The organism is Burkholderia sp. Bp9012, from assembly GCF_003853825.1.
GTDB classification, from domain to species: domain Bacteria; phylum Pseudomonadota; class Gammaproteobacteria; order Burkholderiales; family Burkholderiaceae; genus Burkholderia; species Burkholderia diffusa.
In genome coordinates this window covers 1-48,186 of record NZ_QTQA01000041.1, presented here as the reverse complement: position 1 = coordinate 48,186, position 48,186 = coordinate 1, and the positions used below count along the sequence as shown (strand labels likewise).

Here is a 48,186-nt window from a genome sequence, read left to right as displayed (position 1 = left end):
GCTCGAGCCGGGTGACACCGTCGTGCTCGACGATCCGTGCTACTTCAACTTCCAGGCGCTGCTGCGCGCGCATCGCGCGCGCATCGTCAGCGTGCCGTACACGCCGAACGGCCCCGATCTCGCACGCTTCGAGCAGGTGCTTGCCGAGCATCGGCCGCGCCTGTACATCACCAACGCGGCGCTGCACAACCCGACCGGCGCGACGCTCGCGCCGCCGGTCGCGCACCGGCTGCTGACGCTGGCGGCCGAGCACGGCCTGCTGATCGTCGAGGACGACATCTTCGCGGATTTCGAGAGCACGCCCGCGCCGCGCCTCGCGGCATTCGACGGGCTGTCGCGCGTCGTGTCGATCGGCAGCTTCTCGAAGACGCTGTCGGCCGCAATCCGCTGCGGCTATGTCGCGGCGCGCCCCGAATGGATCGACGCGCTCGTCGACTTGAAGCTCGCGACGTCGTTCGGCAATGCGCAGATCGGCGCGAACATCGTGCACCGGCTGCTGATCGACGGCACCTACCGGCGCCATCTCGACGGCCTGCGTGCGCAGCTGGCCGATGCGATGGGCGAAACGATCCGGCGGCTCGCGCGCGCCGGGCTCGGGATCTGGACCGAACCGCGCGGCGGCCTGTTCGTATGGGCGGAACTGCCCGACGGGCTCGATGCCGCGCGCGTGGCGCGTCATGCACTCGACCACGATGTGGTGCTCGCGCCCGGCAACGTGTTCAGTGCGTCGCACGGCGCGACGTCGTTCATGCGCTTCAACGTGTCGCGCTGCAAGGGGCCGGCGGTGTTCGATGCGCTGGCGCGGGCGATGGAGGCAACGCGTGCGGCGGAGCGCAGCGGTCGCACACTGGCCGGCGACCGATGAACATCCACGGCGGCGGAGCGCACGAACGCCCCGCCGTCGCCCTCACATTTGCGCCGCGTGCGCCCTCGCCCGCACCTCGGCGAACGTCGTATCGACCAGCATTCTCCCCGTATCGAACACCGTTTCGAGCGCCTCGTCCCATTCGCCTTCCAGCGCGCGATCGTCCCATGCGACCGGCAGCGTCACCGTCCGGTATTCGCCCGTGCGCCGATTGCGCAGCAACGTGAGCCGCCCCTTCTTCGAGCGCTTGCCCTGATCGGTGACCGGATCCTTGCGGACGTCGTGCCATACGTCGCCACGACGGATCGCCGAACACTTCATCGCGAAGCGCTGCGTATCGCGGTTCACCTGCTGCAGCAGCGCGCCGCCCATGCCAAACACGACGTTGCCGGCCGCATAGCCTGCGTCGTCGAGCGCGGAGAGAATCGCGTCGATCGACAGCTCGTCGACGCCGTCACCCTGGATCACGCGGACATGGTTCAACACGCGCCGTCCCTTGCCGTTCACGGACGAACCGAACGATGCGTCGAGCGCGCGCACGGTCTGCAACACGATCGCGACGGGGTCGCCCGAATCGGGACGCACGACCAGCGTCGCGCCCGAATCGATCACGGCTTGCCGAAGCTCGCCACCCCACATCTCGAGTGCGGCGAACAGATCGTAGGAGTCCGATACGACCGACACGATCGCGCCGGGCAGACCGAAGCGGGCGATCATGTTGCGATACGCATCGGCTTCGTGCTCGCGCCCCCAGGACGTGATCGTGCTGTGCTCGGCCGCCGGCACCGAATACGCGGCCATCGGCTCGCGATAGAAGCGGTTCGCGGCCAGCACGCCGAGCACCGTGTCCGAACCCATGAAGCTCACGAGATGCGCGGCGCCGCCGATCGCGGCCGATTCCGCGCTCGATACGCCGCGCGCGCCGAAGTCGTGCAGCTTGAACGGCAGTTGCGCGAGATCGTCGTCGGTCTTCTCGAGAAAGCGTCGGATCGTCTGCCGCAGGTGCCAGCTGCGCGTCGCGACCGTCACCGGGTACCACACGCGCAGCAGCATCGTCTCCAGATACGACGCGAGCCAGAACACCTTCGGGTCGTCGCATTCGACGGTCATCAGCACGTTGTGCACCGGCACGATCGAACCCTCGGGCACCGCGCGAATCTTCACGGGCAGGTAGCCGTCGTAGTGCTCGACGATATGGCGCCAGCCGTCCTCGTTGAACGGCTCGCCATGCACCGCGAAGAAATCGCGGGCGTCGTCGATCATCGCGTGCGTGACGGGCCGGCACAGATATTCCTTCAGCAGCATCTGCAGGCCGAAGAACAGCGTGCGGTCGTAGCGGCCGCCGCGCGACTCGACGTACGAGAACATCGCCTGCGCGTCGGGCGGATATTGCAGGAAGTGGGAAGCCTTGTACGAATCCGTGTTGAGGATCGGATTGGCGAGAACCGCGGCAAAGCCGCCGGGATCGTTTTGCATGGCTAGAGCTCCTCTAGGCCGTTGAAGTGCCGCCGCGTCTGTCGCGACGGACCGGAATCCGGGGAATCAGCGCGTCACAGCTTCCCCAGGAAGTGATACGCGATCTCGAAGTGATCCTCGAACATCACGTTGCGCATCTGCGCGAATTCGTTGAGCGGCACCCAGCGCGCCTTGTCGGCGTCGTCGCTGCCCTTCACGCGCGGCAGCTCGCCGGTCGGGAAGTTGAACAGGCACGCGTGCGTGATCGTGCGGCCGCGCAGCGAGCGGGCCGGATGATCGAACACCTGGCGATCCTTGATCGAGCCGCGCAGCACGGGCTCCGGCAGCTTCAGGCCGGTTTCCTCGCGCAATTCGCGGATGCACGCCGCGTCGAGCCGTTCGTCCTGGTTCACGAACCCGCCCGGCAGCGCCCACAGGCCGCGGCCCGGTTCGCTGCGCCGGCGCACGAGCAGGATATGGCCCGAGTGCACGACCACCGCGTCGACCGTCACGAACGTGACCGGATACGGTGCGGCCGACCATGCCTTGCGATACGCGGCGATGAATTCGGCCTCGGCCTTCAGCTGCGCGAATTGCGGCTGCGTGCGGAAATGCTCGAGCCAGCCGAACACGGGTTCCGGCACGGCCCATTGCACGAAGCTGTTGGTGCGTTCGGCGAAATACTGGTCGCGGATTTCGGTGGCGGAGATGTCTTCGGTCGCATCGACGTCAACGAGCTCCCATTGCGGGAACATCCGCAGGTAATACGACGTGGCGTCCTTTTCGTGGCCGATCAGCCCGACCTTGCGCTGCGCGACGTCGCCGAGCGCGGCGGCCACGGCATCCTGCACCCAGCGCACCCAGTCGCCGTCGTTGTACGTCGAATCCTGCACGGGCGCGACCGTCACGCGCTCGCGCTCGGACGGCTCGAGCAGCGAAGCCAGCATCTGGCAGCGCTCGTCGAACGAGAACGGATCCTTGATGGTGCGGGGCTTGTCGGTCGACCCGATCAGCACGCACACGCGCTCGGCCCGGCTCAGTGCCGACTTCAGCACGTTCAGGTGACCACGATGCGGGGGCTGGAAACGACCAATGAAAACGAGCGCATCGAAGCGCCGGTTCTGTTGCGTACTCATGAGGCTCCCTCAAGAGATTGAAACGCTTCGGGTCTGTCCCGAAGGCATGGAATCGATCGTAGGGGAATTCCCGCAGAAGGTCAATCGAGCACGCGCTCGACTTGACGAAGTCTGACGAAACGCGCGGCATTGGCGGGTTACACTCGATTTCATCCCAATCCGCGCCACGGCGCCCGCCATCATGAGGATCTCAGTCAGCCGGACCGTCGGTGTCGATCGCAGACGCCTCTTCACGTGGTCGCAGGACTACGCGCGGCGGCTCGTATGGGACAGCTTCCTCACCGACGCCTATCTGCTCGACGAAACGACGGCCGACGTCGGCGTCGACGCGTTCTGCCGCAGTCAGTCGGGCGCGACGATGGTGTCGCGCTACATCTCGTACCGCCCGCCGCAGGTCGCCGCCGTCGAAATGGTCGAAGGGCCGAAGGTGCTCGAACGCTTCAGCGGCAGCTGGAACTTCACCGAACACACGCCGGGTTCGACCGAAGTGAAATTCACGTACCACTTCCGCGCGCAGCCGTCCTGGCTGCGCTGGCTGCTCGAACCGCTGATCGGCGCGTTCTATCTCGTGCACACGCGCCGGCGCCTCAATTCGTTCAAGCGCTGGGCCGAAGCGGAGGCGTTGCCGCGCTGAGTGTCGCTCACGCGATGCCGCGCGCCACCTGCTGCCGGACCTGCGCCTGCGTACCGAGCGCAGCGGCGATCGCATCGACCGCATCGGCCGCGCGTGCTGCACCGCACATGAACGCATCGACGGCCGCGAAGCAATGCTCGGGCCACGTATGGATCGTGATGTGAGATTCGGCGAGCAGCACGACACCCGTCACGCCATGCTCGCCGCCGAAATGATGAAAGTGCGCACCGATCACGCGCGCGCCTGCCCGTTGCGCCGCTTCCGTCAGGATCGTTTCAAGCCGTGCGGCATCGCGCAGCAGCGCCGCGTCGATGCCGGCCAGGTCGGCCAGCACGTGCGAGCCGAGCATCGCACGCGGCGCGGCGAGACCGTCGCGCGCCGTCATTTGTGCGACCCGTACGACGAGTAGCCGCTGCGCGCCGACGAACTGCCCCACCCGCTGCCACCCGACCCGCTGCCGCCGAGCGACGCGCAGCTGAACAACGTGACGACGACCAGTCCGTAAAGTCCGTAGAGGATGTAGCGCATTACGCGTTGCCCCCGTCCGACGCGAAACCCTTCCACAGCCATTCAGGCAGCCACAGCACCAGCAGGCCGACCAGCACGTAGACGGTGCGGCCGCTGAACGAGAACAGCGAGTCCATGTTGAAAATCACGAGCAGCGCGCTGAACACCCACGGCAGCGGCGCGAAACTGTGCGGGTGTTTCCCGCCGAACAGGCCCGTCGACGCGGTGGCGCCCGTCGCAGCCGCCGTCGCGAGCGCCGGCGTGCCGAAGCGCTCGGCCAGCGCGCTGCCCGACAGCGGCTGCGCGCGCGACCACACGATCTCCGCGGCGCTGCGCTCGCGCGTCAGCTTGTCCTTCTGCCAGCCGTAATCGATGATCGACGTGCGATCGCCCACCTGCACGCGCCAGTTGAACGCGCCCACCACGTAGACGACCTCCGATTCATACGCCTCGCGCAGGCGGTAGGTCTTGCCGCCGTCGGTCACGTCGGACTCGCCGCCGATCGTCGGCCAATGGTCGAGCACTTGCACGCGTTCCCAGCGCCCTTCGCTCTGCACGAGCCACAGGAAGCCGCGCTTCGGGTTCAGCAGCAGGTATTCGTCCCACGTCTCTTCGTCGCCCGGCACGCGGCATCGCATCATGCCGATCACCGTGTACTTCACGCCGTCGAACGTGCCGATTGCACCGAGCTCCAACGCACCCTTCACCGATTCGAGCTTGCGCTGCGCCGCGAACACGGTCTGCTGCTCGGCCGTGCACTGCACGCCCGCATGACAACTGCCGCACACGACGTAATCGGCCACGTTCGGCGCATAAGACAGCGGCGCGCCGCAGCTCGGGCACGCGAACGGCACCATCTCCGCGCCGCGCTTCTCGCGCGTATCGGTTTCGGTATCGCGCAACCCGGTGAACGCGAGCGCGTCGAACTCCACTGCCTCGCCCGTATAGACGGCGGGGCTCCCGCCGTTCGCATCGGCGTCGGAATAGTCGAAGGTCGCGAACGCGTTGCCGGTGCGCAGGTCGACGACGCGCGCTTCCCAGCCCGCGTCGACGCGGAACGGCAACTCGCCGTCGCCGCCCGTGCAGCGCGCGGTGCGCACGTCGGACACGAGAAACGCGCGGCCGCCGTGGTCGATCCGCATGCCCGGTTCCAGCGTGCCGAACGCCGGCCACGCGCCGCCGGACGCGTCGTCGGGCTCGCGCACCGTGACCGCATACTGGCCCGACGCATCCGACAGCCAGCCGAACGCGCCGTCGTCGAACACGACGTACCACTCGCTCCACGCGCCGGCGTCGTAGGTCATCTGGAGGCGGCCGAGCACCGTGAACGCGCGCTTGCCGTAGCGTCCGGCCGTGCCGATCTGGATCGGCGACGCGTCGTCGAGCACCGTGGCCAGCTCGCCGATGCGCTCGACGTCGGTACCGCGCTTGAGCAGCGTGCTGCGACAGAACGCGCAGACGGCCATCACCGCCGCCGCCGAGCGAAACTCGACCGGCGCGCCGCACTGGGGGCACGAAGTGCTGAACATGCGCGACGCTTACCGGGTGAGCTTCGCGAGGATTTCCGCCTTCGCGCGCGAATAGTCCTCTTCGGTCACGAGGCCCTTGTCGAGCAACGCCTTCAGTTGTTCGAGACGCTGCACGTAATCGGTTCCTTCGGCCGGCGCGGCCGGCTGCGCGGCGGCGACCGGTGCCGCAACTGGCGTGGGCGGTGCGGCCGGCGCCGATTGCGCGGCGCCCGCGATCTGGCCGGCCATCACCTGCCCGATCGCCGCGCCGGCCGCGAGCCCCGCGCCGACGCCCGCGATGCCGCCCGGGTTCTGCGCGGCCAGCGGGATCGCCTGTGCCGTCTGGTATTGCGTCGCGCGGGCGAGATCGCCGGCCATCCCCGCGCCGATCCGCAGGTCGAGCGCCTTCTGCAGCTCGGCCGGCAGCGATACGCTTTCGACCGCGAACGCATCGAGCGCGAGGCCGTAGCGCGTGAACACCGGGACCAGCGCCTCGGCGACGCGTTGCGACAGCAGCGTCTGGTTCGCGGCCATGTCGACGAATGGCACGTCGGCCGAGCCGAACGTCGTGCTCATCGCTGTGACGACCAGATTGCGCAGCTGCTGTTCGAGATCGTCGACCGTGTACTGCGCGCGCGTGCCGCTCACCTCGCGGTGGAACGCGGCCGCGTCGACGATCCGGTATGAGTAGATGCCGAACGCGCGCAGCTGCACGAAGCCGAATTCGCGATCGCGGATCGTCACCGGCTGCGCGGTGCCCCAGCGCCGCCCGAGCTGCAGCCGCGTGCTGAAGAAGTAGACATCCGACTTGAAAGGCGACTGAAAGAACTTGTCCCAGTTCTTCAGATACGTAAGCACCGGCAGCGTGCGCGTTTCCAGCTTGTACAGGCCGGGCTGGAACACGTCGGCGACCTTGCCCTCGTTGACGAAGATCGCGACCTGCGTTTCGCGCACGGTCAGCTGGCCGCCGTACTGGATCTCCTGGTCTTCCATCGGATAGCGCCAGGCCAGCACGCCGTCGGTGTCTTCCGTCCATTGCAGGACGTCGATGAACTGCTTGCGGATAAACGAACCCAGACTCATGTCGGTCTCCTCGAGCGCGCGTGGCGCGTCAGGTCAGGCAGGCGGCATTGATGATGCCGACGACGAGCGACGCGGTGCCCATCAGGCCGCCCATCGCGACGTTGCGATCCTCGATCGCATGGTTCATGCCGGGAATCAGGCGGGTCAGCACCGCATAGGTGACGAGCTGCACGGCCATCGCGCCGACGGCCCACAGCATGACTTCGCCGAGCGTCGAGTTGTGCGCGATGCTGGAGGCGAGCGTCAGGCAGAAGCCGATCAGCGCACCGCCGAACGACAGCGTCGCGGCCGCGTTGCCGTCGCGGATCAGTGCCAGTTCGTCGAACGGAGTGACCTTCAGGTACACTGCCGCGAACACGAAAAACAGCACGAACGCCGACAGCAAATGAACCGCATAAAGATAGGCACTATTCATTCTTTTCCTCGGATTTTGTGCTCTGTTCGCCGCCCCCTCGCCGGCCGGCCCATGGCGGGCCGCCCTACGGAAATCCGCGCCAGTATAGCCACATTGACGAGCCCTGCACAACGGACGCGCCATGCTGCATAAGCGCGCGCTCGTCCTGTCGATCCTCGTGCTCGCGTCGTGCGGACTCGGCTACGAACTGATCAGCAGCGCGCTGTCGAGCTACCTGCTAGGCGATTCGATCCTGCAGTTCTCGTCGGTGATCGGCTGCTACCTGTTCGCGATGGGGATCGGCTCGTGGCTCGCGAAGTTCGTCGAGGACGACGACGTGCTCGACCGCTTCGTCGACATCGAGCTGCTCGTCGGCCTGCTCGGCGGCGTGTCGGCAGCGCTCCTTTTCGCGGTGTTCGCGTGGCTGGCCGCGCCGTTCCGCGCGGCGCTCTATGCGCTCGTGCTCGCGCTCGGCCTGCTGATCGGGATGGAGATCCCGCTCGTGATGCGCGCATTCCAGCAGCGCCGCCAGGCGTTTCGCCATACCGTCAGCGAGGTGCTGACCTTCGACTATCTCGGCTCGCTCGCCGTGTCGCTGATCTTCCCGCTCGTGCTCGCGCCGCGTCTCGGCCTGTTGCGCACGAGCTTTCTGTTCGGGCTGCTGAACGCATTCGTCGCGCTGTGGACCACGCACCTGTTCCGCGACGAGATCCGCAACGTGCGCGGCAAGCTGATGCGCGCGTCGCTCGTGATCGGACTGCTCGTCGCCGGCTTCGCGCTGTCGGACCGCATCACACACTGGGCCGAGCACGGCGTATACGGGGACGAGACGATCTATTCCGAAACGACGCCATACCAGCGCATCGTGCTCACGCAATGGCACGACGACATGCGGCTGTACCTGAACGGCAACCTGCAGTTCTCGTCGCGTGACGAGCATCGCTATCACGAGGCGCTGATCCATCCGACGATCGAGGCGCTGCCGTGGGCGAAACGCGTGCTCGTGCTCGGCGGCGGCGACGGCCTCGCGGTGCGCGAACTGCTCAAGCACCGCAACCTCGAACGGATCACGCTCGTCGATCTCGACCCCGCGATGACGAAGCTGTTCTCGACCTCCGCGCCGCTCGTGAAACTGAACCAGGGCGCACTGAAGGACCCGCGCGTGCAGGTGATCAACGACGACGCGGTGCGCTGGCTCGAATCGAATGCCGACGTCTACGACGCGATCGTCGTCGACTTCCCCGATCCGACCAACTTCGGGCTCGGCCGGCTGTATTCGGTGCCGGTGTTCCGGCTGCTCGCCCGCCACCTGTCGGAAAACGGCTATGCGGTGATCCAGTCGACGTCGCCGTACTTCGCGCCGCACGCGTACTGGACCATCATCGCGACGCTGCACGAAGCCGGGCTCAACACGTGGCCGTACCATTGCTACGTGCCGTCGTTCGGCGACTGGGGCTTCGTGATCGCGGGCAAGCGCCGCGACTTCGCCGTGCCGACGCGCTATTCGGTGCCGACGCGCTGGCTCGACGCGCAGACGGCCGCCGAGATGTTTCATTTCCCGGCCGACATGCCAGCGCTGCCGATGTCGCCGAACGAACTCAACGACCAGCCGCTCGTGCGCCGCTTCGACGACGACTGGAAGCACGTGCTGCGCTGATGGATCGCCGCACGTTCCTCCTCGCGTCCGCGGCCGCGTCGCTCGCCGCGTGCGGCCGCACCGGCTGGATCGAGACGACGCCGCGCGTCGGCTACCCCGGCATGCGCGAAGGTCACGCGCTGCGAGATCACGCAGCGCTGCCACCGCCGTCCGGCACGATCGAGACCGACGTCGCGATCCTCGGCGCGGGCGCGGCCGGCCTGTCGTGTGCGTGGCAGCTTGCGCGCGCCGGTCACACGCGCTTCGTCGTGCTCGCCGGCCCCGAATTCGGCGGCAATATGGCCGGCGGCCGCTTCGGCGAGCTCGGCTATCCGAAGGGTGCACACTACCTGCCGCTGCCATCGCTCGAATCCGCGCATCTGCGCGACATGCTCGCCGATCTCGGCGTGATCGAATCGGCGCCGTTCTCCGCGCACCCCGCATACGACGAACGCGCGCTCGTGCACGCGCCCGACGAACGGCTGTTCATCGCCGGCCAGTGGCAGGACGGCATCGTGCCGACGACCGGCCTCGACGACGCCGCGCTCGCGCAGCAAACACGCTTCTTCGCATACACCGACAGTTTGCGCACCGCGCGCGGCGCGGACGGCCGCAAGGTGTTCTGCATCCCGATCGCTGAATCGTCACGCGACCCGCGCTGGCGCGCGCTCGACCGGCGTTCGTTCAAACAGTGGCTGCTCGACGAGGGCTACACCGCGAGCGCGCTGCACTGGTACCTGAACTACTGCTGCCGCGACGATTACGGCGCGGGCTACGAGCACGTGTCCGCGTGGGCCGGCCTGCACTACTTCTCGTCGCGCGGCGCTCACGCGAGCGATGCGGGCGACGGCGCGGTGCTGACCTGGCCCGACGGACTGCACACGATGGCGACGAAGCTGAGCGACTCGATCACCGCGCGCACCGGCTCGAACGCGTGGTCGCGGGACGGCTTCGCCGTTCGCGCGACCGAGCGCAACGGCGGCGTCGACATGCTGTGCGCGCGCGTCGCCGACGACGGAACGCTGACGACGTTCACGCTGAAGGCGCGGCGGGTCGTCAGCGCGATGCCGCTGTTCGTCGCGGCGCGCGTGTTTCCGCAGCTTCACGCATACGGCTTCGATCCCGTGCGCGACCTGCCGCCGCGCGCGCCGTGGCTCGTGTCCAATTTCCTGCTCGACGGGATGCCGGCCGAGGAAGCCGGCGTGCCGCTCGCATGGGACAACGTCGTCTACGACGGCGCGGGGCTCGGCTATGTCGTGTCGACGCACCAGCTGATCCGGATGTCGCCGCCGACGCGTTCGGTGTTCTCCGCCTATCAGGCGCTGAGCGCGCGCTCGCCGGACGACACGCGTCGCTGGCTCGCGCAGGCGAAACCCGACGCGCTGCGCGAGCAGGCGGCGATCGACCTGCAGGCCGTATACGGACGCGAGCTGTGGAAACATGCGACCGCGCTCGAGATCACCGTGCGTGGCCACGCGATGGCGACGCCCGACGTCGGTTTCCTGAGCCGGCCGGGGCTGCTCGCGCTGCGCGAGGCAGACGGCCCCGTCGTGTTCGCGCATGCGGACCTGTCCGGGCTGTCGCTGTTCGAGGAAGCGTCGTACTGGGGCATGCTCGCCGCCCGGCGCATGCTCGCCTGATTGCCGGCTCGCAACTCCCTGCGGCAGTGGTCATTTCGTCATTGCGGCGCCGCCGGCAACCGCTATAATCGCGCGACATTCCGACTGCATTGAGCAGGCCGACGGTGCGCGCCATGCGCACCGCATGTCCTCCTCGACAACAATAATGACAAACCGAACCGTTCGACGCCTTCGCCCGTTCGTGCGCGCCGCCGCGCGCCTGCTCGCGTGCGCCCCGCTGCTGGGCGTGCCGCCGGCGCTGCATGCGGCCGATGCCGCAAGCCCGGATGCGCAGCCGGCCTCCGGCCGCTACGTCGTCGTCGACACCGGCCATACGCCGGCCCACCCGGGTGCCACCGGCGCCAGCGGCCGCGTCGAATACCGGTACAACCTCGACCTGTCCACCGCCGTCGCGGAGAAGCTCGCCGCGCACGGCGATCGCGTGCTGCGCACGTCGGCCGACGGCCGCGAGATCGCGCTCGACCAGCGCTCGACGCAGGCGCCCGACGCGAACCTGTTCGTGTCGATCCATTACGATTCGATGCAGCAGCAGTTCATCGACGCGGGGCGGCAACGCGAATTCCGCGGTTTCGCCGTGTTCGTGTCGGAGCGCAATCCGCACTACGCGGAAAGCCTGCGTTGCGCAAAGGCGATCGCCGAGCGGCTGGTCGCGGCCGGTGAACCTCCGTCGCTGTATCACGCGCAGCCGATCAAGGGCGAGAACCGTCCGCTGATCGATCCGCAACTCGGCATCCACCGCTTCGATGATCTCGTCGTGCTGCGCACCGCGCCGATTCCGGCCGTGCTGGTCGAAGCCGGCGTGATCGTCAATCCCGACGAGGAAAAGCGGCTCGCGCAGCGCGAAACGATCCAGCGCCTCGCCACCGCGATCGCGAGCGGGATCGACGTCTGTACGGCGACCAGGTAAAGGTAACGCCCGTTGGTTTCAACGGTTTTCACCCAGTGAGGAGGAGTCCCATGAAGAAGAAGAATCTGCTCGTATCCTGCGCGCTGCTTGCGCTCGCCGTGCCGTTCGCCGCGCATGCGGCCGGCTGCGGCAAACCGCGCAGCGCGTTCGACCAGGTGTACTGCAGCAGCAACGAGTTCTCGCAGCTCGACCGCGAACTGAACGACGAGTACGGCCGCGTGCGCAAGCAGTTGAGCGGCGACCAGCAGGCCAAGCTGAAGACGGGCCAGCTCGCGTGGATGAAGCAGCGCGACGACCGCTGCAGCGAAACGCGCGACGACGGCTATCTCGTGAACCTGCAATGCGCGATCGACTTCACGCAATCGCGCCTGTCGTTCCTGCGCGAACGCGAGCGCGAGTGCTCGAGCACGGGGTGTGTGACGGCGAAGCTCGGGGAGTAAGGGCTGCTTGGGTGCCGTGCCGTGAGCCGATTCGCGGTGCGGTACCTTCTTGCTTGCACCATCCGTGATTCGGAAATCCGATCGCATATCGACGACATCGAACATGACGACGATCGACATCCGCGCCGCAACGTCCGTCGATGCACGGGCCATCGCCGAAATCCACGTCGCATCGTGGCGCGCAACCTATCCGGGCATCATGCCTGCCTCGTACCTCGCCGGTCTGTCGGTCGACCTGCGCACCACCGCCTGGCGCGACGTGCTCGACGCCGGACGGCCACGTGTCGCACTCGCTTACACGGAAGGCTGACCGAGAGGCTGGATTGCCTATGGTCAGACGCGCGACTCCGACAAGGATTCCGCCTGGGGCGAAGTCACGCGTCGCGTCGTCACAGGAACCACCGATACTCCCGCGCCCCGATCTCGTTGCGAAAATCCAGTTCCTCCTGCCGCTTGTTCTCGCAATACACCATCACGAATTCATCGCCGAGCCCTTCACGCACGGCCGCGTGATCCTGCATCGCCGCGACGGCCGACAGCATCTCCTTCGGAAAATCGATCCCGCTGCCGCGATCGTCGTTCAGCGGCGCGATCGGCTCGATCCGTGCGTCGAGCCCGTGCTCCATCCCGCTGAGGATCGCCGCGAGCACGAGGTACGGATTCGCGTCCGCGCTCGCGAGCCGATGCTCGATCCGCAGATTGCGCGCATCCGATTCCGGAATCCGGATGCACGCGTCGCGATCCTCGAAGCCCCAGCTTGCACGGCTCGCCGCGTTCACCATCGATCCATAGCGCCGGAACGCATTGTGATTCGGCGCGAACACCGGCATGCAGTGCGGCAGCAGCTCGAGGCAGCCGGCCACCGCATGCCGTAGCGGCCGCTGCCCATCCGCGGCGAGCAGGTTGCGGCCCGCGTCGTCGTACAGGCTCACGTGCACATGCATCCCGCTGCCCGGCGCATGCAGATACGGCTTGCCCATGAAGCTCGCGCGATAGCCGTGCTGCAACGCGACGCCGCGCGTGCTGCGGCAGAACAGCGCCGACCAGTCAGCCGCGCGCAACGCGTCGTCGGTATGGCCGAAGTTGATCTCGAACTGGCCGGGCCCGAGCTCGGCCGTGATGACCGTCGCGTCGACGCCCTGCTCGCACGCGGCCTCGACCATCTCGTGCAGCACGTCGGAAAACCGCGACAGGCGTTCGATGTGCATGTTCGGCTGGTCGTCGCGGTCGTCGCTCAAGCGATCGCGCGGATACTGCGGCATCCCGTCCGCGAGCTGCGCGGCGAACAGATAGAACTCGAGCTCGAACGCGACGACCGGCCGGATGCCGCGTGCCGCGAACCGCCGCAGCACGCGCGCAAGCACTTCGCGCGGCTCGAACTCGATCGGCGCATCCGTGCCATCGGAGCTGATCAGCATCTGCGCGAGCGGCTTCCGCTCCCAGCGCACCGGCTTCAGCGTGCCGGGAATCAGGCGACGCGGCGCGTCCGGGTCGCCGTCGTTGAAGCAGTAATCGCCGATCTTGTAGAGGCCGCCCTGCGTGCCGAGCAGCACGCAGTTCTGCGGCAGCTTCAGCAGCGAACCCGACGCGACCTTCTCGAGCGCATCGATCGGATAGCGCTTGCCGTAGAAATGGCCCGGCAGGTCGAGACAGATCAGGTCGACATAACCGATCTCGGGATGCGCCTGCCGGAATGCGCGGATTTCATCGACCAGCACGGGAACGACGTCAGCCATGTCTCATCCTTTCCATGTCTTGTATGGCGGTGCCGCAACGCGGCGAACCGGACTCACCGGCATGCGGCACGTCACATGCCCGATATCGGTCAGTACTGCAAACCGGCAACACGGCGAGACGGCCCCTCGGGCCGCCGGCCGACAAACTCAGGTGAACACCCAGATCACGCGCGCCGGGGCATCGCCCAGGTTCGCGTAACGGAACCGCTTGTGCGCGGGAAGCTGGAATGCGTCGTTCGGGCCGAGCGTGATGGGTGTGTCGTCGCCGTCGATCCAGATCGTCAGCTCGCCTTCGAGCACGAAGCCGCCCTGCTCGTCGCTGTCGTCGACGGAGCGCTCGCCGCTGCTCGCCCCGGGCGCGAGATGACTCTCCAGGATCGAGAAGCGCGAACGCATGTTCGGCGACACGAGGATGTCCGTGATGCCGGCCGCGTAATACACGGTGCGCCGCTCGTCGGGCCGTGTGACCCACGGCACGCTGCGCGGTTTGCTGAGGCTGTAGAAATACGTGGTCGGCACGCCGAGCGCCTCGCCGATCGCGGTGAGATCCGCGACCGTCGGGCGCGACAGCCCGCGCTCGACCTGCGATAGAAAGCCGACGGAGCGGCCGATCCGTTCCGCGAGATCGTTGAGCGTGACCTTGCGATGCTTGCGCAGATCGCGGATCAGGATCGCCAGACTTTCTATCTCTTCCTGCTCGTTCATGATGGATTCCGGTGCGTCAGACGGTATCGCGCAAACGGTACCAGGCCTTGCCGATCGCTTCCAGCGGCGCGGCGAGGCGGTCGCCGCCCGGGAAGCGCGGGTTGCGGATGCGCTGGTACAGCGCGAGCAGGCGATCGTCGCCGAGCACGGCGTCGGCGACCGCGCGCGCGCCGGCGAGCGTCGGCAACACACCGTGCCCCGAGAAGCCCTGCAGCCAGAAACGCTGGCCGCGACGGCCGATGTCCGGCGTGCGTCGCATACTGATGTCGATGTGGCCACCCCACGCGTAGTCGAGCGACACGCCGGCCAGTTGCGGGAACACGCGTTCAAGGTGCGGGCGCGTCGCGGCCGCGATGTCGGCCGGAATCCCGCCGAGATACGTGCAGCCGCCGCCGAACAGCAGGCGGTTGTCCGGGCTGAGGCGAAAGTAGTCGGGCACGAACTGGTTGTCGATCACGCAACTGTTGCGCGGCAGCAGCGAGCGTGCGACGTCCGGCGCGAGCGGCGCGGTCGCGACCTGGTAGGTGCCGACCGGCAGCAACCGGCGCGACAGTTCGGGATCGAGCCGGTCGACATACGCGTTGCACGCGAGCACCAGCACGTCCGCGCGCACCTCGCCGTGCGCGGTGCGGGCAACGTGACCGCCCTCGGTCTCGCGATACTCGAGCACGCGGCTCTGCTCGAAGATGCGGCCGCCGGCCCGTTCGATCGTCTGCGCGAGACCGAGCGCGAGCTTCAGTGGATTCAGATGGCCGGCCTCGGGATCGTGGAGTGCGGCGAGATAGCGCGCGCTGCCGATCCACTCGGGCATCTCGTCCTGCCCGATCACGCGCAGGCGGTCGTAGCCCCAGCGCTGCGCTGCCTCGTCGCGGGCCTGCGCGAGCATCGCGACGCGACGCGGCCGCACCGCGGCCCACAGACTGCCGGGCCGGTAGTCGATGTCGAAGCCGTGCCGCGCGGGCAGTTCGCGCACTTCGGCCGCGGCCCAGCGCATGCTGTCCCACAGCACGCGCGCGCCGTCGCGGCCGAGCGAATCCTCGAGCGGCTGCATGTCGCACGACCAGCCGAGCAGCGCCTGTCCGCCGTTGCGGCCCGATGCCGCCCACGCGACGCGACTCGCTTCGAGCACGACCACGCGCTTGCCCGCGAGCGCGAGGCGCAATGCCGTATGCAGCCCGCTGAAGCCCGCGCCGACGACCAGTACGTCGGCGTCGACGCGTTCGTCCAGTTCGGGCCGCCGCGAAATCGGCGCCGGATAAGTGCCGGCGTAGTAGCTTGCGACGTGACGGTCGGACTGCACGAACATGCGAATTCCCGTGAAATTTTCATCGCCAAATTTCATGAAAAATTAGCACGACAATTTCACGAGAGCAAGCGGGAGAATGAAGTCTGAGGAAATCCGACGTGACAGTCCGAGGAACTAAATGCCACCCATTTTGGGCCTCCGGCGACCGAATCGGACATTCGGCAACTATGGGTGACTTTACGTTGGCAACGCACGGGGCGTATCCAGGCGACCTGTGACAGGCGTCGGAACCCCGTCCAGTGGACCTCCCAGCGCGCAACCACCGCCTAGCGGCTGGTACACAAGTGCATCGCGGCAAGACGCTTTCGCGGGCTGGAACTAAAGTCCACCCATTCTTGCAAAGTGCGACTTCGAAGTTCACCCAATAATGCCGTTGTGCTCCGAAAGCACGGCCAATGTTGCCGCCGGCCCGAACGTACACCACGCAACTGCGGCAAGCGAATCAGGCTCGATCAGATCGATGAGAATCTGGTACGTCAGTTCGTCTGCGTGCACTTGCCGAACTGCGACTGTCCCGGGAGAAGGAAGTGCGCATTAAATTTCACGCGGGCAGCGCTCAAACATTTGCTTAAGGTGCTCCGCGTGGACGGTTGTATTCGACCACCGCCGCTTCGGTTGCCTTGCACTATCGCCGACGAGTTAAACCACCTTGACGTTTATCTTGACGAGATCCGTGGTCTTGCCGCGAGCACCCGCCGCAACCACCGCGACTGCGTGTGCGACTTTCTGGTCGATCAATTTGATGGTCACCGCATTGACATGCGTCGAATCAAACCGGCCGACGTGCTGCATTTCGTCGTCGAGAGGAGTAAGGGCCACACCCCGGCGAGCGCCGGTAGCATCGCAAGCAGCGTGCGCGTGTATCTGCGTTTCCGTCAGTTCAGTGGTGACCATACTGAGGCATTAATCGCCGCTGTACCAAAGGTACACGTCACAACGCGATCCGCAGCCGGAACGCGCGGCTGGCTGCGATCCGGTCTTTTGCTCACTATGCAGCGTTACAGGAGCCTTCAGCGCTGCCCGGGCTTCAGCGTGTGCTGGCCATTCCCATGAAACGCTTCGACAGACCCATGGTCGGTTTCCTCAGTCGAGACGAAATGCAGTGCATCCTTGCAGCTCCTGCTGCAAACAGTTGGTGCGTTGTCGGCCCTTCGTTCAACGCAACGTGAAACTACGGTCAGCACTCCCGTGCCGGCACACGCGTCGGTGTGCAGTTCTTCCTGAACACTGTAGTCGTCGCGCCTATGTCTGGCGCGTCCCAAATGCCCGATCAAATTGCCGGGCCCGCTGCACCTCGTCGCTATGCAAATAGGTCGACGTCGTCGAAATCGACGCGTGCCGCAGGTTGTCACGTACCATGATCAGTTCGGCGCCCCGCGCCAGCGCATGTGAGGCATGCGTGTGCCGCATCCAGTGCGGGCTCGCTCGGCGTAGTTTTTCCGCCGTCGCAGGCCGGTCGCTTTCGAGCACATCGGCGACCAACATAAAGAACCGCCTCAGCACGCGCCATAGCCGCGTACTTTCGATGCGCGCACTTGCGTCCTCCAGGCGTGCGACGACCGGGGTCGCCGGGTCCCAGCGAACGGCGGTCACCGGCAAACCACGCTGCACGAGATATTGATCGAGCGCCGTCCGTGCCAGCGGTGGCAGCGCCACCTTGCCACGCTTGCCGCCCTTGCCGAGCACATGCAGCCAATGATCGCCCTGCTCGTCCGTACGGATGTCCGCGAGTGTCGCGCCAACCAGTTCGCCGGCGCGCAAGCCGGTCGCATAACCGAAGTCGAGCAGGAAACGCACGCGCTGAGCGGCCGGCGCGCTCCAGCCGTACGACCATTCAAGCCCGTCGGCAAGCGCTCGAATCAATAGCCACTCTCCTTCAGAGAACCCACGCGACACATCCAGTCCCGCGCGTGGCACGTGGTTCTTGACCTTCACGCCAGCAAACGGATTCGCCAGCACATAGCGCTGCTCGACCAGCCAGCGGAACAGCGCCGACAGGACATTTAGGGCGTACGCCGCTGAACGCGCAGACAGCGCATCAGTAAACGGCCGCCATTCGGCACTATGCCGCGGGCGCGACGGTCCGATCCAACGCTCACGCGGCGTGGGCCGGCGCAAAAACGTCCGATACGCGATCGCATCATCGGTATTGAGCGACGACAGTGCTCGGCCGCGCTCGATGATCGCCCAGAGAATCAGACGCTCCGCCTCCTTCCGGTAGGCGCGCTGGGTAGCCGCCGATTCATGCAGCGATAGCCAGGACTGGATCGCTTCGTAGTCGTTGGGCGCGCTCAGCAGGCAGGCGGCTCGTGGTGCACGGAATTGTCCGTGCGAGCCATCGACTTCGTGCGGTACACGCAATTGCTCCCAGGGCACGATGTTGCCGGTCGGTGTCGCGACGATCAACGCTCGCGCTCGTTCGGTCATTGCTGGGTACTCAGCAAAAAACGCCTCCACGCGGCGCGCACCGGCAACGCCAAGCCCGTCGATCGCGCTCCACCAACGGCGCCGGCGCGGAATCCGCACGGTCAGATCAGCCAGCGTGTGGATGCCATGCGCATGCAAGGCAGCCACCACGCGCGCCGGCAACCACTGATCGATCTCGTCGGCAATGTGCGGTACCGGAGCTGGCAGGCTGCGCAACGCTGCAATGGCACGCGCGACCGCGGCATCCGACCCAGCCGACCGCTCACCGAAGGTTTCGGCCAGATCGGCACGGTGCCGGCTCATCGCGAACGCGATCAACGCACGCCGGATGCGGCCGAGCACCCCGCGCGCGGAGACCCTGGGCGACTTGCGCTCGCCCAGATAGCGCGCCACGGCCGCGCGGGCATCGAGCCCGGCGTACCAGGCGCGCAGCGCAGCCAGTTCGGCGTCGTCGGGAAAGCTCGGGGATTGGGTCTCGCGCGTTTTCATGATCACCAGTTTAGAGCAAAAATGATGATGGACCGATAATGTGATTTATCTGGCCATACATACACCGATACTGACGAACAACTTTCAATCGCACACGCACACACAACTAAAGTTGTGCATGCGGCAGAGTCGAAACTGGACACGATCACGCGACAGGACATGGCGGCGTACCCCCATTTCAGTCAAACGAACCAACGATCAAACCGCCATGCACAGGTACTTGATGACCAGATAATCGTCAATGCCGTAGTGTGAACCTTCCCGGCCAAGTCCCGATTGCTTCACGCCGCCGAAAGGCGCGACCTCGTTCGAAATGAGGCCCGTATTGATGCCGACCATGCCGTACTCGAGCTGCTCGGCCACTCGCCATACACGCCCGATATCGCGGCTGTAGAAGTAAGCGGCAAGCCCGAACTCGGTGTCGTTGGCGAGCTTCACCACCTCGTCGTCGCTCGAGAAGCGGAACAGCGGGGCGAGCGGCCCGAACGTTTCTTCTCTTGCGACGTCCATATCCGCGGTGGTATTCAACAGAACTGTGGGTTCGAAGAAGCCATGCCCGAGCGCATGTCGCTTGCCACCGGTGGCAAGCGTCGCGCCTTTGTCGAGCGCGTCCTCGATATGTGCTTCGACCTTGCTCACCGCCGCGTCGTTGATGAGCGGCCCCAGCGTAACGCCGCCTTCCGTGCCGTGCCCCACCGTCAGGCCGTTCACCGCCGCAACGAGCTTTGCAGCGAACGCATCATAGATCCGATCATGCACGTAGAATCGATTGGTGCAGACGCATGTCTGCCCGTTATTGCGGTACTTCGAAGCGATCGCGCCTTCCACCGCGGCATCGAGATCGGCATCGTCGAACACGATGAACGGCGCGTTTCCGCCGAGTTCGAGCGTCACCTTTTTCACCGTGGGTGCGCTTTGCGCCATCAGCAGCCGCCCCACTGCGGTCGATCCGGTGAATGAAAGCTTGCGCACCACGGGGCTGCTCGTCATCGCGCCGCCGATCGCCTTCGGGTCGCCGGTGACGATGTTGAGCACCCCCTTAGGCATACCGGCGCACTCGGCCAGAACCGCAAGCGCGAGCGCCGAGAACGGCGTGGCTTCGGCAGGCTTCACGACGATCGGACAGCCGGCTGCCAACGCCGGCCCCACCTTGCGGGTAATCATCGCGTTCGGGAAATTCCACGGCGTGATCGCTGCGCAAACGCCGACGGGCTCCTTGACCACCACGAGACGCTTGTCCGCCGCCGACGTCGCCAGCGTGTCACCCGTCACGCGCTTTCCCTCTTCGGCGAACCATTCGATAAACGAAGCGCCATACAGGACTTCGCCTTTCGCCTCGGCAAGAGGCTTGCCCTGCTCGGCCGTCAGGATCAGCGCGAGATCGTCGGCATTCTCGATCATGAGCTCATACCAGCGGCGCAAGATGCTTGCGCGCTCCTTCGCAGTCCGTGCCCGCCATGCCGGCCACGCCGCGTTCGCGGCGTCGATCGCGCGCAACGTCTCTGCCGCGCCCATCGACGGAACGCCGCCAAGCGTCGCGCCCGTCGCCGGATCGAGCACTTCGAAGCGCTCGCCCGAGTCGGCCTCGCACCATTGCCCGTCGATATAAGCCTGATGACGCAAGAGCGCCGGATCCTTCAACAGCGTGTTCAATTCCACGTTCGTTCCTTCCGGAATAAGAATGCATCAGGCAGCCCGGGGAAAACCCGGGCCGCGAATACCGTAAATTTCAAATGTGGTAGGCGGAGACGTAACGATGCGAAGACACCTCTTTGCACCCTTCCCAGTGCAAAGTAGCGGTGACAAGAACGGCGTCACGAAGCAAAGCTCACTACCCTGCCTGACGCCACGAAGCACTTTCGTGACCATGGGCCAACAGCTTGCGCGCGATCTCGGCCACCCGGTGCACGTGCGCGATGGCAGCCTCGCGCGCCGCCACCCCGTTGCCCGTCTCGATGCCCGCGAGGATCGCACGCATCTCCTCGACCGCCTGGTGCCCGCGATCGTCGGAGGCGATCGTCAGCGCGCGCAACCGATTGATCCGCGCGATCAGCGTCTGCACGATCTCCCACGCGACATGCTTTTTCCCGGCGATGAACATGCGCTCATAGAATGCCGACGTGAGCGCCTTCACCGCCTGATGATCCTGCGCGTCGAACGCTTGCCGGATCTGGTCGATGCACGCTGCCAGGTCGGCGACCAGGGACGCGTCGGCATGCTGCGCGCAGGCCATCGCCGCCTCGCCTTCCAGCAACGCGCGTATCTCGTAGATCTCGGTCGCCGTGTCGAAGTCGAGGATTGCGACGATCGGCCCCTGGTTCGGGATCGACGCGACCAGCCCTTCCGTTTCCAGATGACGCAGGACCTCGCGCACGACGGTTCGGCTCACGCCCAGGATCTCGCACAACGCGCGCTCAACCAGCCGCTCGCCTGGCTGGAAGTGCGCATCCAGGATCGCATTGCGCATTTTCTCGAGCGCGAGCTCGCGCAACGTGGCGGTGGGCCGCTGGACTTTCAGGGACGGCAGTGCGGGGCACATGACAGTCGCCATCAGGCTTGCGCGAACAGGCGCACGTCGCGCGCGTCCCAGTCGACGAGCGCCTGCGCACCGATCACGATGCCGTTGTCGTGCCGATGCGCGGCCGGCATGCGGATCGAGATCTCCTGCTGCCACGGCGTCGCCACCGCGTAGTGCATCGCATCGCCGAGATAGGTGACGTCGCGCACGGTCACGGGCAGGCCCGCCGTGCCGCTCGAACCATGCGAGCCGCCGGCGCGTTGCAGCGAGCTGATGCGCATCTGTTCCGGGCGGATCATCAGCGCGCCTTCGTCGCCGGCGGCGAGCGTCGGATGGAACATGTCGGATGCCATCTCGAGGCCGTTGGGGAACACGCCGCCCATGCGGCCGTCGCTGTGCTTCGTCACCTTGACCGGCAGGAAATTCGAATTGCCGATGAAGCTCGCGACGAAGCGCGAAGCCGGGTTCGCATAGAGCTCCTCGCCGGTGCCAACCTGCTCGATGCGGCCCTGGTTGAACACGGCGATACGGTCCGACAGGCGCAGCGCCTCTTCCTGGTCGTGCGTGACATAGAGGATCGTCACGCCGGTTTCCTGGTGAATGCGGCGCAATTCCAGTTGAATCTCCTCGCGCAGTTTCTTGTCAAGCGCGGAGAGCGGCTCGTCCATCAGCAGCACGGGCGGATCGTAGGCAAGCGCACGCGCGATGGCGACGCGCTGCTGCTGCCCGCCGGAGAGCTGGGCGGGCATCCGGTCGCGACACTCGGAAAGGTGAACGAGTTTCAGCATCTGCTCCACTTTCGCGTTGATTTCGGCTTCGGGCCGGCGGCGCACCCGCAGCGGGAATGCAACGTTCTCGCCCACCGTGAGATGCGGGAACAGCGTATAGCGCTGAAACACCATGCCGATGTTGCGCTGGTTCGGTGCGACCGACAACAGCGACTTGCCGTCGAGCAGCACGCGTCCGTCGGTCGGCTCCTGAAAGCCCGCGACGATATAGAGCGTGGTGCTCTTGCCCGAACCTGACGGTCCGAGGAAAGTCATGAATTCGCCCTTGCGCACGTCGAGCGAAACCTGGTCGATCGCGACGACATTGTCGTAAGTCTTGCGCAGGCGCTGGATTTGCAGGAATGCAGTCATGGCGTGTTACCTCAGTTTGCGCGTGCGCGGCGCACCACAGCGCCCGCCAGCATCAATACGGTCGTCAGTCCGACGAGCAGCGACGATGCAGCCGCCACGACGGGAGTCAAGTCTTGCCGCAACGTCGCCCAGATGCGCACAGGCAGCGTTTGTAGTGTCGGGCTCGACATGAAGATCGACACCACGACTTCGTCCCACGACGCGAGGAATGCGAAGATCGCGGCGGCAAACAGGCCGAGCCGGATTGAGGGAAGCGTGACCCGCAGCTTCACCGTGAGCGGCGACGCACCGCAGATGAGCGCGGCGTCCTCGAGCGCCGTGTCGAAGCTCACGAGCGAGTTGCTGATCGAAATGATCGAGAACGGCAACGCAATGATCAGATGGCCGATCACGAACCCGGTCATCGTGCCGTTCAGGCCGATGCGCAGGAAAAACGCGTATAGCGCGACGGCGAGCACGACGACGGGCAGCACCATCGGCGTGAGGAAGAAACCCCGCACGGCCTCGCGGCCCCGAAACTTGCCACGCACTAGCGCCAGCGACGCGAGAAACCCGATCAGCACGGACAGTGCGGTGACGATCACCGCCAGCTTCGCGCTGGTGAGCAGCGAGTCGATCCAGCCCGCATCAGTGAAAAGCTGCCGGTACCATTCGAGGGTCCAGCCCGGTGGCGGGAAGATGAGCCACTGCGAATCGCCGAACGACAGCGCGACGATGAAGAAGATCGGCAACAACAGAAACAGCGCAACGGCCGCGCCCACGGCCACGAGGATCCAGCGCAATGCGCCCAGGCGATCGAAATCGAGCAACATGTCAGCGACCTCCGGTGGTTGCGCGCGCACTGCCGGTAAAGCGCAGCTGCAACGCATAGAGCGCGAGCGTCACGGCGAGCAGCACGAACGCCGCGGCGCCGGCAAGGCCCCAGTTCAGCAGCTCCTGCACGAGCTGCGCAATGAGTTCCGCGAGCATCATGTACGACGGGCCGCCCAGCAGCGTGGGCGTTACGAAGTAGCCGAGCGCCATCACGAACACCATCAGCGCGCCCGAGGCCACGCCCGGCATCGCGAGCGGCACGAGGATGCGCCAGAACGCCTGCCAGCGGCTCGCACCGCACACCGCGGCGGCGCGCAGCGTAGACGGATCGATGCCGCGCAGCGTGGCATGCAGCGGCATCACGAGGAACGGCAGCATGATGTAAGTCATGCCGATCGTCACACCGGTGAGGTTGTTCACGAGCGACAGCGGCTCGTGAATCACGCCGATCGCCATCAGCGCGCGGTTGATCGGCCCGGTCCCCTGCAGCAGCACCATCCACGCGAACGTCCGTGCGAGCAGGTTGGTCCACATCGAGAGCAGCAGGATCGCGAACAGCACGGCACTGAGCTTGCGCGGCGCGATTGCGAGCAGCCATGCCATCGGAAAGCCCACGACGAGCGTGACGAGCGTCACGACCGTGGCCACGAGAAATGTATTGCCGAACACGCGCACATACGTCGTCGAGCCGAGCAGTTGCTCGTAGTTGTGTAAACCGGGCGTCGGCTCGAGCACGCTGCGCAACAGCAGCGACAGCACCGGCAGCAGGAAGAAGATCACGAGCAGCAGCATTGCCGGCGTCAGCAGCCGCATGCTGCGCCAGTCGCGCCGCTTGCGCGCGTTCGCCGCGGGCGGATGCGCGATGGTACTCAATACGTTGGGCATGGTGGCTCCTTTGTCGGCCAGGGTCGGCGCTTCACTGCCCGTTACCCCTGGCCCCATGCAGGTTCGTTGCTCAGCCAGGCCGGTCCGTCCCGGTTCGGCATCCTGAACGGCGTTCGGCCCGTACGTGGTGCCGCGTGTGCTTACTTCGATTGCCACGCGTACCAGCGCTTCGCGATCGCGTCGCGGTTCTCTGCCCAGTACTTCATGTCGAGGTTGATCTGCGACGCCTTGTACTGATCGGGCAGGGTCTTGGCGATCGCCGGCGGCATCAGCGCGGCCGACTTCACGTTGATCGGTGCATAACCGGTATCGGCCGCGAATTTCGCCTGGGCCTGCGCGCTCGTCGCGGCGGCCAGGTACTTCATCGCCGCATCGCGATGCTTCGCGCCCTTCGGAATCACTAGCATGTCGGCGGCGGTCAGGTTCTGGTTCCACGAAATGCCCACCGGCACGCCGGACTGCTCGAGCGCATGCAGGCGGCCGTTCCAGAACATGCCGATGGGCGATTCGCCCGATGCGAGCAGCTGCTGCGACTGCGCGCCGCCGCTCCACCAGACGATGTCGCTCTTGATCGAGTCGAGCTTCCTAAATGCGCGGTCGAGGTCGAGCGGATACAGCTTGTTGGGCGCCACGCCGTCGGCGAGCAGCGCGATTTCGAGCACGCCCGGCGCCGACCACTTGTAGAACGTGCGCTTGCCCGGGAAGCGCTTGGTATCGAAGAGGTCCGCCCAGATTTGCGGCTGCGCGCTCGTGTACTTCGCCTTGTTGTAGCCGAGCACGAACGAGTAATAGAAACTGCCCACCGCCGAAGGCGTCGTGAAGCGCGGGTCGAGCTCGGCCTTCTTCACCACCGAATAGTCGATCGGCTCGATCAGCCCGGCCTTTTCCGCGGCGTACGCGAAGTCGCCTTCCACGTCGACCACGTCCCAGCTCACGTTGCCGCTGTCGACCATCGCCTTGAGCTTGCCGTAGTCGGTGGGCCCGTCCATCAGCACGTTAATGCCGCTCGCCTGCGTGAACGGCTGCGCCCAATCCTTCTGTTGCGACGACTGGGTCGTGCCGCCCCAGCTGGTGAACACGATCGGGTCCGCGGCCAGCGCCGGCGCGGTGCAAAGTGCGGCCAACGGTGCGATATATGCCAGACGCGACACTGCGAAACGCGGGATGCTTCTGCTGCTCATGGTCTCTCTCCGAGGGGAAACGGTTGCGGCTCGCGGCCACCGGGACGGCAGCCGCTCGAACACGAGTACTCAGGCCAGCGGCACCAGTCGCGCCAGCTTCTTGATCTTGTTTTTCATCACTGCAGCGCGCGGCGCGCGGCCGATTCCGTCAATTGCGCGAGGGCCAGCGGCTGTACCGTGCCTGCGTCCGTATCGCCGACATAGATGCCATACGCGTCCTGCCTGCGTTCTCGCACATAGCGTTCGAGCATCGAGCGCACGGCGGTGTCGGTAATCTCATTCCACGGAACCTGCCAGAGCGGCACGATACGGATGCTGCTGTCGAACCACGGCGAACCGGTGTGAACCACGCGGCCGCGGTAATAGATGTGGACGCCCGGCTCGCGCTTGCCGGCCGCCTCGAACACCGCAAACAGGAAGTCGAGATGCGCGTTGAGGCCGAGCTTCGCGAGCACGCCGCGCAGGCTCGCCGCGTCGCTCGCCGGCTCGAGCCTGATGCCGGTCGGCAACCCGAGGCCCTGCGGCGTATCGACCAGCACCAGCCCGTCGCGATGCTCCAGAATCGCACCGACATGGGCACGCCCCGCGGCTGCGGACAACGCGTCCTGCGACAGGCTGAAATTCACGTACGCGCCGCGGCAATAGCCGAGCGGCGACGCACTCGTCTGCACGAAGTCCACCACGCGTCCGATCAGGATGATGTGATCGCCCGCGTCCACCACGTCATGCGTCAGGCAGTCGAAGCTCGCCGCCGCATCGTGGATCACGGGGGCGCCCGTCTTGCGCGTGCCCCACGGCACCTGCGTGAACTTGTCCTGCGCCTTCGACGCGAACACGCCGGAGATGTCGGTCTGGTTTTCCGAGAGCACGCTCACGGCAAAACGTTGCGTGGCGGAAAACACCGCATGGCTCGACGCCGTCTTCGCGATACACACGAGGATCAGCGGCGGGTCGAGCGACACCGACGTGAACGAGTTCGCGGTGAAGCCCCGCGGCGAGCCGTCCGTCTGGATCGTCGCGACGACCGTCACACCGGTAACGAATGCGCCGAGTGCGCGACGGAATCCGAGCGTGTCGAATGCCTGTTGCGCTGTTTGTCCGGTCATCGACTCAGTCATGGCGTGCTCCCGTGATCACTGCGATACTCGATGAGATGATGGTATGCCATCTTATGGTCCACAACAATGTTCTCAATATTATGGAATACCATGAGTGAAATCGACAGACAAAAAAAAGCCGCCGGCATGGTGTGCCAGCGGCCTTCCGTGTCGAACCGCGCGTGTCGAATCCCGCGCTCAGGGTTCCGTCAACCGTCGCTGACTACCTCGTCCTGCTGCTCGAGTGCCGACAACGCCAGCTCGGAAACCCGCTTGATGTGGGCGGCCGACGCTGCCGAAGCCGCGTCCCCGTCGCGCCGCTCAATCGCGTCGAGCAGTCGGTTCATCTCGGTGTTGGAGTCGCCACCGCGCCCCGGCATCGCGATGGTCAACGCACGCAACCGGTTGATGCGCGCGTTGAGCGTCTTGACGACTGTCAGCGACACCTGTTTTCCGGCCGCTTCGAACAGCGTTTCGTAGAAGCGCTCGGTGTACTCGAGCACGCGCGGCAGATCCTGCTTCGCGAACGCATCCTCGATCACCGCGCGGACCTCGCGCAGTTGCCGCACGACCTCGGGTGTCGCGCCCTCGGCGCACGCACGCGCGGCATTGGCTTCGAGCAGGCCGCGCAGCTCATAAATCTCGCCCACTTGCGCCGGATCGAGCCGCGCCACCACCGGCCCTTGCCGCGACACGGTCTCGACCAGCCCTTCGGTCTCCAGATGTCGCAGCACCTCGCGCACCACCGTGCGGCTTACGCCGAGCTCGTCGCACAGCGTGCGCTCGACGAGCCGGGCGCCCGGCCGGAAATACCCCTGCACGATCGCGCCGCGCAGTTTGTCGAGCGTCAGTTCACGCAGGGTCTTGGCATTGCGGTCGATTTTGAGGTCTTGCATGGGCGGCACTCTGGAAACGGTATTTGGCCTGTGGCCGGCCGGGCGCCGAGCACAAACATGGAATGCCATATTATGACCTAACTGTCATCGGGCTTTCCATCCTGCAGGCCGGCAGCGCGCCGTGAGCGCTCGATCAACTCTCCAGCCCCTCGACAATCGAGATCTGCGCTCGACAATGCCCGTCCCGCTTGGCTTTCGCCGCCTGGTATTCGGGTGAGTGATAGCACGCGAGCGCCGTTTGCATGTCGGCGAACCGGATCACGACGTGGCGCTCGAACGACTCCCCCTCCAGCACCTGCGACGCGCCGCCGCGGGCGAGGAAAACGGCGCCGAACTTCTTGAACGCCCGCGGCGCGACATCCGTGTAGTCCTTATATTTCGCGGCATCGAGCACCGTCACGTGGGCAATCCAGTACGCAGTCATTTTCCATCTCCGTTTTCCGGAATTTCCCGGACAAGGGTTAACACTCATGGCATGCCGTAACATGGTATACCACAATGAATTCCACAATCAACGCACGAAAGGAAGGTGCCATGAGCCTGATTCGGAAATCCGTCCTCCATGTCGAGACGCTCTACGTGGATGGCGACAAGGTCGCTGCCACGCCGCTGAAAATGATCGGCGCGGTCGCCGTGATCAAGAACCCGTGGGCAGGCCGCGGGTATGTCGAGGACCTGTCGCCGGAGATTCGCGCGCTCGCGCCGCAACTCAGCGAACACCTGACCAAAATGATCCTCGACGAAGCCGGTTCGGGCGAAGCCGTCGAAGCGTTCGGCAAGAGTGCGATCGTCGGTCTCGACGGTGAAATTGAGCATGCGTCCGCGCTGATCCACACACTGCACTTCGGCAACACTTATCGCACGGCCGTCGGCGCGAAGTCGTACCTCGCGTTCAACAACACGCGCGGCCCGGCCAATGCGCCGCTGCTCATCCCGATGATGGACAAGAACGACGAGGGTCGCCGCTCGCACTACCTGACGCTCCAGTTCTCGATTGCCGACGCGCCAGCCGCCGACGAACTGGTTATCGCCATAGGCGCCGCCACCGCAGGCCGTCCGCATCACCGCATCGGCGACCGCTACAAAGATCTCGCAGAGCTCGGAAATGACGTCAACAACCCTGCCGCTGTCAAATAATCGCGTCGCCCACTATCTCGATCAGGGTGTCGGCGAACCGCTGGTCCTGATTCACGGCGTGGGCATGCAGGCGAACGCGTGGTATCCGCAGATCGAAGACCTGTCGCGCGATTTCCGCGTGATCTCGGTCGACATGCCGGGCCACGGCACGAGCGATGCGCTTGATACCGACGCCGACCTGCAGCAGTTCGTGCAGTGGGCGATCGAGTTCATCGAAGCGCTTCAGGTCGGCCCCGTCAACCTGGCCGGCCACTCGATGGGTTCGCTAATTGCGGCCGGCGTCGCCGTCACCCGGCCCGACCTCGTCAAGCGCGTGGCGGTGCTGAACGGCGTGTACCGCCGCACTGAGCAGGCGCGCGAAGCCGTCCTGCAACGCGCCGCCGAACTGCGCTCGGGCACTATCGACGTCGATACGCCGCTGCGGCGCTGGTTCAACGCCGAGGAAGTGCAGCAGGTCGCCGCGCGGAAAGTCGAAGCGTGGCTGCAGTCTGTCGACCTGGCGGGCTACGCCACTGCGTACACCGCGTTCGCGAAGGGCGACGAAGTGTATGCCGACGGCTGGCACCGGATTGCCTGCCCTGCCCTCGTGCTGACCGGATCGGACGACCCGAATTCGACGCCCGAGATGGCCAGGCAGATGGCGCAGGCCGCGCATGACGGCAAGGCCGTCGTGATCGAGAACGAGCGCCACATGGTGAACCTGACCGCGCCCGAGGAAGTCAATCGCGCCCTGCGTGCCTGGTTGCAGACCGAGCCGCAGGCGGAAACCCTGAAATCGGAAGTGTGACATGAGCCAAGCAACCAGCCAGGAAGCCCCGGCGATCAACACCCGGGAGTTGCGCGATGCGTTCGGCGCGTTCATGACCGGCGTGACGATCGTCACCACCGCGCACGACGACGGCCAGCCGCTCGGCTTCACCGCGAACTCGTTCTCGTCCGTGTCGCTGGACCCCGCGCTGCTGCTCGTCAGCATTGCGAAGACGTCGAGCAATTTCCAGACGTTTTCCACCACGGGCCACTTCGCGATCAACATCCTCGCGGAAGGGCAAAAGGAGCTGTCCAACACCTTCGCGCGGCCGAGCGACGATCGCTTCGCGAAGGTCGGCTGGCACCTGAGCGCGCATCGCAACCCGCTGATCAACAACGTCAGCGCGTGGTTCGACTGCACGACGCATGCGGTGATCGATGCGGGCGATCACGCGCTCATCATCGGCAAGGTCGAGGCGTTCCATTCCGCAGGCTACGCGGGACTCGGTTACTACCGCGGCGGCTATTTCACGCCGGCCAAGCTGTCGGCCGAAGTGATCGCCGGCCCGAAGGTCATCGTGAGCGCGATCATCACGCGCGACGACAAGGTGCTCATGGTGAAAACGGCCGACGGCAAGTGGGCGCTGCCTACGAAGGAAATCGGCAACGAAGGCGCCGACAAGGCGCTCGCCGAACTCTTCCGGCAATACCAGCCGGACGCATCGGCAAGCTTCATCTATTCGGTCTACAACAATACCGAGACGCACTACCAGTACATCTCGTTCCTCTGCAGCGCACCGGACGAAGTCGCCGTCGCCGGCGAATTCGTGAGCCTCGACGACATAGAGACCGACGCGTTCCAGGACAGCGCACTGGCCAGCATGCTCGAGCGCTATCGCAAGGAGAGCCAGTTGAAGAGTTACGGCCTGTACTTCGGCGATCACAGCACCGGCACCGTCCGCCCGCTTCTTTCCTGAAAGGTCACATCATGCGTTTTTCGCTTTTCGTTCACATGGAGCGCGTCTCCGACCAGACCAGCCAAAAGCAGCTGTATGACGAGATGGTCGAGCTGTGCCAGATCGCTGATCGCGGCGGCATGCATGCCGTCTGGACCGGCGAGCACCACGGCATGGATTTCACGATCGCGCCGAACCCGTTCATCAATCTCGCCGATCTCGCCAACAAGACGACGCGCGTGCGGCTCGGCACGGGCACGGTCGTCGCGCCGTTCTGGCATCCGATCAAACTCGCCGGCGAAGCCGCGATGACCGACATCATCACGGGCGGCCGCCTGGAACTCGGGATCGCGCGCGGCGCGTACTCGTTCGAATACGAGCGCCTGATGCCGGGCCTCGATGCATGGGGTGCGGGCCAGCGCATGCGCGAACTCATTCCGGCCGTGAAGAAGCTGTGGGAAGGCGATTACGCGCACGAAGGCGAGTTCTGGAAATTCCCGTCGACGACCTCGTCGCCGCTGCCGCTGCAGCAACCGCATCCGCCGATCTGGGTGGCCGCGCGCGACCCGAACAGCCACGAGTTCGCGGTGGCCAACGGCTGCAACGTGCAGGTCACGCCGCTGCACCTGGGCGACGAGGAAGTCGAGAAGCTGGTCGGCCACTTCAACGCCGCTTGCGACAAGTTCAGCAACATGCCGCGCCCGAAGATCATGCTGCTGCGTCATACCTATGTGGCGAGCAGCGAGGACGACGCGCAACTGGCCGCCGACGAAATCAATGTGTTCTACAACTACTTCGGCGCATGGTTCAAGAACGAGCGTCCGATCAGCCGCGGGATGATCAAGCCGCTGAGCAGCGAGGAAATCGCCGCACACCCGTTCTACACGCCGGACGCGATGCGCAAGAACAACGTCATCGGCACGCCCGCGGAAGTCATCTCGCGTCTGAAGGCTTACGAAGCGCTCGGCTTCGACGAGTACTCGTTCTGGATCGACACCGGCATGAGTTTCGAGCGCAAGAAGGCGTCCCTCGAGCGGATGATCCACGATGTGATGCCTGCGTTCCAATAAGGTGCCGATGCCATGAATGCACATTTTCAGCTGTATATCGACGGCCGGTTCGAGCCCGGCGCTGCGACGTTCGCCAGCGTGAATCCCGCGACCGGCACCGTGTGGGCGCAGATGCCGGAAGCCCGCACCGACGAGGTCAACCGCGCGGTGACGGCAGCCGGCCGCGCGCTGACCGATCCACGCTGGGCCGGTCTTTCCGCGTCGGCGCGCGGCAAGATGTTGTACAAGCTCGCCGATCTCGTCGAAAAGGCCGCGCCGCGACTCGCTGAAATTGAAACGAACGACACCGGCAAGATCATCCGGGAAACGTCAAGCCAGATCGCGTACGTCGCCGAGTATTACCGCTACTACGCAGGCATTGCCGACAAGCTGGAAGGCAGCAGCATCCCCGTCGACAAGCCGGACATGCAGGTCTGGCTCGAACGGCAGCCCGTCGGCGTGGTCGCCGCGATCGTGCCCTGGAACAGCCAGCTGTTCCTGTCCGCGGTCAAGGTCGGGCCGGCCCTCGCTGCCGGTTGCACGGTGGTGCTCAAGGCATCCGAGGAAGCGCCGGGCCCGTTGCTCGAGTTCGCGCGCCTCGTGCACGAGGCGGGATTCCCGCCGGGTGTCGTCAACGTCATTACCGGCTTTGGCCCGGAGTGCGGCGCGGTGCTGAGCAGCCATCCCGGCGTGGACAAGGTCGCGTTCACCGGCGGCCCCGAGACGGCCCGTCACATCGTGCGGAACACGGCCAACAATCTCGCGAAGGTATCGCTGGAACTCGGCGGCAAGTCGCCGTTCATCGTGTTCGCCGATACCGACATCCAGAGCGCTGTGAATGCGCAGGTCGCCGCGATCTTCGCGGCGAGCGGCCAGAGCTGCGTCGCGGGTTCGCGTCTGCTGGTCGAGGCCTCGATCAAGGAGCAGTTCCTGTCCTTGCTGGTCGAACGCGTGTCGCGCATTCGCGTGGGGTCACCCAGCGAGATGGAAACGGAGTACGGCCCGCTGTGTACCGAGCGGCAGCTTCGCAATATCGAGGCGGTCGTCGCGAGTTCGGTGCGCCAGGGCGCGAAAATACTCGTCGGCGGGAAAAAGCTGGAGCGCGACGGATATTACTACGCACCGACGATCCTCGACTGCACCGGCGTCGGGAATGCCGACAGCATCACGACGGAACTGTTCGGCCCGGTGCTGTCGGTCGACACGTTCGAATCCGAACAGGAAGCAATCGAGAAAGCGAATAGCACGGTATATGGCCTTGCGGCCGGCATTTTCACGACCAACCTCACGCGCGCCCACCGCGTGTCGAAGCGCGTGCGCTCCGGCATCGTGTGGATCAACACCTATCGGGCGGTTTCGCCGCTCGTGCCGTTCGGCGGCTTCGGCTTGTCCGGGCACGGCCGCGAAGGTGGCCTGAGCGCCGCGCTCGAATACACGACCACGAAGTCCGTGTGGCTGCGCACGTCGGACGATCCGATCAGCGACCCGTTCGTGATGCGTTGAGCGGGCCGCCATTCGCCTGCAGTATCGATTCAAAGCCGTAGAGGCCATGTCGTGCCGTGCCGCGTCATCGGGCGCGTGCGGCGAGACACGGCCTCGGCAATAAAAACGGAGACAGCATGACAAAACCGGCAAACGACAGCAGCGTTCTCGCCATCGAAAGCAACTCGATCGACTATGTCGCCCCCGACGCGCGGCACGGAAAGCCGGCCGATCTGTTCACCCTGTGGTTCTGCACGAATGTCGCGCCGCTGGCCGTGATTTCCGGCGCCACGTCGGTGCTGGTGTTCCACCTCGACCCGGTGAGCGCGATCGTCGCGATCGCGGCCGGGCAATTCTTCGGCGCGATCTTCCATGCGCTCACCTCCGCGCAAGGGCCGCTCGTCGGCGTGCCTCAGATGATTCAGAGCCGGGCCCAGTTCGGCCGGTACGGGTCTTTGCTGGTGGTCGGATTCACCACGCTGATCTATCTCGGCTTCTTCGTCTCGAACATCATCCTCGCGGGCAACACGCTCCATACCGCAGCGCCTTCGGTGCCCGTGCCGGTCGCGACGGTCATCGGTGCCGTGCTCGCGACGCTGGTCGGTGTGATCGGCTGTCACTTCATTCATCGCTTCAACAAGGTAGGCGCGTGGTTCATGGGCAGCGCGCTCGTCGTCGGCATCGCGCTGATGGCGCCGAGCATCGACGCCGGGACCCTCCAGCAGGGGCATTTCGATCTCGCCAACTGGTTCGCGATGTTCGGACTGTGCGCGGTCTGGCAGATCAGCTTCGCACCTTATACGTCCGATTATTCGCGCTATCTTCCGGCTTCCGCCGGGTTCGCGAAGACCTTTGCGTATACGTACTTCGGCACGTCGCTGGGCACGATCTTCGCGTTCCTGTTCGGCGTGCTTGCTGTCAGCACCGGACACTCCACGGACGCGATGCAGGCGATCCGCGATCAGACCGGGGGGTTCGGCTACGTCCTGATCTTTCTGTTTCTGGTCAACATCATCGGCCACAACGGGATGAATCTGTATGGCGCGGTGTTGTCGTTCATCACCGCCGCGCAGACGTTCCGTCCGCACTGGGTTCCCGGCAGAAACGTTCGCGTCATCGTATCGACGATCCTGCTGGTGGTGTCGACCGCTACCGCGCTATGGGCATCGAGCAACTTCATCGCAATCTTCCTCAATGCGATCTTCGCGATGCGTATCGTGCTGGCGCCTTGGGTTGCAATCAATCTGATCGACTTCTATTTGGTCAACAACCGGCACTATCGGGTCGCGGAAATCATCAGCAGCAATGGCGGCGTGTATGGGTCGTTCAACGTCAAGGCCATCGCGATCTACGTGTTCGGCATCGCGGTCCAGGTGCCCTTCATGGAAGAGAGTTTTTTCCACGGTCCGTGGGCGTCGATTCTCGGTGGCGCGGACGTGTCGTGGATGATGGGCCTCGTCGCCACGGCACTGGCTTGCTACCTGTTCGCGTCGAAGGACGGTGCGCGCTCGCGCGGCCGGTGTCCCGCAGCCGCCGAGGTTTTGGAATAACCGAGGAATTCAATCATGAACGAAGATGATGCGCTGTTTCAGAAGGGCCTGCCGATACGCCGGGAAGTGCTCGGCGCGGAATATGTCGATGCGTCGATGGAAAAGGCCGACGCCTTCATGATGGCGTTCCAGCGCGCCACCACTGCATGGGCGTGGGGCTGGGCATGGGGCGACGAGACCCTCGATCGCAAGACGCGCAGCCTGCTCAACCTCGCAATGCTGACCGCGGCCGGCCATACCAACGAACTGAAGCTGCACGTGAAGGGCGCGCTCAACAACGGCGTGAGCGTCGATGAAATCAAGGCGACGCTGCTGCACGCGACCGCCTATTCGGGCATCCCGCACGGCCTCAGCGCGTTCAAGGCGGCGCACGAAGTGCTGGTGGCTGTAGGTGCGTTGAAGTAAGCGACCTGCTTTCGAATATCCGGGCAGACGCATTACCGGTGGACGAAACAGTACGCGGGGCTGGAATCTGGCCGGGTCCGCGAACTGAAGCAATATTTCCCGTGCTCCGATCGACGCCGGCTGTAGGCGTTCACCGGAGCGCTAACCGCTGCGCATCTTTATTCCAGTATTTATTTGATGCCGATGGAATAACCATGAATCCCGCGGGCTCGCGTATCACCATGTTCCGGACGAGGTTGAACGAGTTCGCGATCCAAGCTGCTCGGTTACTGAACCCGACGCCCAACCCAGATCAATGGCATGACAGGACCACGCCCCCGCCGATCCCTTGTGAGTTCGGCAACGTAGCCGAGTGACCAACATCAACCAACGGCAGCTTCACATCATTCCCGACGACAACCGACTGAACCGACAATTGGCCCGTCGTCGAGACACTATTTAGCGGTACGCGGGTGTTCTCCAGCGTATACCCAGCATTCGCCAGATTGATCGGTAGGTTCAGGCCATTTTCTGAGGTCTGACATGGCAACAAGATTGAGAAAGATGAAGGTCCGGGTACGGGGCCGAATGCCTCTGCCCCGCGCACTGGGACGCTATATGATCGTCGACCTCCGGATCGGCATAAAGTCGATGCCGAGTCGCCTTGTTCCGCCGTGCGCCGATTAGGTACCGAACCGGAGCAAGGCATGCACTGTCGCGGCAGCGATTCTTAGGAATGGTAGGCCGTCTCCCCGTGCGAGCTGACGTCGAGCCCTTCCCGTTCGCGCTCGTGATCGACGCGCAGGCCGATCGTCATGTCGACGAGCTTGAACGCGACGATCGACACGACCGCCGACCAGACGAGCGACGTCCCAACGCCCCAGCACTGTGCGATCAGCTGATCGACGATGTGATAGTCGGTCACCTTGTTTGCGACGTAGTCGTAGATTCCAGTGCCGCCAAGCGACGGCGACGCGAACACGCCGGTCAGCAACGCACCGACGATCCCGCCAATGCAATGCACGCCGAACACGTCGAGCGAATCGTCGACGCCGATCATGCGCTTCAGGCCGTTGACGCCCCAGTAGCACACGGCGCCCGCTATCAGGCCCATCGCGATCGCGCCCATCGGGCCCACAAAACCGCACGCGGGGGTGATGACAACGAGCCCGGCGATCGCGCCCGACACTGCACCGAGCATCGACGGCTTCTTCTTCGCCGACCACTCGACCATGGTCCAGGAAACCGTCGCTGCGCACGTCGCGAGCAGTGTCGTGACAAACGCCAGCGTCGCAGCACCACTTGCCTCTAGCGCCGAGCCGACGTTAAAGCCGAACCAGCCGACCCACAGCAGCGACCCGCCGATCATCGTCATCGTCAGGCTGTGCGGTGCCATGGTTTCCCGTCCGAATCCGACGCGCTTGCCGATCATGATCGCGCCGACCAGCGCCGCAATACCCGCGTTGATATGAACGACCGTGCCACCCGCGAAGTCGATCGCCCCCTTCTGGAACAGGAAGCCCGCCGTCGCGTTGGCCTTATCGGCTGCCGCCGCGCTCGTGTAGGCATCGGGACCGGGCCAGTACCAGACCATATGCGCAATCGGCAGGTACGAGAAGGTGAACCACAGAACCATGAACATCAGAACTGCAGAGAATTTCGCGCGCTCGGCGATACCGCCGACGATCAGCGCAGGCGTGATCGCGGCGAACGTCAGCTGGAACGACACGTAGATGAACTCCGGAATCACGACACCCTTGCTGAACGTCGCAGCAGTCGAATCCGGCGTAATGCCGACTAGAAACACCTTGCTCAGCCCCCCGAAGAACGCATTGCCTTCGGTAAAGGCGACGCTGTAGCCGTAGACGGCCCACAGCACGCCGAGCAGGCAGAACACGACGAGCGTCTGCATCAGGATGGACAGCATGTTCTTCGCCCGCACCATGCCGCCGTAAAACAGCCCGAGCCCGGGCGCCGCCATCATCACGACGAGCAGCGTCGCGACGATCATCCAGGCAGTGTCGCCCTTGTTGGGCACCGGCGCGGCGGCCGCCACAGCACCATCCGCCAACGCGGGCACGGCGAACGCCGCCATCCCGAGCAATGCAAGCAATCCGATTACTTTTTTCATTCGTCGATTCCTCGAAAATGGCAGCGCGGGCTATGTCGCGACGCCGATGCCGTCGCAAAAGCGGAGCAGGCGAACCGGCATGCCGTCGCACGGTCCGCCGCGCGACGGTGCGGCGGACCTCAGCCCAATGGAGTGATCAAGCAGCGCGCCTGCGGGCGGAATCGGCGGCAGCCACGCCGGCCAGGCCGACGTGCGCCGATTTCGTCGCCTGCGATGCGGCGGACGTCAATAACGCTGCCCCGGAATCCACGACGTGCCGGCGAGCGGCACGCGCGCCATCGCGGCCGCCTCGACCGTCAGCGCGACGAGATCCTCCGGCTCCAGGTGATGCACGTTCTGCTTACCGCAGGCCCGCGCGATCGTCGTCAGCTCCATGTTCAGCGTCTTCAGGTAGTTGCGTACGCGGCGCGCGCCCTCCTCGGGCTGCACGCGTTGCTCGAGCACCGCATCCTGTGTCGTTACACCGACCGGGCACTTGCCCGTATGACAGTGATGGCAGAATCCCGGCGACGTGTTCAGCGCCGCGTAGTCCGCGACGGCCGAATGCAGTGCACCGTTCTGGAAGTACGTATCGCCGTTGCAGCCGAGCGCCATCAGCACGCCCTGGCCGATCGCGACCGCGTCCGCGCCGAGTGCGAGCGCCTTCGCGACATCCGCGCCCGTGCGGATGCCGCCGGACACGATCAGTTGAACCTGCCCCTTCATGTTCAGATCCTCGAGCGCGGCGACAGCCTGGCGGACCGCCGCCAGCGTTGGGATGCCAACGTTCTCGATGAAACAGGTTTGCGTCGCCGCGGTGCCGCCCTGCATGCCGTCGACGACGACGACATCTGCGCCCGCATGAACCGCGAGCTTCACGTCGTTGAACGTGCGCGTCGCGCCGACCTTCACGTAGATCGGCTTCTCCCAGTCGGTGATCTCGCGCAACTCCTGGATCTTGATCGCCAGATCGTCCGGCCCGGTCCAGTCCGGATGGCGGCTCGCCGAACGCTGATCGACGCCGGCCGGTAACGTGCGCATTGCAGCGACGCGCGGATTGACCTTCTGTCCGAGCAGCATGCCGCCACCGCCCGGTTTCGCGCCCTGGCCGATCACAACCTCGATCGCGTCCGCGCGGCGCACGTCGTCGGGATTGAAGCCATAGCGCGACGGCAGGCACTGATAGACGAGCGTCTTCGACGAGCGGCGCTCCTCCTCGGTCATGCCGCCGTCGCCCGTCGTCGTCGACGTGCCGGCCGCTGTCGCGGCACGGCCGAGCGCTTCCTTCACGTTCGCCGACAGCGCGCCAAAGCTCATGCCGGCCACTGTGATCGGAATATCGAGCACGATCGGCTTCTTCGCGAAGCGCGTGCCGAGTACGGTCTGAGTCGTGCATTTCTCACGATATCCTTCGAGCGGATAGCGCGACAGCGACGCGCCGAGAAACAGCAGATCGTCGAAATGCGGCACGGGCCGCTTCGCGCCGAGACCGCGGATTTCGTATAGGCCGCGCTGGGCGGCCGTATGGATGTAATCGATCGTCTTGCGGTCGTAGCCGTGCGACTCTTCCTGCTGCAAGCGCGCGAAATGAATGGGTTTGGTTTCCATGGCGTCTTCCCGAACAAGCTGTGGATTCAATATTCCTGGTTCGCGTCGGCGTTCCAGTGGTAAAGGGTGCGCGCCGATGCGATGCGCTTGAACGCACGCGGGTCGTGATCCAGGCCGGCGGCATCGAGCAGCGCGGCAACGGCGCTGACGTCCGCGTCGGTCATCGGTTCGAACTGCGCGTCGGCGCCGAGCGATTTCACTTCACCCTTCACGTACAGCACGGCCTCGTAGAGCGAATCGCCGAGCGCGTCGCCAGCATCGCCGCAGATAACCATGCGCCCGGCCTGAGCCATGAACGCGGAAAAGCTGCCGACCGAGCCGCCGACGACGATGTCGCCGCCTTTCAGCGAAATCCCGCAGCGCAGCCCGGCGTCGCCGTCGATCACGAGCAGCCCGCCGTGCGCGGATGCGCCCGCGCCGTTCGACGCGAAGCCCTTCACGTGCACCTTGCCGCTCATCATGTTTTCCGCGACGCCGGTGCCGGCGCTGCCCTTTATGACGATCGTCGCGCGCTTGTTCATACCGCCGGCGTAATAGCCGGCATGCCCGTCGATCGTCACCGTGACGGGAGCATCGACGCCCACCGCAATGTTGTGCGCACCGTTCGGCGAGGCCACGACAACGGCCTGGCCGTCGAGCGTCGACGCGCCACCATGCAGGTACTGGTTCACTTCCCTGACCGTGGCGTGCTCAAGGTCGAATGTCACGCGTTCCATACGTACATCTCCTCGGGTGCGGGTTCGAATACTTTCGCGTTCTTGATGTCGGGCAGATGCGCGAGCGAGCGGAACTCGGACGCAATCGCCACGTAGTCGTCGTTCTCGGCGACGACCGCGGGCTTGCACGCGAACGGATCGCGGATCAGCGCCAGCTCGGTCGGGGTGCCCATCAGGAAGGTGAAGAAGCCGTCGAGCTCCTCGAAGCCTTTCTCCAGTGCTACATGCAGCGTGTCGCCTTCACGCAGCCGCCATTCAAGGAAGCGGCACGCGGCCTCGGTGTCGTTGTCGGTGTCGAAGCGGATGCCCTCCGGCTCGAGCTTGCGCCGCACGCCGTACGGATTCGACAACGAGCCGTTGTGCACGAGGCAGAAATCCTCGCCCGCGGTGAATGGATGCGCGCGGTCCGGCGTCACCGCCGACTCGGTCGCCATCCGCGTGTGGCCGACGAGGTGCGAGCCCTTGAGATCGCCGAACGCGTAACGCGCGGCGATGTCGGCGGGCAGGCCGATGTCCTTGTACAGGTCGATCGAGCGGCCGGCCGACAGCACGTAGATGCGCGGGTAATGCTCGTTCAGCCAGTGCTTGATCGCATCGGCCCGACCCTCGACAGTCAGCACCGCATGATTGCGCTTTGCGTCAATGCGTGCAGTGGCGTCGACAGACGCTTTCAAGCGGTCTAGCAGCACGTCCCACGGGAAGTGCTCGCCCTCGTCCGTAAAGCCCGAGTACAGGCTCAGCTTGCGCCGGCTCGCATCGAGCGCGTCGCCGAACACCGCGAGGCCGGCCGAATCCGGGCCGCGCTCGGTCATGCCGACCAGCATCGGCACCATCAGCTCGCCGAGCCGGTCGCGCAGTTCCGGTGTCTTCACCAGCAATCCTACGATTCCGCACATTGCTACCTCCTTAGAAAAACTCGATGTACTGCTTGATTTCCCAATCCGATACGTGGCGCATGTATTCCAGCCACTCCATCCGCTTGAGCTTAAGGAATTCGTCGACCACCGGCCCGAGCGCATCGCGAATCAGCTGATCGGCTTCGAGCGCGTCGAGCGCCTCGCCGAGGTTTTGCGGCAATACGCCGATGCCGTGATCGCACAGCTTCTGCGCCGGCCACTCGTACAGGTTCTCGTTCGCGGGGGCGCCCGGCGACAAGTCGCGATCGATGCCGTCGAGCCCGGCGGCGATCACGGCCGCCGTCGCGAGATACGGATTGCATGCGCCGTCGGGCAGACGCAGTTCGATCCGGCCGCCCGGCATGCGCACCATCGTCGAGCGATTGTTGTCGCCATAGCTGATGTAGGCTGGCGCCCAGGTCGCGCCGGTCAGCGAGCGCCCGACCACGAGGCGCTTGTACGAGTTCACGGTCGGGTTGCAGAGCGCCGCCAGCGCGGGCGCGTGCGCGAGCAGACCGGCCGTGAACCGGTAGCCGAGCGTCGACAGGCCCATGCCGAGCGGATCGGCGTCGTCGGCGAACAGGTTGCGCTTGCCGTCGCCGATCGACATGTGCATGTGCATGCCGTTGCCGGGACGGTTCGCGAACGGCTTCGGCATGAACGAGCAGATCATCCCCAGGTCGTTCGCGATCTCCGACGCGGCCATCTTGAAGAACACGTAGTGATCGCACGACGTCAGGCAATCGGTGTACGTGTAGTTGATCTCGAACTGGCCGTTCGCATCCTCGTGGTCGATCTGGTAGACGTCGATGCCGACCGCGCGCAACGATTCGGTGAGCTTTTCCAGGAACACGCGCGTGCGCGACAGGCCCTTGTAGTCGTAGCACGGCTTTGCGAGCGAGTCGCTCGGGTCGCACGGCTCGAGCGTGCCCGACGCCGAGCGCTTCAGCAGCGAAAACTCGGGCTCTAGGCCGGTAAACAACGTCCAGCCCCGCTCGGCGACACGCGCGACCTGCTTCTTCAGCGTCACACGCGAATCGAACATCCACGGCGCACCGTCGACATGGCCGTCGCACACGATGCGTGACAGCCCCGGCTGCCACGGCACCGGCGTGAGCGTCGTGAGGTCGCCGACCGCCATGTAATCGGGGCCGTTCGGCTCGATGCCGACACCCCAGATCGCGAAGCCGGCAAAGCCAGCCCCGGCGGTCAGCACGCTTTTCAAGTGAGCGACCGGGACCGACTTGGCCTTGGCCACGCCGTGAATATCGACAAATTGCGCAAGTACGTACTTCACACCTTCCTGCGTCAGATACGCCTGCGCTTCCTCTGCGGAGTCGAAACGGGGTACGCTGCCGAGCACATTAGCCGGCAAACTGCACGCATCATTCAGGTTCATCGCCACTCCTTCTCACTACGTCCTTCGATGATTTAAGGAAGCCGCCCGACACGCGAGCGACCCGGCTACTCGACACATTCAGACATTGCCGCAACGGCAATGCAGGCATGTCCACAGTACGTGGAGGAATTTATTGGCAATTAACAATAATTCCTACCATGAAACTTTTTACCCACACTACTCCCTCCCGCAGCAGCGCTGCCACAATCTGCTACCCTGCCCTTTTTTTACCGAGGCCGACGATGTCCACCGCAGACGACAGCAAACCACCGCTCGAACGGTATCTCGGCTCGACGATCCGCGAGCTTCGCCAGCATCACGGCCTGACCATCGCACAGGTCGCCGAGCAGGCCGGCATCAGCCGCGGGATGCTTTCGAAAATCGAAAACGCGCAGACCTCCACCGGCCTCGACGTACTCCACCGCATCGCGCAGGCGCTCGGCGTGTCGATGTCGACACTGTTCCGCAACTTCGACGTTCCGCAGGGCGGCGCCCAACTCGTCAAGAAGGGCGCCGGTATGGAAGTCGTCCGCAAAGGCACCAAACGCGGCCACACCTACCATCTGCTCGCCTACGACCAGGGCCCGCGCAAGCTCTTCGAGCCGTTCCTGATCACGATGGAAGATCAGGCGGAACGCTTTCCCGTCTTCGAGCACCCCGGCACCGAGTTCATCCACATGCTCAAGGGCGTGATCGAATATCGCCACGGCCAGCAGACCTACATCCTCCATCCCGGCGACACGCTGACCTTCCGGGGCGACGTGCCGCATGGCCCGGAACGCCTGATCAAGACACCGATCCAGTTCCTGTCGATCTTCGTCTATGGCCAGCAGACCGAAGAGTGACGCCAGATACGACGCAAGCTCCGTGCCAAGTTTCCCTGTGTGAATCAAAGATTCCCACTGATAAACACTTTCGGCGTAATGCGTGCCGTGCGTCGTTTCACCTGTTCAATCTATCCTGCCTGCCGGCGGTGCGACGTCTTGTTGAATACGGTGCAACGGCGCACTGAAACGGAAACCGCGGTTACGAAGATGTATCAGAAGTGCTTATGCTGAGGCGGGCGGCAACGTCGCAAGCACAGCCAGCGCCGCATCGATCATCCGGCGCAGCGTCGGCTTCACGGCCGCCGCGCGAGCGGGGTCGTATGCGAACGGAAATGCCTCGCTCATGTATGTCGACTGGCACATCTCGAGCTGGATCGCGTGTACGCCACACGACGGCTCGCCGAACCGACGCGTGATATGGCCGCCCTTGAAGCGGCCGTTGGCCACCCACGTGAACGGACTCGCCGCGGCTTCGCGCGCCACGGCGGCGAGCAGCGCCGGCGCGGCGGTGCGGCCGTCCTGCGTGCCGAGATTCAGGTCCGGCAGCTTGCCATCGAACAGTCGCGGCAGCACACTCGCAATCGAATGCGCTTCCCACAGCAACACGTTTCCATGCAGCGCACGCAATCTGGCCAGCTCCGCTTCGAGCGTCGCGTGATACGGCTGCCAGTATTCGTGTACCCGGCGCGCTTTCTCCTGCGCGTCGGGCGTGCCACCCTCCCGGTAAACCGGTTCGCCACAGAAGGTCTCCGTCGGGCACAGACCGGTCGTCGTCTGCCCCGGATACAGGCTTTCGTCGTTCTGCGGCCGGTTGAGGTCGATCACATAGCGCGAGACTGTCGCGCCAAGGACCGTGGCGCCGAATTCCGATGCGAACGCATACAGGCGGTCGAGATGCCAGTCCGTATCGGCGAGCGTCAGCGCGGCCTCCGAGTACGTGTCGCGCAGCGGCGCCGGAATCCCGGTGCCGAGATGGGGAATCGAAATCAGCAGCGGCGCATCGCCCCGCTGCAACGCAAACAGTTCGGTCATATGGCACTCCGTGGAAATCAAAGCAGCGCATCGTCAGGCAGATGCGGCAACGCGCGTTCGAGCGCGGGCCGAATCGAGCGGTCGATGACGGTCCGCGTCAACGCGACGATTTCCCTGACGAAATCGTCCCACTCGCCCTGACGGTGCAGCAGGAAGAAATCCCGCCGACCGAGCCGTCCGGACGGCAGCGGCAATACCTCGATTTCGGCGAGATAGTGCCGCGCCTGCCACAGACATAGCGGCGTCGAGATCGCAAAACCGAGCCGCGCGGCCACGAGGCTCAGCAGCGGATCGGTCGCGTCGAATTCGAAGCGCTTCGGGCTGTCGATGCCGAGGTGCCGCGCGTAGCGTTCCACCTGCTGGCCGATCACCGAACGCGCGGTGTAGCGAATCAGCGGCAGTTCCGCCGCCAGCGTGCGCCAGTCGATCTTCGGGCGGCCGGCCAGGTGGCTGCGCGCAACGACCGCGACGAACGCCTCCGAGAACAGCGGCATCTCGACGATGCGCGCATCGTTCAGCGTGGTCTGCGTACAGACTGCGATATCCAGCTCCCGATCGTGCAGCTGCTTGCTCAGCCCGGGTGTCAGCCCGGACCACATTGTGATCTGCCGGGAGGTGCCGGAAACCGCCCGGATCAACTCCGGGCCGACCGTCGCGGCGAATGAATCGACGCAACCGAGCCGCACCGGCAGCCGGCCGGCGTCCGACGCGTCGCCGACGCGCGCGCTGACCATCTGCGCATGCTCCAGCAGCGGCCGAGCCAGTTCGAGCAATGCCCGCCCGGCGACATTCGGGCGCGGGGGGCGGCTGTCCCGGTCGAACAGCACCGTGCCCTGCTCGCGCTCGAGCGCGGTGATCGCCTGGCTGATCGCGCTCTGGCTCACGCCGATCCGCTTGGCCGCGGCGGTCATCGAACCGGTCTCGCAGACGGTGACGAACGCCTCTAGCGCCCGCAGATCGATTGGCGGTGGGGTGCGTCTCATCGTTTCTCCCGGGTAGACGCCAGATTCGGCGGACCGGCGGCATGGAACGGATGGTGCGCCGGATCGGGCGGCCCGGGCGCGAGATGAGCACTTCCGAGGACGCAGCATAAGTTTGCCTAATACAAAATTCGGCTGCGCCCGTACTTTCTAGAATCGGCTCACTGCCTACCCAGAGGGAATCATGAGCCATTACGACTTCATCGTGATCGGCGCCGGCGTGATCGGCGCATCCGTCGCACATCATCTGGCGTCGCTCGGCGCCGGCAACGTGCTTGTCGTCGAACGCGGGATGATCGGCGCCGGAACGACGTCGCAATCGTCCGGCCTGCTGCGCACGCACTACTCGGTGCGTCAGAATGTCGAACTCGCGCGCGCATCCTGGTGGGCCTTCAACAACTTCGCCGAATACGTCGGCGACGACGAGGCATCATGCGGCCTCGTCAAGTGCGGATACATGATCTGCGCGCCGGACGGCGACAAGCTCGAGCCGCTGCGCGCGTCGCTCGACGCACAGCGTGCGATGGGTATCGAGGTCCAGTTGCTGGACCGGCAGGCCGCGCAAGCGCGCTTGCCGATCGCGCACTTCGACGACGCGGCGCTGATCGGCTTCGAGCCCGAGGCCGGATTCGCCGACGCGTATCTCGTCGCCACCAGCTTCGCGAAATCCGCGCGCCGCCGCGGCGTGAAGATTCTCGAAGGCACGACCGTCACCGGCGTGTTGCGCGAGGGCCGCCGCGTCGTCGGCGTCGACACAACCGCCGGACTCTTCACCTGCGGCACGCTGATCAGCACGCAGAACATCTGGACGCCCGAACTGTCGGGCTGGATCGACCTGCCGCTACCCGTCAAGCCCGAGCGCCACACCGTGCTGGCGCTCGAATGCGATGCGCACTACTCGTTCAAGATGCCGGCGTTCAAGGATCTCGGCTCGCCCGGCATGCTGTATTACCGCAGCTACGGCGGCAGCCAGATGCTGGTGTCCGAGGGCGTGGTCGGCGAGACGCTGAATGCGCCCGAGACGGAACAGGGTGACATCTCCCTCGATTACGTCGCCGAGGTCGGCGCGCAGGTCGCCGAGCGCTTCCCCGCGTATGAAACGGCCGGGCTCGCATCGTCGTGGACCGGTGTCTACGACGTCACGCCGGACTGGAACCCTGTGCTCGGCAACATCGGCGACACCGACGGGCTCGTCGTGGGCTTCGGCTTCTCCGGCCACGGCTTCAAGCTGTCGCCCGGGATCGGCAAGCTGCTCGCGCAGCATGCGCTCGGTCTCCCGACCGACGTCTCGCTTGCCCCTTACGCGCTCGAACGCTTTGCGACGGGCGCATTGCTGACCGGCAAGTACGGCCTCGGCGCCGTGTCCTGACCCGCCTTCTTTCGGAGCCGACATCATGTCTCTCAAGATCCTGGTCCCCATCAAGCGCGTGGTCGATCCGAACGTCCGCGTCCGTATCGGCACGGGCGGCACGATCGACACGGCCGGCCTCAAGATGTCCGTCAACCCGTTCGACGAATGCGCGATCGAAATGGCGCTGCGTCTGCGTGAAGCGGGCCACGCCGCGCATGTCACTGTCGTCACCTGCGGCCTGCCGGTGTGCCAGGACGTGCTGCGCACCGGGCTCGCGATGGGCGCGGACGACGCGGTCCTGATCGACACCGGCGACGCGGGCGCGTCGCTCGATTCGTCGAGCGTCGCGCATCTTCTGCGCGCGTTCATCGCCACCTCGCCGTACGACCTCGTGCTGTGCGGCAAGCAGGCGATCGACGACGACACCGGCGGCGTAGCGCCGATGCTCGCCGGCCTGCTCGGCTGGCCGCAGGCGCTCGACGCGACCGGCCTCGCGCCGGACGGCGCCGGCTGGCGCGTCACCTGCGGCGACGATTCGGGAACGGCCATATGGCAACTCGCCGGCCCCGCCGTGATCAGCGCCGACCTGCGGCTCGCGGAACCGCGCCGCGTGACGCTACCGAGCATCGTCAAGGCGAAGCAGAAGCCGCTTGCGATCATCGATGCCGCTCGCTTCGGCGTCGACCTGGCGCCCGCCACGCACACCGTCCGCCTCGACGAACCCGCGATCCGCCGAGCAGGCACCCGCGCGGCCGATATTGCAGAATTCGTCGCCGCGCTCGCCGCACAAAACGTATTCGTTCATTCGGGAGCCACCGCATGAGAACGCTCGTCATCGCAGAAACATCCGCCGGCACGCTGGCCGAATCGACGGCGCGCATCGTGACCGCCGCCGTTCAGCGGCGCCAGCCGGTCGACGTACTGGTCCTCGACCCGGCCGCCGCAGCAGCGGCGGCCATGATCGAAGGTGTCGAGCAGGTGCTCCATTTCGTTGCGGCAGACGCTGCTGCCATCCCGCCTGAAGCGTTGGCGGCGGTGCTGTGCGAATTGGCGCCGCGCTATTCGCTATTCGTCGCCGCGCATCGCACGCTGGGCCGCAACGCGCTGCCGCGTGCCGCCGCCGTCGCCGGCGGCGCGTTTGTCGCGGACGTCGTGGCAATAACGGACGACGATCGCTTCGTTCGCGGCCTCTATGCGGGCAGTATCGTCGCCACCGTGGTGAGCGCGCGTGCGAAAACCTTCGCGACGGTTCGCGCATCGTCGTTTCCGCCCGCCGGCGTGTGCGCCCAGCCGGCCCCCGTCGCGGCGCTCGACGATCCGCCGGCCTTCCCGGTGACGACGCTGCTCGAGCGGCACAGCACGCAAGCGACCGGCCTAGATCTGAACAACGCGCCGATCGTCGTATCGGGCGGACGCGGGCTAGCGTCCGGCGACAACATGGCAAGACTCGGCGCACTGGCGACGCGGCTCGGCGCCGCACTCGGCGCATCGCGCGCCGCGGTCGACGCGGGCTATGCGCCGAACGCGATCCAGGTGGGCCAGACAGGCAAGACCGTCGCGCCGGATGTCTACCTCGCATTCGGCATTTCCGGTGCCGTGCAGCATCTCGCCGGCATGAAAGACTCGAAGCTCGTCGTCGCCGTTAACAAGGATCCGGACGCCCCAATTTTCTCGTTCGCCGACATCGGTTTCGTTGGCGACCTGTTCGATGTGATAGCTGCACTCGAGCGTCACGTCGGCGCGGGAGACGGCGCATGACACAGGCGTCGCCCGATGGCGATAGCGCCGTGCATCCCGCACCTTCTTCCCATCGCTATCCGAGCGTGCAATTCGTCGATTGCGTGCAGATTGTGCCCGAAGCGTGGGCAAACGGGGCCGGCGTGACGAGGACCGTCGCCCGGCGCATCAGCGCCGACGGCGACGCCGATTGGCGAGTCAGCCTCGCGACGCTCGACGGATCGGCACGCTTCTCGCAGTTTCCGGGAATGGATCGCACGCTCGTCCCGATCGACGACACGCAGGTCGAGTTGAACGTGCAGGATGGGCAACTGATCGCGCGCTCCACGCAGCCGGCGTGCTTTCCCGGCGATCTCCTCGTGTGGACGAGCGGCATGACGCGCTCGACGACAGTCCTTAACGTAATGACGCGGCGCGACGCATGTCGGGCAGCAGTCACCGTGACGACCCATTCGCGTCGGATCACGCCCGCGCCTGCGCAACTGTTGATCAGCGCGTCCGGGCAATGGCGCGTCGAAAGCAGCTTGCTGAGCGCGGTCTCACTGGGTTCGATGCAGGGTCTGTGGGTCGAGGGACGTGTCGAGGAACTCGACCTGCGCCCCGTCGCTCCCGGGTCCAGGCTGATCTTGATCGCAATCCATTTGATCCCGCACTGAACGACACGACTAGTGAAGACATGCCTGATATGACCTTTGCCGAACAATACGGCCCGCGCGAATCGATGGAATACGACGTCGTGATCGTCGGCGGCGGCCCCGCCGGGCTGTCGGCGGCGATCCGGCTCAAGCAGCTGGCCGCCGAGAAAGGCACCGAGATCGGCGTGTGCGT

General features: G+C 65.3%; 47 protein-coding genes and 1 pseudogene. 20 read left to right on the top strand and 28 right to left on the bottom strand.

Annotation, left to right across the window (positions count from 1 at the left end; translation table 11 throughout):
- The coding region (locus DIE11_RS33700) for a PLP-dependent aminotransferase family protein (RefSeq protein ID WP_148093062.1) at window positions 1-865 on the top strand (865 nt) is incomplete at its 5' end.
- A gap of 42 nt (window positions 866-907) precedes the next feature.
- Here the strand turns inward: DIE11_RS33700 and DIE11_RS33695 are convergent.
- Complete coding sequence (locus DIE11_RS33695; RefSeq protein WP_124629641.1) at window positions 908-2,341, bottom strand: nicotinate phosphoribosyltransferase; 1,434 nt, start codon at window positions 2,339-2,341, stop codon at window positions 908-910.
- Window positions 2,342-2,415: 74 nt separating this feature from the next.
- Window positions 2,416-3,456, bottom strand: a complete 1,041-nt coding sequence (locus DIE11_RS33690; protein ID WP_059685934.1) for a bifunctional nicotinamide-nucleotide adenylyltransferase/Nudix hydroxylase — start codon at window positions 3,454-3,456, stop codon at window positions 2,416-2,418.
- A 181-nt stretch (window positions 3,457-3,637) separates the two neighbouring features.
- Here DIE11_RS33690 and DIE11_RS33685 point away from each other — a divergent pair, with 181 nt between their 5' ends.
- A complete protein-coding gene (locus DIE11_RS33685; protein ID WP_124629640.1) occupies window positions 3,638-4,090 on the top strand; it encodes a type II toxin-antitoxin system RatA family toxin in 453 nt (150 codons plus the stop codon).
- A 7-nt stretch (window positions 4,091-4,097) separates the two neighbouring features.
- Here DIE11_RS33685 and speD read toward each other — a convergent pair whose 3' ends face one another.
- Genes speD through DIE11_RS33665 form a run of 5 tightly spaced genes read right to left on the bottom strand, consistent with a single transcriptional unit; the run spans window position 4,098 to window position 7,603 of the window.
- On the bottom strand, window positions 4,098-4,475 hold the full coding sequence (gene speD / locus DIE11_RS33680) for an adenosylmethionine decarboxylase (protein ID WP_124629639.1): 378 nt from the start codon (window positions 4,473-4,475) through the stop codon (window positions 4,098-4,100).
- Window positions 4,472-4,618, bottom strand: coding sequence for a hypothetical protein (locus DIE11_RS36610; RefSeq protein ID WP_014898738.1), 147 nt, complete (start codon window positions 4,616-4,618; stop codon window positions 4,472-4,474). Before DIE11_RS36610 ends, speD begins: the two co-directional genes overlap by 4 nt.
- Window positions 4,618-6,126: a DUF4178 domain-containing protein gene (locus tag DIE11_RS33675; RefSeq protein ID WP_124629638.1), complete on the bottom strand. Its 1,509-nt coding sequence runs from the start codon at window positions 6,124-6,126 to the stop codon at window positions 4,618-4,620. The genes DIE11_RS36610 and DIE11_RS33675 overlap by 1 nt, the downstream gene beginning before the upstream one ends.
- A gap of 9 nt (window positions 6,127-6,135) precedes the next feature.
- Window positions 6,136-7,188 carry an SPFH domain-containing protein gene (locus DIE11_RS33670; protein ID WP_124629637.1) on the bottom strand — a complete coding sequence of 351 codons (1,053 nt, stop codon included), beginning with the start codon at window positions 7,186-7,188 and terminating at the stop codon, window positions 6,136-6,138.
- Window positions 7,189-7,216: 28 nt separating this feature from the next.
- A complete protein-coding gene (locus DIE11_RS33665) occupies window positions 7,217-7,603 on the bottom strand; it encodes a DUF350 domain-containing protein (protein WP_124629636.1) in 387 nt (128 codons plus the stop codon).
- Between the two features lie 121 nt (window positions 7,604-7,724).
- On the opposite strand from DIE11_RS33665, the gene DIE11_RS33660 reads away from it, so the two are divergent.
- The 5 genes and pseudogenes from DIE11_RS33660 to DIE11_RS33640 form a co-directional block, all read left to right on the top strand.
- Entirely contained in the window at window positions 7,725-9,239 is a 1,515-nt protein-coding gene (locus DIE11_RS33660; protein ID WP_124629635.1) for a polyamine aminopropyltransferase, read from the top strand.
- Window positions 9,239-10,858: an FAD-dependent oxidoreductase gene (locus DIE11_RS33655; protein ID WP_124629634.1), complete on the top strand. Its 1,620-nt coding sequence runs from the start codon at window positions 9,239-9,241 to the stop codon at window positions 10,856-10,858. Before DIE11_RS33660 ends, DIE11_RS33655 begins: the two co-directional genes overlap by 1 nt.
- Window positions 10,859-11,003: 145 nt before the next feature.
- Window positions 11,004-11,765 carry an N-acetylmuramoyl-L-alanine amidase gene (locus DIE11_RS33650; RefSeq protein ID WP_124629633.1) on the top strand — a complete coding sequence of 254 codons (762 nt, stop codon included), beginning with the start codon at window positions 11,004-11,006 and terminating at the stop codon, window positions 11,763-11,765.
- Between the two features lie 50 nt (window positions 11,766-11,815).
- Window positions 11,816-12,205, top strand: coding sequence for a lysozyme inhibitor LprI family protein (locus DIE11_RS33645; protein WP_124629632.1), 390 nt, complete (start codon window positions 11,816-11,818; stop codon window positions 12,203-12,205).
- A 103-nt stretch (window positions 12,206-12,308) separates the two neighbouring features.
- Window positions 12,309-12,581: pseudogene (locus tag DIE11_RS33640) on the top strand (GNAT family N-acetyltransferase); the annotation flags it as partial.
- Window positions 12,582-12,594: 13 nt separating this feature from the next.
- Here DIE11_RS33640 and DIE11_RS33635 read toward each other — a convergent pair.
- The 14 genes from DIE11_RS33635 to DIE11_RS33565 form a co-directional block, all read right to left on the bottom strand.
- Complete coding sequence (locus tag DIE11_RS33635) at window positions 12,595-13,941, bottom strand: glutamine synthetase family protein (protein WP_124629631.1); 1,347 nt, start codon at window positions 13,939-13,941, stop codon at window positions 12,595-12,597.
- Between the two features lie 147 nt (window positions 13,942-14,088).
- The gene (locus tag DIE11_RS33630; protein ID WP_059600125.1) at window positions 14,089-14,646 is read right to left on the bottom strand and encodes a helix-turn-helix domain-containing protein; all 558 of its coding nucleotides are present in this window, start codon (window positions 14,644-14,646) and stop codon (window positions 14,089-14,091) included.
- Window positions 14,647-14,662: 16 nt separating this feature from the next.
- The gene (locus tag DIE11_RS33625; RefSeq protein WP_124629630.1) at window positions 14,663-15,952 is read right to left on the bottom strand and encodes an FAD-binding oxidoreductase; all 1,290 of its coding nucleotides are present in this window, start codon (window positions 15,950-15,952) and stop codon (window positions 14,663-14,665) included.
- Between the two features lie 639 nt (window positions 15,953-16,591).
- Window positions 16,592-16,846 (bottom strand): hypothetical protein, encoded by a 255-nt coding sequence (locus DIE11_RS36760; RefSeq protein ID WP_221622479.1) that lies wholly within the window; start codon window positions 16,844-16,846, stop codon window positions 16,592-16,594.
- A 348-nt stretch (window positions 16,847-17,194) separates the two neighbouring features.
- On the bottom strand, window positions 17,195-18,868 hold the full coding sequence (locus DIE11_RS33610; RefSeq protein WP_185633859.1) for a site-specific integrase: 1,674 nt from the start codon (window positions 18,866-18,868) through the stop codon (window positions 17,195-17,197).
- A 198-nt stretch (window positions 18,869-19,066) separates the two neighbouring features.
- Window positions 19,067-20,527, bottom strand: coding sequence for an NAD-dependent succinate-semialdehyde dehydrogenase (locus tag DIE11_RS33605; protein WP_124629628.1), 1,461 nt, complete (start codon window positions 20,525-20,527; stop codon window positions 19,067-19,069).
- Window positions 20,528-20,699: 172 nt separating this feature from the next.
- Window positions 20,700-21,407 carry a GntR family transcriptional regulator gene (locus DIE11_RS33600; protein ID WP_124629627.1) on the bottom strand — a complete coding sequence of 236 codons (708 nt, stop codon included), beginning with the start codon at window positions 21,405-21,407 and terminating at the stop codon, window positions 20,700-20,702.
- Window positions 21,408-21,418: 11 nt separating this feature from the next.
- A complete protein-coding gene (locus DIE11_RS33595) occupies window positions 21,419-22,525 on the bottom strand; it encodes an ABC transporter ATP-binding protein (protein ID WP_124629626.1) in 1,107 nt (368 codons plus the stop codon).
- 11 nt (window positions 22,526-22,536) lie between these two features.
- Window positions 22,537-23,337, bottom strand: coding sequence for an ABC transporter permease (locus DIE11_RS33590; protein ID WP_111018005.1), 801 nt, complete (start codon window positions 23,335-23,337; stop codon window positions 22,537-22,539).
- Between the two features lies 1 nt (window position 23,338).
- Window positions 23,339-24,223 (bottom strand): ABC transporter permease, encoded by an 885-nt coding sequence (locus tag DIE11_RS33585; RefSeq protein ID WP_124629625.1) that lies wholly within the window; start codon window positions 24,221-24,223, stop codon window positions 23,339-23,341.
- Window positions 24,224-24,363: 140 nt separating this feature from the next.
- Complete coding sequence (locus DIE11_RS33580) at window positions 24,364-25,404, bottom strand: ABC transporter substrate-binding protein (RefSeq protein WP_124629624.1); 1,041 nt, start codon at window positions 25,402-25,404, stop codon at window positions 24,364-24,366.
- A 116-nt stretch (window positions 25,405-25,520) separates the two neighbouring features.
- Window positions 25,521-26,522: a flavin reductase gene (locus tag DIE11_RS33575; RefSeq protein ID WP_124629623.1), complete on the bottom strand. Its 1,002-nt coding sequence runs from the start codon at window positions 26,520-26,522 to the stop codon at window positions 25,521-25,523.
- 188 nt (window positions 26,523-26,710) lie between these two features.
- Window positions 26,711-27,397: a GntR family transcriptional regulator gene (locus tag DIE11_RS33570; RefSeq protein WP_185633858.1), complete on the bottom strand. Its 687-nt coding sequence runs from the start codon at window positions 27,395-27,397 to the stop codon at window positions 26,711-26,713.
- Between the two features lie 133 nt (window positions 27,398-27,530).
- On the bottom strand, window positions 27,531-27,821 hold the full coding sequence (locus tag DIE11_RS33565) for a DUF1330 domain-containing protein (RefSeq protein WP_124629621.1): 291 nt from the start codon (window positions 27,819-27,821) through the stop codon (window positions 27,531-27,533).
- Between the two features lie 110 nt (window positions 27,822-27,931).
- Here DIE11_RS33565 and DIE11_RS33560 point away from each other — a divergent pair, with 110 nt between their 5' ends.
- The 7 genes from DIE11_RS33560 to DIE11_RS33530 all read left to right on the top strand — a co-directional run bounded on the left by DIE11_RS33560 (window position 27,932) and on the right by DIE11_RS33530 (window position 34,723).
- Window positions 27,932-28,534 carry an amino acid synthesis family protein gene (locus DIE11_RS33560; RefSeq protein ID WP_124629620.1) on the top strand — a complete coding sequence of 201 codons (603 nt, stop codon included), beginning with the start codon at window positions 27,932-27,934 and terminating at the stop codon, window positions 28,532-28,534.
- Entirely contained in the window at window positions 28,503-29,321 is an 819-nt protein-coding gene (locus tag DIE11_RS33555) for an alpha/beta fold hydrolase (RefSeq protein ID WP_124629619.1), read from the top strand. The genes DIE11_RS33560 and DIE11_RS33555 overlap by 32 nt, the downstream gene beginning before the upstream one ends.
- Before the next feature lies 1 nt (window position 29,322).
- Window positions 29,323-30,258, top strand: coding sequence for a flavin reductase (locus DIE11_RS33550; RefSeq protein ID WP_124629618.1), 936 nt, complete (start codon window positions 29,323-29,325; stop codon window positions 30,256-30,258).
- A gap of 11 nt (window positions 30,259-30,269) precedes the next feature.
- A complete protein-coding gene (locus DIE11_RS33545; RefSeq protein WP_124629617.1) occupies window positions 30,270-31,307 on the top strand; it encodes an LLM class flavin-dependent oxidoreductase in 1,038 nt (345 codons plus the stop codon).
- Between the two features lie 12 nt (window positions 31,308-31,319).
- Window positions 31,320-32,789 (top strand): aldehyde dehydrogenase, encoded by a 1,470-nt coding sequence (locus tag DIE11_RS33540; RefSeq protein WP_124629616.1) that lies wholly within the window; start codon window positions 31,320-31,322, stop codon window positions 32,787-32,789.
- A 116-nt stretch (window positions 32,790-32,905) separates the two neighbouring features.
- On the top strand, window positions 32,906-34,318 hold the full coding sequence (locus DIE11_RS33535; RefSeq protein ID WP_124629615.1) for a cytosine permease: 1,413 nt from the start codon (window positions 32,906-32,908) through the stop codon (window positions 34,316-34,318).
- A gap of 15 nt (window positions 34,319-34,333) precedes the next feature.
- Entirely contained in the window at window positions 34,334-34,723 is a 390-nt protein-coding gene (locus DIE11_RS33530; RefSeq protein WP_124629614.1) for a carboxymuconolactone decarboxylase family protein, read from the top strand.
- Window positions 34,724-35,432: 709 nt separating this feature from the next.
- Here DIE11_RS33530 and DIE11_RS33525 read toward each other — a convergent pair.
- The 5 genes from DIE11_RS33525 to glnT all read right to left on the bottom strand — a co-directional run bounded on the left by DIE11_RS33525 (window position 35,433) and on the right by glnT (window position 41,431).
- A complete protein-coding gene (locus DIE11_RS33525; RefSeq protein WP_124629613.1) occupies window positions 35,433-36,833 on the bottom strand; it encodes an ammonium transporter in 1,401 nt (466 codons plus the stop codon).
- 225 nt (window positions 36,834-37,058) lie between these two features.
- Entirely contained in the window at window positions 37,059-38,420 is a 1,362-nt protein-coding gene (locus DIE11_RS33520) for an FMN-binding glutamate synthase family protein (RefSeq protein ID WP_111017992.1), read from the bottom strand.
- A 26-nt stretch (window positions 38,421-38,446) separates the two neighbouring features.
- Entirely contained in the window at window positions 38,447-39,136 is a 690-nt protein-coding gene (locus DIE11_RS33515; protein WP_124629612.1) for a protein glxC, read from the bottom strand.
- The gene (locus DIE11_RS33510; protein ID WP_124629611.1) at window positions 39,124-40,032 is read right to left on the bottom strand and encodes a glutamine amidotransferase family protein; all 909 of its coding nucleotides are present in this window, start codon (window positions 40,030-40,032) and stop codon (window positions 39,124-39,126) included. Before DIE11_RS33510 ends, DIE11_RS33515 begins: the two co-directional genes overlap by 13 nt.
- Window positions 40,033-40,042: 10 nt before the next feature.
- Entirely contained in the window at window positions 40,043-41,431 is a 1,389-nt protein-coding gene (gene glnT / locus DIE11_RS33505) for a type III glutamate--ammonia ligase (RefSeq protein ID WP_185633857.1), read from the bottom strand.
- 242 nt (window positions 41,432-41,673) lie between these two features.
- Here glnT and DIE11_RS33500 point away from each other — a divergent pair, with 242 nt between their 5' ends.
- Window positions 41,674-42,276, top strand: coding sequence for a helix-turn-helix domain-containing protein (locus DIE11_RS33500; RefSeq protein WP_111017989.1), 603 nt, complete (start codon window positions 41,674-41,676; stop codon window positions 42,274-42,276).
- A 204-nt stretch (window positions 42,277-42,480) separates the two neighbouring features.
- Here the strand turns inward: DIE11_RS33500 and hutG are convergent, their stop codons facing one another.
- Together hutG and DIE11_RS33490 are read right to left on the bottom strand one after the other, a co-directional pair.
- The gene (hutG, locus tag DIE11_RS33495) at window positions 42,481-43,290 is read right to left on the bottom strand and encodes an N-formylglutamate deformylase (RefSeq protein WP_124629610.1); all 810 of its coding nucleotides are present in this window, start codon (window positions 43,288-43,290) and stop codon (window positions 42,481-42,483) included.
- Between the two features lie 17 nt (window positions 43,291-43,307).
- Window positions 43,308-44,273: a LysR family transcriptional regulator gene (locus tag DIE11_RS33490; RefSeq protein ID WP_124629609.1), complete on the bottom strand. Its 966-nt coding sequence runs from the start codon at window positions 44,271-44,273 to the stop codon at window positions 43,308-43,310.
- Between the two features lie 181 nt (window positions 44,274-44,454).
- Between DIE11_RS33490 and DIE11_RS33485 the strand changes: the two genes are divergently transcribed.
- The 5 genes from DIE11_RS33485 to DIE11_RS33465 all read left to right on the top strand — a co-directional run.
- Window positions 44,455-45,639: an FAD-binding oxidoreductase gene (locus tag DIE11_RS33485; RefSeq protein WP_124629608.1), complete on the top strand. Its 1,185-nt coding sequence runs from the start codon at window positions 44,455-44,457 to the stop codon at window positions 45,637-45,639.
- A 25-nt stretch (window positions 45,640-45,664) separates the two neighbouring features.
- On the top strand, window positions 45,665-46,444 hold the full coding sequence (locus tag DIE11_RS33480; RefSeq protein ID WP_124629607.1) for an electron transfer flavoprotein subunit beta/FixA family protein: 780 nt from the start codon (window positions 45,665-45,667) through the stop codon (window positions 46,442-46,444).
- Entirely contained in the window at window positions 46,441-47,379 is a 939-nt protein-coding gene (locus tag DIE11_RS33475) for an electron transfer flavoprotein subunit alpha/FixB family protein (protein ID WP_124629606.1), read from the top strand. Before DIE11_RS33480 ends, DIE11_RS33475 begins: the two co-directional genes overlap by 4 nt.
- Complete coding sequence (locus tag DIE11_RS33470; RefSeq protein ID WP_124629605.1) at window positions 47,376-48,014, top strand: HutD family protein; 639 nt, start codon at window positions 47,376-47,378, stop codon at window positions 48,012-48,014. Before DIE11_RS33475 ends, DIE11_RS33470 begins: the two co-directional genes overlap by 4 nt.
- Before the next feature lie 20 nt (window positions 48,015-48,034).
- On the top strand, window positions 48,035-48,186 hold a 152-nt coding region (locus tag DIE11_RS33465; protein WP_124629604.1), incomplete at its 3' end, for an FAD-dependent oxidoreductase.

What these genes read in the sequence shown, in the direction of transcription:
- DIE11_RS33695 (WP_124629641.1), bottom strand. Translation starts at nt 2,341, where the DNA reads ATGCAAAACGATCCCGGCGGCTTTGCCGCGGTTCTCGCCAATCCGATC.
- DIE11_RS33690 (WP_059685934.1), bottom strand. Translation starts at nt 3,456, where the DNA reads ATGAGTACGCAACAGAACCGGCGCTTCGATGCGCTCGTTTTCATTGGT.
- DIE11_RS33685 (WP_124629640.1), top strand. Translation starts at nt 3,638, where the DNA reads ATGAGGATCTCAGTCAGCCGGACCGTCGGTGTCGATCGCAGACGCCTC.
- speD (WP_124629639.1), bottom strand. Translation starts at nt 4,475, where the DNA reads ATGACGGCGCGCGACGGTCTCGCCGCGCCGCGTGCGATGCTCGGCTCG.
- DIE11_RS36610 (WP_014898738.1), bottom strand. Translation starts at nt 4,618, where the DNA reads ATGCGCTACATCCTCTACGGACTTTACGGACTGGTCGTCGTCACGTTG.
- DIE11_RS33675 (WP_124629638.1), bottom strand. Translation starts at nt 6,126, where the DNA reads ATGTTCAGCACTTCGTGCCCCCAGTGCGGCGCGCCGGTCGAGTTTCGC.
- DIE11_RS33670 (WP_124629637.1), bottom strand. Translation starts at nt 7,188, where the DNA reads ATGAGTCTGGGTTCGTTTATCCGCAAGCAGTTCATCGACGTCCTGCAA.
- DIE11_RS33665 (WP_124629636.1), bottom strand. Translation starts at nt 7,603, where the DNA reads ATGAATAGTGCCTATCTTTATGCGGTTCATTTGCTGTCGGCGTTCGTG.
- DIE11_RS33660 (WP_124629635.1), top strand. Translation starts at nt 7,725, where the DNA reads ATGCTGCATAAGCGCGCGCTCGTCCTGTCGATCCTCGTGCTCGCGTCG.
- DIE11_RS33655 (WP_124629634.1), top strand. Translation starts at nt 9,239, where the DNA reads ATGGATCGCCGCACGTTCCTCCTCGCGTCCGCGGCCGCGTCGCTCGCC.
- DIE11_RS33650 (WP_124629633.1), top strand. Translation starts at nt 11,004, where the DNA reads ATGACAAACCGAACCGTTCGACGCCTTCGCCCGTTCGTGCGCGCCGCC.
- DIE11_RS33645 (WP_124629632.1), top strand. Translation starts at nt 11,816, where the DNA reads ATGAAGAAGAAGAATCTGCTCGTATCCTGCGCGCTGCTTGCGCTCGCC.
- DIE11_RS33635 (WP_124629631.1), bottom strand. Translation starts at nt 13,941, where the DNA reads ATGGCTGACGTCGTTCCCGTGCTGGTCGATGAAATCCGCGCATTCCGG.
- DIE11_RS33630 (WP_059600125.1), bottom strand. Translation starts at nt 14,646, where the DNA reads ATGAACGAGCAGGAAGAGATAGAAAGTCTGGCGATCCTGATCCGCGAT.
- DIE11_RS33625 (WP_124629630.1), bottom strand. Translation starts at nt 15,952, where the DNA reads ATGTTCGTGCAGTCCGACCGTCACGTCGCAAGCTACTACGCCGGCACT.
- DIE11_RS36760 (WP_221622479.1), bottom strand. Translation starts at nt 16,846, where the DNA reads ATGGTCACCACTGAACTGACGGAAACGCAGATACACGCGCACGCTGCT.
- DIE11_RS33610 (WP_185633859.1), bottom strand. Translation starts at nt 18,868, where the DNA reads ATGAAAACGCGCGAGACCCAATCCCCGAGCTTTCCCGACGACGCCGAA.
- DIE11_RS33600 (WP_124629627.1), bottom strand. Translation starts at nt 21,407, where the DNA reads ATGTGCCCCGCACTGCCGTCCCTGAAAGTCCAGCGGCCCACCGCCACG.
- DIE11_RS33595 (WP_124629626.1), bottom strand. Translation starts at nt 22,525, where the DNA reads ATGACTGCATTCCTGCAAATCCAGCGCCTGCGCAAGACTTACGACAAT.
- DIE11_RS33590 (WP_111018005.1), bottom strand. Translation starts at nt 23,337, where the DNA reads ATGTTGCTCGATTTCGATCGCCTGGGCGCATTGCGCTGGATCCTCGTG.
- DIE11_RS33585 (WP_124629625.1), bottom strand. Translation starts at nt 24,223, where the DNA reads ATGCCCAACGTATTGAGTACCATCGCGCATCCGCCCGCGGCGAACGCG.
- DIE11_RS33580 (WP_124629624.1), bottom strand. Translation starts at nt 25,404, where the DNA reads ATGAGCAGCAGAAGCATCCCGCGTTTCGCAGTGTCGCGTCTGGCATAT.
- DIE11_RS33575 (WP_124629623.1), bottom strand. Translation starts at nt 26,522, where the DNA reads ATGACTGAGTCGATGACCGGACAAACAGCGCAACAGGCATTCGACACG.
- DIE11_RS33570 (WP_185633858.1), bottom strand. Translation starts at nt 27,397, where the DNA reads ATGCAAGACCTCAAAATCGACCGCAATGCCAAGACCCTGCGTGAACTG.
- DIE11_RS33565 (WP_124629621.1), bottom strand. Translation starts at nt 27,821, where the DNA reads ATGACTGCGTACTGGATTGCCCACGTGACGGTGCTCGATGCCGCGAAA.
- DIE11_RS33560 (WP_124629620.1), top strand. Translation starts at nt 27,932, where the DNA reads ATGAGCCTGATTCGGAAATCCGTCCTCCATGTCGAGACGCTCTACGTG.
- DIE11_RS33555 (WP_124629619.1), top strand. Translation starts at nt 28,503, where the DNA reads ATGACGTCAACAACCCTGCCGCTGTCAAATAATCGCGTCGCCCACTAT.
- DIE11_RS33550 (WP_124629618.1), top strand. Translation starts at nt 29,323, where the DNA reads ATGAGCCAAGCAACCAGCCAGGAAGCCCCGGCGATCAACACCCGGGAG.
- DIE11_RS33545 (WP_124629617.1), top strand. Translation starts at nt 30,270, where the DNA reads ATGCGTTTTTCGCTTTTCGTTCACATGGAGCGCGTCTCCGACCAGACC.
- DIE11_RS33540 (WP_124629616.1), top strand. Translation starts at nt 31,320, where the DNA reads ATGAATGCACATTTTCAGCTGTATATCGACGGCCGGTTCGAGCCCGGC.
- DIE11_RS33535 (WP_124629615.1), top strand. Translation starts at nt 32,906, where the DNA reads ATGACAAAACCGGCAAACGACAGCAGCGTTCTCGCCATCGAAAGCAAC.
- DIE11_RS33530 (WP_124629614.1), top strand. Translation starts at nt 34,334, where the DNA reads ATGAACGAAGATGATGCGCTGTTTCAGAAGGGCCTGCCGATACGCCGG.
- DIE11_RS33525 (WP_124629613.1), bottom strand. Translation starts at nt 36,833, where the DNA reads ATGAAAAAAGTAATCGGATTGCTTGCATTGCTCGGGATGGCGGCGTTC.
- DIE11_RS33520 (WP_111017992.1), bottom strand. Translation starts at nt 38,420, where the DNA reads ATGGAAACCAAACCCATTCATTTCGCGCGCTTGCAGCAGGAAGAGTCG.
- DIE11_RS33515 (WP_124629612.1), bottom strand. Translation starts at nt 39,136, where the DNA reads ATGGAACGCGTGACATTCGACCTTGAGCACGCCACGGTCAGGGAAGTG.
- DIE11_RS33510 (WP_124629611.1), bottom strand. Translation starts at nt 40,032, where the DNA reads ATGTGCGGAATCGTAGGATTGCTGGTGAAGACACCGGAACTGCGCGAC.
- glnT (WP_185633857.1), bottom strand. Translation starts at nt 41,431, where the DNA reads ATGAACCTGAATGATGCGTGCAGTTTGCCGGCTAATGTGCTCGGCAGC.
- DIE11_RS33500 (WP_111017989.1), top strand. Translation starts at nt 41,674, where the DNA reads ATGTCCACCGCAGACGACAGCAAACCACCGCTCGAACGGTATCTCGGC.
- hutG (WP_124629610.1), bottom strand. Translation starts at nt 43,290, where the DNA reads ATGACCGAACTGTTTGCGTTGCAGCGGGGCGATGCGCCGCTGCTGATT.
- DIE11_RS33490 (WP_124629609.1), bottom strand. Translation starts at nt 44,273, where the DNA reads ATGAGACGCACCCCACCGCCAATCGATCTGCGGGCGCTAGAGGCGTTC.
- DIE11_RS33485 (WP_124629608.1), top strand. Translation starts at nt 44,455, where the DNA reads ATGAGCCATTACGACTTCATCGTGATCGGCGCCGGCGTGATCGGCGCA.
- DIE11_RS33480 (WP_124629607.1), top strand. Translation starts at nt 45,665, where the DNA reads ATGTCTCTCAAGATCCTGGTCCCCATCAAGCGCGTGGTCGATCCGAAC.
- DIE11_RS33475 (WP_124629606.1), top strand. Translation starts at nt 46,441, where the DNA reads ATGAGAACGCTCGTCATCGCAGAAACATCCGCCGGCACGCTGGCCGAA.
- DIE11_RS33470 (WP_124629605.1), top strand. Translation starts at nt 47,376, where the DNA reads ATGACACAGGCGTCGCCCGATGGCGATAGCGCCGTGCATCCCGCACCT.